The following is a 57671-nucleotide window of genomic DNA, read 5'->3' as shown; positions in this document are numbered from 1 at the left end:
GTCAAGGCGGGCACCGTCGACAACGGGCGCGAATGGGAACGCGACACCGATATCAGCTACGTCATCCAGAGCGGTGTGTTGAAGAACGTCAGCCTGCGCTGGCGCAACGTGACCTTCCGCTCCGGCAATGGCTTGACGACCGCCCTCGATGAGAACCGATTGATCGTCGGTTACACCCTGGCGCTTTGGTAATTCCGAAAGGGCGCGGTCGCGACCGCGCCCAGACTTTTCACAATCAGGAGCAATCGTGATGTCCTCCTCACCTACACTGCATGCCCCTACCCTGCAGAGTTTCATCGCCGGTCGCTGGATCGGCCAACACGGCGCACAAGTCCTGCGCAGCGCCCTCGACGGCCATGAAATCTTCCGTACCCACGAAGAGCGTCCGGACTTCGCCGAAGCCATCGAACACGGTCGCCGCCAAGGCGTCAGCGGCCTGATGGCCCTGGACTTCCAGCAGCGCGCCCAGCGTCTGAAGGCCCTGGCCCTGTACCTGGCCGAGCGCAAGGAACAGCTCTACGCGATTTCCCACCACAGCGGCGCGACCCGTGCCGACAGCTGGATCGACATCGAAGGCGGTAACAGCACGCTGTTCACCTACGCCAGCCTCGGCTCCCGCGAGCTGCCATCGGGCAACGTCGTCCACGAAGGCCCGGCGCTGCAACTGAGCAAAATGGGCACCTTCGCCGGCACTCATATTCTGGTACCCCGTGGCGGCGTGGCGGTGCACATCAACGCCTTCAACTTCCCGATCTGGGGCATGCTGGAAAAATTCGCCCCGAGCTTCCTCGCCGGCATGCCATGCATCGTCAAGCCAGCCAGCGCCACCAGCTACCTGACTGAGGCCGTGGTGCGCCTGATGGACGAATCCGGCCTGTTGCCAGCGGGCAGCCTGCAGCTGATCATCGGCGGCACCGGTGACCTGCTCGATCGCCTGCAAGGCCAGGACGTCGTGACCTTTACCGGTTCCGCCGACACCGCGGCCAAGCTGCGGGTCAACCCGAACCTGATCCGCAACTCGGTACCGTTCACCGCCGAAGCCGACTCGCTGAACTGCGCGATCCTCGCCCCGGATGTCACTCCGGATGACGAAGAGTTCGAGCTGTTCATCAAGGAAGTCGCCCGGGAAATGACCACCAAGGCCGGGCAGAAATGCACCGCCATTCGCCGCGCCATAGTCCCGGCCAAGCACATCGACGCAGTCGCCACGCGCCTGCGTGATCGCCTGACCAAAGTGGTGGTCGGCGATCCGTCGGTGGAAGGCGTGCGCATGGGTGCGCTGGCGTCCCACGATCAACAGAAGGACGTGGCCGAGCGTCTGGAAATGCTGTTGCAGAGCAGCGACCTGCTGTTCGGTGCCCGCGACGGTTTCGAACCGCGCGGCGAAAACGTCGACAAGGGCGCGTTCTTCGCCCCGACCCTGCTGCAGGCCCGCGACCCGCACGCCGAAGGTGGCGCCCACGACATCGAAGCGTTCGGCCCGGTCAGCACCTTGATGGCCTACGACGATCTGGACGAAGCACTGGCCCTTTCCGCACGCGGCAAAGGCAGCCTGGTGGCCAGCCTGGTGACCAAGGACCCACAGATCGCCGCCAAGGCGATCCCGGTGGCCGCCGCCTTGCACGGCCGTCTGCTGGTGCTGGACCGCAACTGCGCCGGTGAATCCACCGGTCACGGCTCGCCACTGCCGCAACTCAAGCACGGCGGCCCGGGGCGTGCCGGCGGCGGTGAAGAGCTCGGCGGCCTGCGTGCGGTGAAGCACTACCTGCAACGCGCAGCGGTACAAGGTTCGCCGACCATGCTGGCAGCGGTCACCGGCGAATTCGTGCGCGGGGCCAAGGTCATCGAAACCGAGGTGCACCCGTTCCGTCGCTACTTCCAGGACCTGCAGATCGGCGAGTCGCTGCTGACCCACCGCCGCACCGTCACCGAAGCCGACCTGGTGAACTTCGGCTGCCTGTCGGGCGACCACTTCTACATGCACTTCGATGACATCGCGGCCAAGGAATCGCAATTCGGCAAGCGCATCGCCCACGGTTACTTCGTATTGTCGGCCGCCGCCGGCCTGTTCGTTTCCCCTGGTGTCGGCCCGGTACTGGCCAACTACGGTCTCGACACCCTGCGCTTCATCAACCCGGTGGGCATCGGCGACACCATCCAGGCGCGCCTGACGTGCAAACGCAAGATCGACCAGGGCAAAAAGAGCCCGCAGGGCATCCCGCAAGGGGTGGTGGCGTGGGATGTGGAAGTCACCAACCAGCTGGGTGAACTGGTGGCCAGCTATGACATTTTGACCTTGGTGGTCAAACGCGAGGATTGATCTTGAACAGGGTTACTGGTTGACCAAACATCTGTAGTCAACCAGTAACCCTGTGGGAGCGGGCTTGCCCGCGATTGCGGTGTATCAGCCAACAAAAATGTCGCTGACACACCGCAATCGCGAGCAAGCTCGCTCCCACAGGATTTTCAGTTGGCCACAGGACTGTGGTCGACCTCTCTCAATGCCCGCGCAACCACTCGATAAACAGCGCAAACAACTCCGATTGCGACCCCACCTCCAGCTTCAAATACAGATTCTTGCGGTGCATGCGCACGGTTTCCGGTGAGATGTTCATCTGGCTGGCCGTGGACTTCACCGAGTGCCCGCGCAGCACCATGTGCGCCACTTCGCGCTCGCGCTCGGTGAGCAAGTCGCTACCGAAATGCTCGAACGCCGATTGCACCCGATGCTTGAGATCATCGCGCAGGCCTTGATCGTTGTTGCCCTGGATCTCGCTACTGCGCTGCATGCCACGGCGGCTGAATTCGCTGATGAATTCGCGCACCAACGGTTCGACGGCGCGCAGCAGATTCAACTGCTCGACCCCCAGGCATTCACCGCCGAAACCCTGAAAGAGGCTGACGGAAATTTTCGTGTCGTTGCCCGTATCGACAATGTAATAGCTGTCTTCCGAACAGTTGGCCTTCAGGTAATAGGTCTTGTAATAGTCACTGTCGAAGAAGTTGTCCGGCGCAATGTCCGCAAGGTGATAGAAGCCCTGCGCCAGCCCCTGCTCCACCGCCAGGCAGAACGGATCGAGCAGATAGCCCCCGGCGAAATAGCGCTCGAGAATCGAGACCTGGTATTCCTGGGCAATGCCGCGCTGGTGCAGCAACTGTGGTGCACGGTCCTTGCGCTCCAGGCTGATCATCACCGATTCGATGGACACCAGTTGCCCCAACGCCGACACCAGGTATTGCAGTGCGTCGGGCTCGTCGACATGGGCGAAGGCCTCGCGCATGCCCCCATGCCAGTTATGCAATGCCCCGAAGGGCACCGCGATCAGCGTATCGTCGTTTGGTCTGCTCATGCCCCGCAGTCTAGCGGCTGAACAACCCATTGGTAACAGCCGGACTGACGAAATCATTGGCCGGCGTACTGTCCGCTCGCCTCAAGCTCGGCCGCCACCTCGAGGATACATTCGCGCAGGATCTCGACGATTTCATCGACCTGGGCATAAGTGAGGATCAGCGGTGGCGACATCACGTTCAGATGCATGATCGGCCGCACCAGCAAGCCCCTGGCCTGTGCCCGCACATGGATCTTCTCACCGATGTTGATCGCGTCGGCGAACAACGCCTTGGTGCGTTTGTCGGCGACGAACTCCACGCACGCCATAAGCTTCAGGCAACGCACATCACCCACCAGAGGCAGATCGCGCAACGTGGCCAGGCGCTGTTCGAGGTAGCCGCCGACATCGTCGACGTGGGCCAGCAGGTTTTCCCGTTCGATGATTTCGATGTTCTTCAGCGCCGCCGTGCAGCACACCGGATGGCCGCTGTAGGTAAAGCCATGGGTGAAGCATCGGCCCTGACCCGGCTCGGCGATGACCTTCCAGATGCGCTCGGAAAAAATGCACGCGCCCAGCGGCAGGTACGCCGACGTCAGGCCCTTGGCGGTGGTGATGATGTCGGGCTGTACGTCGAACACATCCTTCGACGCGAAGAACTTGCCCAGGCGCCCGAACGAAGTGACCACCTCGTCGGCGACGAACAGGATGTCGTAGCGCTGGCAGACTTCCCACATGCGCTTGAGGTAGCCCTTGGGCGCAATGATCACCCCGCCCGAGCCCATCACCGGTTCGGCGAAGAACCCGGCGACCTTGTCCGCGCCAATCGACAGGATCTTGTCTTCGAACTCCTTGACCAGGAACTCGAGGAACTGCGCTTCGTCCATGTCTTGCGGCGCGCGGTAGGGATTGGGGTTGGACACGTGGTGAATCAGCGGGTTGGCGTAATCGAACTCCGGCACCCGGTCGGCAGCCTTGTTGCCGATCGACATGGTCAGGGTGGTGGAGCCGTGGTACGCGTTGAAACGGGCGATGACGTGCTTCTTTTCAGGCAGGCCGCGGCAGTTCTGGTAGTACTGGATCAGCCGGTACGCGGTGTCTACGGCCGTTGAACCACCGGTGGTGAGGAACACGTGGTCGAGGTCGCCGGGAGCGAGGCTGGCGAGCTTTTCGCACAGCTCGATGGCCACGTTGTTGGACATGTCGGAAAACGGATTGGAATAGGCCAGTTGCCGCACCTGGTCGGCGATGGCCTGGGCCATTTCCTCACGGCCCAGGCCGATATTGGTGCACCACATGCCGCCCACCGCATCGAGAAAGCGGTTGCCCCGGGTGTCGTAGATGTAGGCGCCGTCGCCTGCGACGATGTTCAGGGAGCCTTGTTCGGCGTGCTCGTCGAACACGTGATAGCCGTGCATATGGTGGGCCTTGTCGGCCTTGACCAGCCGGGACTCGTCCGCCGGGGAAAAAACGCTGCGTGTTGGCGTCGCCATAACAATACACCTCTAACCGGATTGACTAACGATCGAACGAATCAGATGCCGCTTTTGACGGTGCTCCAGACCCGGGTCATGGCCCGCATGTCCTTGGCGTCCTGGGTCTTCTGCGGGAACAGGCGTTCGCGGGTGGCTTCATCGGGGTAAATCGCCGGGTTGTTGCGCACATCGGCGTTCAACAGTGGCGTGGCCGCCGCGTTGCTGTTGGCGTAATGGATGTAGTCAGTGACGTCCGCCATCACCTGCGGCTGCATCAGGTATTCAAGGAACTTGTGGGCATTGGCGACATGGGGCGCGTCGGCCGGGATGTACATGTTGTCGAACCAGATCAGCGAGCCTTCCTTGGGAATGAAATAGGACAGGTTGATGTTCAACTTGGCTTCTTCGGCGCGGGCCATCGCCGTCGCGTAATCGCCGGACCAGGTCATGGCCATGCATACATCGCCGTTGGGCAGGCTGGTCAGGTAATTGACCGAGTCGAACTTGCGGATGTACGGCCGCACCGACAGGAGCAGTTCCTGCGCCGCCTTCAGGTCCTCCGGCTTGGCGCTACGCGGATCGCGGCCCAGGTACTTGAGCGCCAGGGGGATCACTTCGGTGGGCGCATCGACCAGGGTCACGCCACAGTCGGCGAAGCGCGAGACGATCTTCGGATCGAAAATCATCGCCAGCGAGCCGATTGGCGCATCCGGCATGCGCTCCTTGATCTTGTCGACGTTGTAGGTGATGCCGTTGCTGCCCCAGGTATAAGGCGCCGAGTAGGTCGCGCCCGGATCGAACCCTTGCAGGTCGTGCAAGACTTTCGGGTCCAGGTTGCTCCAGCCCGGCAGCAGTTTCTTGTCCAGTGGCTGGAACACCTTGGCCTGGATCAGCGGCGGCGCGAGGGAGGCATTGAGCACGATCAGGTCGTAACCGGAGTGGCCGGTGAGCAACTTGGCCTGCACCGTTTCATAGGCGTCGAAGGTGTCGTAGATCACCTTGATCCCGGTGGCCTTTTCGAAATCGGCCAGGGTTTTCTCACCGATGTAGTCCGCCCAGTTGTACAGCCGCAGCGTATTGCTGTCGTTCACACCACCGGCGTGGGCACTGAGGGTCAGCGGTACAACAAACAGACTGGAAATCACCTTAAGCAGTGTCTTGCCCATAGCAAATGCACCTTATCAAGCGAGTTCGGCTCTGGATGAGCGGATGACCCTACTATTGGTGGATTCGCCGCACAGCACCATAACCCGAATGGGTGTGTGGGCGGTTTTGACGGCGCGATATGGCAAAAAGCATCAGGTCGGTTGACCCGTTTTGTCATAGCTGCGGGGATTGCCTGACGCTTAAAGTGTCCGTTGAACCGACTCTGCCAGAGCCATCCATGACCGACCTGATCAAACAAGAACTGCGCGATGGCGTGCTGACACTGACCATCGATCGTCCCGACAAGCTCAATGCACTGACCAACGCCATGTACACGCGCTTGGCCGACCTACTGTTTGCGGCTGACGAGAATGACGAAATCGGCGTGGTCATCGTAACCGGTGGCCCGAGCTGTTTTACCAGTGGCAACGACCTGGTGGATTTCCTGCAAGAGCCGCCAACGCACCTGGACAGCCCGGCCTTTCGCCTGATGCGCGCCGTGACCCACCTGCAAAAGCCGTTGATCGCGGCGGTGTGCGGGGCCGCCATCGGCATCGGCACCACCCTGCTGCTGCATTGCGACCAGGTGCTGGTCACCCGTAATGCCAAGCTGCGCACGCCGTTCGTCAATCTGGGCCTGTGCCCCGAGTTCGGCGCCAGCCTGCTGATGCCACGCCGCCTGGGCCAGGCCCGCGCCGCGAGTTTGCTATTGTTGGGCGACAGCCTCGATGGTAGCGAGGCCGTGGCCTGGGGCCTGGCCAACGCTGCCTTCGATGACGGCGAGCAATGCCTGGCCGCGGCAGAAAAGATCGCCCAGCGCTTTTTGACGATGCCCCCGCAAGCCTTGCGCCAGTCCCGACAATTGATGACGCAGGCCGGCATGGCCGAACTGCAAGCCACCCTGCGTGAAGAAAACCTGCTGTTCATCCAGCGCCTCAATACCGTCGAGGCGAAAACGGCCTTGAACGCCCTGCTCAATCGCAGTACAGATAAGAATCCACCGAAAGGAACACAGCCATGAATACCCCGGAAATCTACGTCGTCAGCGCCGCCCGTACCGCCATTGGCACCTTCGGCGGATCCCTCAAGGACGTTCCACCGGCCGAGCTCGCGACCACCGCCGTGAAAGCCGCCCTGGAACGCGCCGCCGTGGACCCGGCGCTCGTCGGCCATCTGGTGATGGGCCACGTGATCCCGACCGAAACCCGCGACGCCTACATCTCCCGGGTCGCCGCGATGAACGCCGGCATCCCGAAAGAAACCCCGGCCTACAACGTCAACCGCCTCTGCGGCTCCGGCCTGCAGGCAATCATCAGCGCGGCGCAGACCCTGCTGCTGGGCGATGCCGACATCGCCGTCGGCGCCGGTGCCGAGTCCATGAGCCGCGGGCCGTACCTGCTGCCATCGGCCCGTTGGGGCGCGCGCATGGGCAACGTCCAGGCCGTCGACTACATGCTGGGCATCCTGCACGACCCGTTCCACAACATCCACATGGGCATCACCGCAGAAAACGTCGCCGAACACAACGGCATCACCCGCGAAATGCAGGATGCCCTGGCCTTCGAAGACCAGAAACGCGCCGCCCATGCGATTGCCAACGGCTACTTCAACGAGCAGATCGCGACCGTAGAGATTCCGGATCGCAAGGGCACTAAACTGTTCAGCGTCGACGAGCACCCACGCGCCACCTCCCTGGAACAGCTGGCGGCGATGAAGCCGGCGTTCAAGAAGGACGGCTCGGTCACCGCCGGCAACGCCTCCGGCCTGAATGACGGTGCGGCCGCCCTGGTCATGGCCACCGGCGCGGCGGTACAGGTCAACAACCTGCGCCCGCTCGCCCGCCTGGTCAGCTACGCCCACGCCGGCGTCGAACCGACACTGATGGGCCTGGGCCCGATCCCGGCCACCCGCCTGGCACTCAAGCGCGCCGGCCTGACCGTCGCCGACATGGACGTGGTCGAAGCCAACATCGCGTTCGCCGCGCAAGCCTGTGCGGTCAGCCAGGAACTGGATCTGGACCCGGCCAAGGTCAACCCGAACGGCTCGGGCATCGCCCTGGGTCACCCGGTGGGCGCGACCGGCGCCATCATCGCCACCAAGGCCATCCACGAACTGCACCGCACCGGCGGCCGTTACGCCCTGGTGACCATGTGCATCGGTGGCGGCCAGGGCATCGCGGCGATCTTCGAACGCGCCTGATCCCCCCTGCCCCGTAGGACCTGTAGGACCTGAGCTGCCGCAAGCTGCGATCTTTTGATCTTGAAACGTCAAAAGATCGCAGCCTTCGGCAGCTCCAGGACCGTATCAAACGTCAACATCACTGCCCCGCCGCTACGACCGCCATCCAAGGCGCCCCTCCTCGAAATGAACACCTGACAGCCGGCAGAAAAAATCATTTGCGACTAAATATTACATGCGTCATATTACGTGCATAATTAAATGATTTCCCCGACAGGTAACCCTCCATGACCAGCATGCCCACCGTAGAGCCCGACCTTGCTGTCCCGGCGAACACTCGCAAGCCGCTGCTCAAACGCCTGCTCCTGCCGACCCTGGGCATCGCCGCGCTGGTCCTGGCCGGTGTGTATGCTGCGCACTGGTGGACCAGCGGTCGGTTCATCGAGGAGACCGACGACGCCTACATCGGTGGCGACGTAACGGTGATCGGGCCGAAAGTGGCGGGGTACATCGAAGAAGTGCTGGTGACCGACAACCAGCCAGTCAAGGCCGGCGATGTGCTGGTGCGTCTCGATTCGCGCGACTACCGCGCCCACTTGGCCAAGGCCGAAGGCGCGGTGGCGGCTGAAGAAGCCCTGCTTGCCAACCTCGACGCCACCGAACAACTGCAACAGGCCGTGATCGGCCAGGCCCGCGCCGGCATCGATGCCGCCGGTGCCGAAACCGCCCGCTCGCGCGATGACGATGCGCGCTACAAAAAGCTCGTCAGCACCAATGCGGTCTCGGTAGAAAGCGCACAACGGGCCAACGCCACGTTCAAGACGGCCCAGGCTCAAAGCAGTCGCGCCCAGGCCGAGCTGCTGGCCGCGCAACGGCAACTGAATGTGATCGCCACCCAGAAACAGCAGGCCCGCGCCGCCTTGATCCAGGCCAAAGCCGAGCGCGACCTGGCGCAGCTGAACGTTGGTTATACCGAATTGAAAGCCCCGGTGGATGGCGTGATCGGCAACCGCCGCGCCCGCACCGGCGCTTATGCCCAGGCCGGTTCGCAACTGTTGTCGGTGGTGCCGTCCAGCGGCTTGTGGGTCGATGCCAACTTCAAGGAAGACCAACTGGCGCACATGGTCCCCGGGCAACGGGTGACCATCCGCGCCGACGTGCTCTCGGGCCAGGTATTCCATGGTCATCTGGACAGCCTGGCACCGGCCAGCGGTTCGCAATTCAGCGTGCTGCCACCGGAAAACGCCACCGGCAACTTCACCAAGATCGTCCAACGGGTGCCTGTGCGCATCCATCTCGACCCGGCCGACAGCGTGCTCGGCCACCTGCGCCCCGGCCTGTCGGTCACCGCCGAAGTGGACACGCGCAAGGAGCCTGAAACCCCAGCCGTGGCCAGCGCACCATGAGTCGCGCCCTCGCCGCCCCGGCACAACCGTTCAATGCCGCGAGCATGGCGACGGCGACCAAGGTTTTCGCCTTCGCCAGCATGTGCATCGGCATGTTCATTGCGCTGCTGGATATCCAGATCGTCTCAGCATCGCTGCGTGACATCGGCGGCGGGCTCTCGGCCGGTACCGACGAAACCGCCTGGGTGCAAACCAGTTACCTGATCGCCGAAATCATCGTGATCCCCCTCTCCGGCTGGCTGTCCCGGGTGTTTTCCACGCGCTGGTTGTTCTGCGCGTCAGCGGTGGGTTTTACCCTGACCAGTCTGTTGTGCGGCGTGGCCTGGAACATCCAGAGCATGATTGCGTTTCGAGCGCTGCAAGGGTTTCTCGGCGGTTCGATGATCCCGATGGCGTTCACCACGGCCTTCGTTTTCTTCAGCGGCAAGCAACGCGTGATCGCCGCCGCAACCATCGGCGCGGTGGCATCCCTGGCCCCTACCCTGGGGCCGGTGATCGGTGGCTGGATCACTGACATTTCCTCTTGGCACTGGCTGTTCTACATCAACCTGGTGCCGGGGATTTTTGTGGCCGTGGCCGTACCGATGCTGGTGAAGATCGACCAGCCTGAACTGTCGCTGCTCAAAGGCGCCGACTATCTGAGCATGGCGCTCCTGGCGCTGTTCCTCGGCTGCCTGGAATACACCCTCGAAGAAGGCCCGCGCTGGAACTGGTTCAGCGACCGCACCATCCTCACCACAGCGTGGATCAGCGGCCTGGCCGGCCTGGCCTTTATCGGCCGCACCCTGCACGTGGCCAACCCGATCGTCGACCTGCGGGCCCTGAAAGACCGCAACTTTGCCCTCGGCTGTTTCTTCTCCTTCGTCACCGGCATTGGCCTTTTCGCGACCATTTACCTGACACCGCTGTTCCTCGGCCGGGTCCGTGGCTATGGCGCGCTGGACATTGGCCTGGCGGTTTTCTCCACCGGCGTGTTCCAGATCATGGCGATCCCGCTGTACGCCTTTCTGGCCAACCGCGTCGACCTGCGCTGGATCATGATGACCGGCCTTGGCTTGTTCGCCTTGTCGATGTGGGATTTCAGCCCGATCACCCATGACTGGGGGGCCAAGGAGTTGATGCTGCCGCAAGCGCTGCGCGGGATTGCCCAGCAACTGGCGGTACCGCCTGCGGTGACATTGACCCTCGGCAGCCTGGCGCCGGCGCGACTTAAACATGCTTCGGGATTGTTCAACCTGATGCGCAACCTGGGCGGTGCCATCGGCATCGCCGCCTGCGCGACCATCCTTAACGACCGCACCAACCTGCATTTCACAAGGTTGGCGGAGAACCTCAACAGCAGCAACGAAGCGCTCAACCAGTGGCTGTCCCAGGTCGGCAACAACTTCGCCGCCCTCGGCCAGAACGGCGACCTGGGTGTCACCGCCAGCCTGCGTCAGCTCTGGCTGCTGACCTACCGCGAAGCGCAGACGCAAACCTACGGCGACGCATTCCTGATGATCATGGTCTGCTTCATCGTCGCCACGGCGATGGTGCCCTTGATGCGCAAGGTGCAACCACCGGCGGCGCCGAGTGCGGATGCGCATTGAAGCTCGGCACTCATACTCAAGATCAGGCCTGGGGCGTCTTGCGAAAGCCCACCGCCAGGCGGTTCCAGCTGTTGATGGTGCTGATGGCCACGGTCAGGTCGACCATTTCCTTGGGCGTGAACTGGGCGCTGACCACTTCGTAGTCTTCGTCCGGGGCGTGGGTCAGGCTCAGCTGGGTCAGGGTTTCGGTCCAGAGCAGCGCGGCGCGTTCACGCTCGGTGAAAAATGGCGCCTCGCGCCAGGCTGTCACGGCGAACAGGCGGCGCGGGGTTTCGCCGCCCTTGATCGCGTCGGCGGTGTGCATGTCGATGCAGAAGGCACAGCCGTTGATTTGCGAAGCACGCAGCTTGACCAGTTCGATCAGGGTCTTTTCCAGCGGCAGTTTGGAAACAGCGCTTTCCAGGGCAATCATGGCTTTGAGGGCGTCAGGGGAAGCTGTGTAGAAATCGATACGCGGTTGCATGGCATGCTCCTGGGCAAGTGGGTGTGGCACTAAGTTAGCCCCACGGCTGGCGCACACAAATAGCCAATCCGGCAGAAGTCGAGGAGGCCAATGGCCCGCGTAGCGCGCCAGGCTCCCGTCACACCCGACTGCGCAACCACTGCAAGAACCCTTTCTTCGGCACCACGAGGGGTACATCCGCGATCAGCGACTTTGCCTTGTTCAGGCGGAAATCCAGCAAGGTCTTCATCGCATCGTTGATGTCCTGGCGGGCATCCAGGCAGGGCTTGAGGTACTGCTTTTCGATACGATAAAGCGTGCACGGGGTTTTCGCGGTGAACTGGGCGGGTAGCGCGCTGTCGGTCAGGATGCCGGCCTCGCCGATCACCTCCCCCGGGCCCATGCGTCCGGATTCGATGGGCGTACCGTGCCGGTTCAGCGTAACGGAAACCACCCCGGACTCGATGATGAACAAGTGTTCGCTGACCTCCCCCGCCTCCAATATCGTCTCGTCGGTGCGGAACGATTGCAGGGACATGTTCTGGCTGAAGGTTTCCTTCTCTTCGTGGCGCAGGGTGGAGAACAGCGGCGAGCTATCGAGCAGCGCCCGTGGCCGTGTGAGGTCGCTCGACGGGTTGGGTTCGACGCTCGACAGCAAGTGGATGCCGGATGCGCGCAAATGCCGGTAGGCCAGATCGAACAGTTGATTGCGTACCGAGCGTTTTTCGCTCATCGAGGCGACGAAGCCGCTGATTTCGTATTCATTGCCAGCAGCGCTGGAGCTTTTCAGCGCTACTTTGCCGCCGGGTGAAGTCAACAGGGTCCGGCAACCCTGCATTGCCCGCTCAAGGGCATCGATCACGATTTGTGGACGGACATGGGGGCTGACCTGCAAGCTGATCGAAAGCCCGAACATGTCGCTGGGTCGGCTGAAGTTGGTGATCTTGGCCTTGGCCGCCAGCGAGTTGGGGATCACGATCATGCTGCCCTGGGAGGTCTGCAAGCGCGTGGCCCGCCAATCGATATCGATGACCCGGCCTTCGGTGCCGTCGATGGCGATCCAGTCATCCAGTTGATAGGGTTTGGTGGTGTTCAGCACGATCCCGGAAAACACGTCGCTGAGGGTGCTTTGCAGGGCCAGGCCGACGATGATCGCCAAGGCGCCGGAGGTGGCCAGTACGCCTTTGACCGGCAGATTGAGCACATAAGCCAGGGCTGCAATGACCGCGACCAGGAAAATCACGGCACCGAGCAGGTCCTGCAGCAGGCGCCCGGTGTGCCCTACCCGCTGCATCATGCCCGCACCGATCAGCACGGTCAGGGTGCGGGCAGCGAACAGCCACCAGCCGATCTGCAACCCCGTGGCCGCCAAATGCAACGGCACGTTGTCGACCCAGGGCGCGGGTTCCAGCGGGTTCATGCCTTCGTTGAACAGCACCAGGCTGAACAGCGAGAAAATCACCACCCGCACCAGCAGTTTCACATTGTGGCCACGGGTACCGATCAGGCGCCACAACACCAGATCGGTCAGGATCAGGACCAAGGCGCAAACCAGCGGGTGTTCGGTCAGTAACGACAGCATCAAGCAGCTCCGGCACGGGACAATGTGCGAAAGATCGCACACTTTGGCCAGAGTGTAGTAGGAGCGAGCATGCTCGCGATAAACTCAAGAACGCCGCGGGGTACCTGCCATCGCGCGTTATCGTTGACGACCATCGCGAGCATTTTCGCTCCTACAGGAGCGATGCGTGCCTGTTACTTGGTCAGGGTGCTGTAGCTGGTCATCAGGTTGCGGTAGTCCGGGATGTGGTTGGAGAACAGCGTGCCCAGGCCTTCGACGTCGTTGCGCCAGTCGCGGTGCAGCTCACAGGCCAGGCCGAACCAGGTCATCAGCTGCGCGCCTGCGGTGGACATGCGATTCCACGCCGATTCACGGGTCAGTTCGTTGAACGTACCGGAAGCATCGGTGACGACAAAGACCTCGAAACCTTCGGCCAGCGCCGAGAGTGCCGGAAACGCTACGCAGACTTCAGTGACCACACCGGCGATGATCAATTGCTTCTTGCCGGTGGCCTTGATCGCCTTGACGAAGTCTTCGTTGTCCCAGGCATTGATCTGGCCGGGGCGTGCAATGTACGGGGCATCCGGAAACTGTGCCTTGAGCTCCGGCACCAGCGGGCCGTTGGGGCCGGTTTCGAAACTGGTGGTGAGGATGGTCGGCAGCTTGAAGTACGTGGCCAGGTCGGCCAAGGCCAGCACGTTGTTCTTGAACCGGTCCGGGTCGATGTCGCGCACCAGCGACAGCAGGCCTGTCTGATGATCCACCAACAGAACGGCGGCATTGTCCTTGTCGAGACGCTTGTAGGAAGTTGTCATGGCAGTAGTCCTCGCGTGTTATCGATGCCGAAAAAGTCGGCGTGGGTGTCCCGTTAGCGCTGCGAATCCAGCACTTCATGTTCGTTCGCCACTTGTTGAGCCTTGAGGTAGCTTTCGATCAACAATTGATAATGCGGCATGGCCTGGGCATAGACTGCGGCCCACTGCTCGGCGTCCGGACGGTTCCACGAGCCTTGCAGCTCTGAGAGCGTAGCCATGATGTCGATTGGCACCACCCCGGCCTGGGCCAGACGGGCAACTGTCAGATCAGTGGCCAACCGGGAGTGGTTGCCCGAAGCATCGACCACGGCGAACACTTTGTAGCCTTCATGCACCGCCGCAATGGACGGAAACGCCAGGCACACGCTGGTCAGGGTGCCGGCGATCACCAGGGTTTTCTTGCCGGTGGCTTTCACCGCCGCGTGAAACTCGGGGTTTTCCCAGGCATTGATTTCGCCCTTGCGCGCCACGTATTGGGCATGGGGTGCCGCCTCGTGGATTTCCGGAATCAACGGCCCGTTCGGCCCTTGCGGCACGGAAGCGGTGGTGATCACCGGCATCTGCAACAAAGTTGCCGCCTTGGCCAGGGCGATGGCGTTGGCGCGCAGTTGTGGTACATCCATGTCCTTGACGATCTGAAACAGTCCACTTTGGTGATCGATCAACAGCATGGCGCTGTCATTGGCGTCGATCGTCGGTTTCTGGCCATTGAAGTTGGCCGCATTGACGGTGTTCATCAGTGTTTCCTCTTTTGACAGGCAACAGCCATCCCTGGCCTGGGCACCGGCCTACTCATCCTGGGTAGAGCGGGTTGTTGGAGCGGAGCGGATTAACCGTGCATCCGGCCGAACCGGCCGGACTGGAAGTCGGCGAACGCCTGGTGAATTTCCTGCTCGGTGTTCATCACGAAAGGACCGTGACCGACGATCGGCTCGTCGATCGGTTCACCGCTGAGCAGCAGCACCACCGCGTCCTCGCTGGCTTGGAGGGTCATCTGATCGCCCTTGCGGTCGAACAAGGCCAACTGCCCTTGACGGACCGACTCCAGGCCGTTGACCTCGATCGTGCCGCGCAAAACTACCAGTGCGGTGTTGCGTCCTTCGTGCAGATCCAGCGTGAGCAACTTGCCGGCATTCAGGCGCAGGTCCCAGACGTCGATTGGGGTAAAGGTGCGCGAAGGCCCTTTGTGGCCATCAAATTCACCGGCGATCAAGCGCAAGCTGCCGGCGTTGTTCTTCAGGGCAATGCTCGGGATGTCGCCATCGAGAATCGTCTGGTAACCGGCGTGGGCCATTTTGTCCTTGGCCGGCAGGTTGACCCACAACTGCACCATTTCCAGGGTGCCGCCGCTCTTGGCGAATCCTTCGGAGTGAAACTCTTCATGGACAATCCCCGAGGCGGCGGTCATCCATTGCACGTCGCCGGGGCCGATCTTGCCGCCACTGCCGGTGGAGTCGCGGTGTTCCAGTTCGCCCTTGTAGACGATAGTCACGGTTTCGAAACCGCGGTGCGGATGCTGACCAACGCCACGTCGCCCGGTGGTCGGGGTGAATTCAGCGGGGCCGGCGTGATCCAGCAGCAGGAACGGGCTGATGTGCTTGCCCAGGTTGTCATAGGAAAACAGCGTGCGAACCGGAAAACCGTCGCCGACCCAATGGGCCCGCGGGCTGGTGTAGATACCGATGATGTTTTTCATGGTGTCTCCTGATGAGGTGGGTGAAGCCATGGAGAGAGCTTAAAACCGTGACCTTTACTGCGCTAGACTGCAAAAATCAGCTTTAGCGTTCTATCTGGAGAACGATGGTGGAAGACCTCAACACCCTCTACTACTTCACCCAAGTGGTGGAACATCAGGGTTTCGCAGCGGCCGGACGGGCCCTGGACATGCCCAAGTCCAAGCTCAGCCGGCGCATTGCCGAACTCGAAGAACGCCTCGGCGTACGGTTGCTGCATCGCAGCAGTCGACATTGTTCGCTGACTGAAATCGGCCAGGCTTATTACCAGCGTTGCCTGGCGATGCGTGTAGAGGCGGAAAGCGCCGCCGAACTGATCGAACGTAACCGCTCCGAACCCCAAGGCGTGGTGCGCATCAGTTGTCCGACGGCGCTGCTCAACTCCTGGGTCGGGCCGATGCTGACCCGCTACCTGCTCAAATATCCGTTGGTGGAGTTGTTCATCGAGAGCACCAACCGGCGGGTCGACCTGATCCACGAGGGTTTGGACATCGCTCTGCGGGTGCGTTTTCCGCCGCTGGAAAACACCGACATGGTGATGAAGGTGCTGGGTAACAGCACCCAGAGCGTGGTGGGCAGCCCGGCCTTTTTGCCGCGCCTGTCGACACCCGCCTCCCCGGCTGACCTCAGCGGTTTGCCGAGCCTGCACTGGGGGACGGTGCAACGCGAGTACCAGTGGGAATTGTTCGGCTCCGATGGCAGCAGCGCGATGATCAGGCACGCGCCGCGGATGGTCACCGATGACCTGTTGGCCTTGCGTCACGCGGCGGTAGCCGGCATAGGGATTGTCCACCTGCCCAGCGTGGTGGTGCGCGATGAGATCGCCGCCGGCCAGTTGGTCGAACTGGTGCCGGGGTGGGCGCCAAAAAGTGGCGTCATCCATGCAATTTTCCCGTCACGCCGTGGCTTGCTGCCGTCGGTGCGGACCTTGATCGACTTTCTTGGAGAGGAGTTCAGCCGCAGCGATATTGCCTGAGGGCAGCTGCAAGCTTTTAGCTACGGCAAGCTGGTGAAGGCCGCCTGGATTCGCGGATTTTGGCCCACCGATTTTTGATCTGCGGTAAACATTGCTTTGCCCATCCAGCGGTTTTTCTCACGGATGCAGGCGCGGATACTCGCGGCCATTCCCACTGCAACCTCTGGAGTCATTCATGTCTATCCCCGCTTTCGGCCTGGGTACGTTTCGCTTGCAAGGCCAGGTGGTCATCGATTCGGTGAGCACCGCCCTGGAACTGGGTTACCGGGTCATCGACACTGCGCAGATCTACGAAAACGAAGCCGAAGTCGGCCAGGCCATTGCCGCCAGCGGCGTTGCCCGTGAAGACCTGTTCATCACCAGCAAGATCTGGGTCGCCAACTTCGCCAAGGATCGCCTGATCGACAGCCTCAAGGAGAGCCTGCACAAACTGCAGACCGACTACCTGGACCTGACCCTGATCCACTGGCCATCGCCGCAAGACCAGGTGCCGGTAGAGGAATTCATGGGGGCCTTGCTCGAAGCCAGACACCTGGGCCTGACCCGGCAGATCGGTGTCTCCAACTTTACCGTCGACCTGATGAAACAGGCGATAACCGCTGTCGGCGCCGAGAACATCGCAACCAACCAGATTGAATTGCACCCCTACCTGCAAAACCGCCAGGTCGCCGAGTTCGCGCAAAGCCAGGGCATCCAGATCACCTCGTACATGACCCTGGCCTACGGTGAAGTGCTCAAGGACCCGGTGATTGCGCAGATCGCCGATCGCCTTCAAGCGACCCCGGCACAAGTCACCCTGGCCTGGGCGCTGCAACTGGGCTATGGCGTGATTCCTTCGTCGACCAAGCGCGCCAACCTCGCCAGCAACCTCAAGGCCAGCGCCATCACGTTGAGCGATGCCGACATGGCATTGATCGCCAGCCTGGATCGCGGCCATCGCCTGACCAGCCCCAAGGGCCTTGCGCCGGCCTGGGATTGAACCGCGGGGTTCAAGCCTCAGCCTTGTTCAAGGTTTTTTTCCAGGCGCGTCATGGCCTGGTGCAACTGATCGACGGCTGCGTCGATCAGTGAGGCATCGTCCTCGGTACAGGCACGCTCCAGTTGCTCGCAACACGCCACCAGCGCCTGCGCCCGGACCATTTGCGCACCACCCCTGATGCGGTGCGCCAGGTCTTTCAAGCCGTGGCGATTACCGCTGGCATGTTCTTGCAACAGACGGTCGCGATCTTCGCGGTTGGTCACGGCCAGATCCTGCAGCAGTTGCACGATCAGTTCACTGTCGGCCCCCGTGTAGCGTTGCAACCCGCTCAGATCGATTTCGGTGGTGGGCGGCGCTTCGGGCACGCCTGCCGATTCGCTGGCAAACCTGCTGGCCAACCATGCGCTAAGGTCGACCAATCGAATGGGTTTGAACAGACAATCGTCCATGCCTGCTTCAATACAACGAAGTTTCTCCTCGGGTTGCGCGCTGGCAGTGAAGCCCAGGATCAACGTCGGCGGCCCCGCCTGGAAACGCTCCTCATCTCGGATCGCACTCGCCAGCTCATAACCGCTGACCACCGGCATGTTGCAGTCGGTGACGACCAGATCGCAGGCGTGTTCGCGCCATTGCTCGAAACCTTGCTGGCCATCCTGGGCGAGCAGCACCTGGTGCCCGAGGTAACTCAATTGCCGCGAAATCAGCAACCGATTGGCCGAGTAATCGTCCACCACCAAAATTGTCAGCGACCGAGTCCTTGCCGGCGCTTCACTCGGTGCCATTTCAGAGGCGGGCAACGTCGGCAATGCCAGCAGTTCAAGGCTGATGTCCAAGCGGGTGCCGCGTCCCAAAACGCTGGTGAGTTGCAAGCGCCCCCCCATCATTTCGCACAGCGTGCGGCTGATCACCAGCCCCAGGCCGGAGCCTTGCCGGCCTGAGGCCTGACGGTTACCGGCCTGCACGAACGGGCTGAACAGGCGTTGCTGGTCAAAGGTGCTGATACCGCTGCCGCTGTCCTCGATACACACACTGACCGCGAGACGGTCTGGCGACGCGGGCACCACCTGCAACCTCAGGCTGACCTCGCCTTTGTGGGTGAACTTGATGGCATTGCTCAGCAGATTGGACAACACCTGCTTGAAACGCGTGGGGTCGATCAACACATCGCGGTCGCTGTGTTCGTCCAGGTCAATGCGCCACTGCAGGTTCTTCTGCCGGGCCAGGCCTTCGAAGACCCTGCACACCGACACCACCAGCACCTGCAGATTGGCCCGCTCCGGCGTCAGTGACAAATGCCCGGACTCGATACGGGCAATGTCCAGGATGTCGCCGATCAAGGCCAGCAACTGTTGCCCGGCATTTGACGCCACCTCGATGGCCGCGCGGTCGGTAAAGCCCTTGTCGGCAGATTTCAGCGCCAGCTCAAGCATTCCGATCAGGGCATTCATCGGCGTGCGGATCTCATGGCTCATCGTCGCCAGGAATGTGGTTTTGGCCCGATTGGCATCCTCGGCGGCGTCCTTGGCCTCCTGCAATCGGGCAAGCCATTGCTGGCGCTGGCGTATTTGCCGGCGCTGCCAGGCGATCCACGCCAGGGCCAGCAGAAGCAAGGCGCCAGCGGCGGCGAACGCCTGGAAAATCGTCTGTCGATGACGCAGCCAATAGCTCTGCTCCACCATCATGTCATTGCGCCAAGGCAGTATCAGGTCGTCAATTTCTTCGGGAGGGATACTGAGCAAGGCCTTGTCCAGGATCGAATGCAACTCGGTGTCGTCGCGACCGGTCGCCAGGGTACTGCGCGCGGGATCGATGCCCACCGTGCTGGTGACCTGGAGGCGATCACGGTACTGCCGGGATATCAGGTAGCGGGCGCTGATCAATGAGTTGATGCCACCTTGTGCCTTGCCTTGGGCGACCATTTCCATGGCATCGGCCGACAGTGGCGCATCGACAAAACCGATCGACGGGAAGTGTTGGCGAATGAACTCGCCAGCGATATTGCCCTCGGTCAGCGCCAGGGTTTTTCCGGCCAGATCATCCAGGGTCCTGGGGCTGTCCGGCGCCAGGCGCGTCACCAGCACCGAGGGGCTGGTCAGAAACGGCCGAGTGAACAGCAAGTCTTCCTCGCGCCGGGAACTCAGGCCGATGCCGGCCAGCACATCGACCTGGTCGCTCTTGATCGCCTGCAGCATCTCGGCCACTGACCGCATGCCCCGGATGTCGAATTGCAAGCCGGTGCGCAGGCTGATTTTCGCCAACACATCGACACCGATGCCGCGAAACTTGCCTTCACTGTCCATGAAGGTTATCGGTGGGATGTTCTCGTTGATCGCCACACTCACCCGCGGGTGCCGGTCGAGCCAACGCTGCTCGGCCACGCTCAATTGCAGTGCCTGCGTGCCCGGCATGGACACCCCGCTCGCTCCCCAGCGGCGCAGGATGTTCATCTGTTCATTGGGCGTTATCGCCGCCAGGGCCTTGTTGACGATGCGCAGCAACGCCGGGTTGTCGCGGGCCATGGCAAAGGCGAAGCGCCCCGATTCCATGGGCGAGAAATCCGCCAGCTGGACATTGTTCAGGTAGTTTTTGCTGATCAGGTAATGGGCGCTGATCGCATCGCCCAGGTAGACATCCGCATGGCCGAAGGCGACTGCGCCGACCGCCGCCAGTGTCGAGGGGAAAAGCTGAACCTGGGCTTCGGGGTAAAATTGCTGCACGTTTTGTTCAGGCAAGTAGTGGTAGAGCGTTGCCAGGCGCTTGCCGGCCAGTGTCGGGTCCAGTACCGGTGGCGAATCGATGCGGGTCACCAATACCGGCTGATCCACCGCATAGGCGTGGGACATTTGTAATTGCGGGTTCCGGGACTCGTAGCTGTTGGACGTTCCCAGCAGGTCTGCCGCCCCTTGCTTGACGGCTCGAACGGCGTCTTCGCGGGATGGATAGCGCCGGACTTCGATCTCCACTCGCAGCAGTTGCCGCAGCAGATCGGCGTAGTCGGCCGTCACCCCCTCAAGCGCGTGATCGGTGGTGATGTCGAAAGGCGGATAATCCGGCGCTGAAACGGCAAGCACCAAACGGGCTTTTTGCCGCAACCAGCGCGCATCGGCTGCCGACAACGGCAGCACCTGGCCTTCCACGCTGGAACGACCCAGCAACGTCAATGCTTGCGGTTGCGCAAAGACACTCGATGCCCCCAGGCAAAGCGCCAACAGCAAGTATCGAAGAGTGTTCATTCAGATCAAATGGTGACGCTGGGCAAGATCGCGCAGATGCACCGACGACTTCACGTTGAGTTTTTCAGTCAGGCGGGTTTTGTAGGTACTGACGGTCTTGTGGCTCACGTGCGAGATTTCGGCGATTTCCTTGTTGCTCGTGCCCCGGGCCAGGTGCAGGAAAATGGACAGTTCGCGGTCCGAAAGACTCTCGATCATCTGTTTTTCACTGCGTTGCACCTGGCTCATCGACACCGAGCTCGAAGGCAACCGGGTGAAATAGGTGTAGCCGGCCTTAACGGCGTGCACCGCTTTGTGCAAATGCTGCAGATCGTTGGTCTTGGCGACATAGGCCATGGCACCGGCACGCATGCAACGGTCCTGGAAAAACGCCGGTTCCTGGGCCGTGAACACCACCACCCGGCAGTGCGCCTCTTCCATCTGGATCCGTGCCAATACACTCAAGCCGTCGAGCTTCGGGATGTTGAGGTCCAGCACCACCAGTTCAGGTTTATGCTCGCGGAGCATCGACAGGACTTCATTACCGCAAGCCGCTTCAAAGATACGTTTGTATCCCTCCAGCTTGAGTACAATTTTGACTGCACCGCGAATCACCGGATGATCGTCCACAACCAGCGCGCACTTCATGGCAACTCCCTATGCATAAACACGACATTCGGACACTGACGGCCCATGGGCAAGAACCCGCACATAGCTGCGCATAGACTCTGGCACGTAAAACCCGATTGAACTACCTGACAGAAATGACAGTGCCGACGAACGGTTGGGGTCGATCGATGATCGCCATCAACCGCTGGATCGTCGCCAGGTCGGGTAGCAAGGCGTGGCTCACCTGCACCTTGTGCCGGTAAGAGGCTGCGATGACGGGGAGTTGCGCACGCTGGCCGTCGAAGATCAGCGCGTGCGCCAGCTGTCCGTTGTCGAGACAAAAATCCAGAAGGTTCAGCTTGCCCTGGGCCAGGCCAGCATTGACAACCAGCAGATCGAATGGATCGCAGCCATACTCGACCAGGCTCAGAAGCTCCTCGAGGCTTTGCACCGGCGCTACCCGAAAATAATCGAGTTGGTTGAACAACCGCTCGATTTTCATCCGGTTGAAGTGTTGTTGGTCGGCGATCAGGATGCGTAAGGATTTGCTGGGCAACGTGGCCCCCCCCGGGTCAGATTGATGAGGGGGCAAGGCTACGGAAGACCTACAGCGCATTCTGTAGGAAAAATCCGAAATACCGCCCGCCAAGTCTGACGCGGGTCATGGAGATGCGACGAAGGCGGCCTCACAGCCGCCGAAGTTCTCAGCTTGCAGTCGCCAGGAGCAAATCCGCCATCGAGCGATGCCCGCGCTTCTTGCCATGGTCATACAGCGACCCGGCAATCTCGTCCGCACGAATCGGCAGGATCGACAGCAGCGTGTCGCTCAAGCCATGGCTGGCCTGGCAAAAGCCCTGCATATAGATGCCGGCCTTGCAGCGCTCATCGGTGATCAACTTGTAATTGCGGTCCACCTCGAAATCACCCAGGTACTGTTCCAGCGGTGCCAGCAGCTTGCGGTGCATCTGCCGCTCGTAACCGGTGGCCAGCACCACGGCGTCGTAGTGACGAACCGTGACTTCGCCGGTGGCGTTGTTGCGCACCGCCAGTTCGATGCCACGCTCGGTGCCACTGGCTTTTTCGATAGTGGTCAGGGTACGGAACGCGTGGCGAGCAATGCCCGAGACTTTCTGCCGGTAGAAAATGCCGTAGATGCGCTCGATCAGGTCGATGTCCACCACCGAATAGTTGGTGTTGTGGTATTCGTTGACCAGGCGCTCACGCTCGCTGCTTTCCTGCTGGAACACCAGGTCGGTGAACTCCGGCGAAAACACTTCATTGACGAACGGGCTGTCGTCCGCCGGTTTCAGGGCAGAACCGCGCAGGATCATGTCGACCTGCACCGACGGGAAGCTGTCGTTGAGGTCGATGAAGGCTTCCGCCGCACTCTGCCCGCCCCCGATGATCGCGATGCTCATCGGCTGGTTGTTCACGCACGGCTGCTTGGCCATCTGCGCCAGGTACTGCGAATGGTGGAACACGCGATTGTCGCCCTTGAGCGCCTTGAACGCCTCGGGGATTCGCGGCGTGCCGCCCGCGCTGACCACCACCGAACGGGTGGTGCGCACATGTTGATGCCCAGCGCTATCGCGAGAAATCACCCGCAGCGCTTCGACGTGCTGGTTGTGCAGCACCGGCTCGATGGTCAGCACTTCTTCGCCATAACGGCTTTGTTTCTCGAATTGCGCGGCCACCCAGCGCAGGTAGTCGTTGTACTCCATGCGGCACGGATAAAACGTGCCAAGGTTGATGAAGTCCACCAGGCGACCGTGAGCCTTGAGGTAATTGACGAACGAGTAAGGGCTGGTCGGGTTGCGCAGGGTCACCAGGTCCTTGAGGAAGGAAATCTGCAGCTCACTCTGGGTCGACAGGGTGTTGCCATGCCAGCTGTAGTTGGCTTGCTTGTCGAGAAACAGTACATCCAGCTCGCCCTGGGTCGGCCCGCGTTCTTGCAGGGCGATGGCCAGTGCCAGGTTCGAAGGGCCGAAACCGACGCCGATCAGGTCGTGAACGATGGGCGATGCAATTGCCTGTGTCATTTCCAGTGTCCTCTGGATGAACCCCCGAGCGGCGGGGAGATAAGCCTAAGTGACCTGGCCAGCCTTGAGCAGGTCGGCAGGTCGTCTGTTGATTAGGAACGAGGACAGTGAAATAAAATTTAACAAGAACAGATTAACGCGAGGATCAATGCGCATCCCATTGGCGCATCCGCACCCGGCAATGCTTCATGGCGTTGACGATGTGCTTTTCCACCAATGCCTTGGAGATACCCAGGTGTTCGGCGATCTGCGGATGTGACAGGCCTTCGATCTTGCGCAGCAGGAAACTCTCGCGGCACAGTCGGGGCAATTCGGAAAGCGCGCGCTGGAGCATGTCCAGGCGCTGGCCGTGATCGAGGCTGCTGAGGGGCGATGGGCTGAAATAGCGCTCTTCATTGTCGAGTACCTCCAGCGACTCGACCTGGCGCAATGCATTGCGTCGGTGATCGTCGATCACCAGGTTCAAGGCCGTGCGATAAAGGAATGCCCGGGGCTGCTCGATCGGCGTGTCGCTGGAGCGTTCCAGGACTCGCAGATAAGCGTCATGCACCACATCTTCGGCCACCTGGCGGTTGCCGAGCTTGGCGTTGAGGAAACACACCAGCTCTCGATAGTAGTTTTCCAACATGACTCCCGTCCGCAGGGGTGCGGTTTCTGTCCTTGAGCCCGCTCTTCGACCACAAAAACAGACAGTGGCACGATAGTGGCAATTTGAAGTGCGTAATTTATAGTAATTCTCATATAGATTTAAAGCATTGCTTTGTCTTGCCCAACAAATAGCCATGGGCTACCGGTTGTACGCCACTGTTGATCTATCCCACGCTCTGCGTGGGAACGATCAGTGAGGTAAGCCACAGGTGTTACGCCATATGTCCGAGGCTAAATTCCCCGGTTCTTTCATCGTTTACAGGACAGCTCCCCGTCTTTGCCCGCCCTCCCCGCGCTGAACGACGGGCCGAAATCCTTTGGCCGGAACCCTGCATGAATCGTCCCCGTCACACCCGACGCGCCCTGCTTGTAGCACTCAGCCTGATCCCCGTTATCGCCGTTGCGGCCTGGCAATTCATCCCGCCCGGGCGTGATCAGTTCGCCACCGTGCAGGTCACCCGCGCCGACATCGAAAGCAGTGTCACGGCCCTGGGTACCCTGCAACCCAGGCGGTATGTCGACGTCGGCGCCCAGGCATCCGGGCAGATTCAAAAGATCCACGTGGAAGTCGGTGACGTGGTCAAGGAAGGCCAGCTGCTGGTGGAAATCGATCCCTCCACGCAACAGGCCAAACTCGATGCCGGGCGATTCTCCATCGAAAACCTAAAGGCGCAGCTGCAGGAGCAACGCGCGCAACACGACCTCGCCCAGCAGAAATACCAGCGTCAGCAAAACCTCAAGGCCGGCAACGCCACCCGCGAAGAAGACGTACAGACCGCCCGAGCCGAACTGCGTGCCACTCAGGCGCGCATCGACATGTTCCAGGCGCAGATTCGCCAGGCCCAGGCCAGCCTGCGCAGCGATCAGGCCGAACTCGGCTACACCCGGATCTATGCGCCCATGTCCGGCACCGTGGTCGCACTGGATGCCCGGGAAGGCCAGACCCTCAACGCCCAGCAACAGACCCCGCTGATTCTGCGTATCGCCAAGCTGTCGCCGATGACCGTGTGGGCCGAGGTTTCCGAAGCCGACATCGGCCACGTCAAACCCGGCATGAACGCCTGGTTCACCACCCTCAGCGGCGGCACCCGGCGCTGGAAAAGCACCGTGCGGCAGATTCTGCCGGTGCCGCCCAAACCCCTGGACCAGACAAGCCAGGGCGGTGGCAGCCCAGCCAGTTCGAGCAAAAGCGGCAGCGCGCGGGTGGTGCTGTACACCGTGCTACTGGACGTCGACAACGCCGACAACGCGCTGATGGCGGAAATGACCACCCAGGTATTCTTCGTCGCAGATCAGGCGCAGAACGTCCTGACCGCGCCGATCGCCGCCCTGCAGGCAGGCGAGCAAGCCGACAGCCAGACCGCGCAAGTGGTGGCCAAAAACGGCAGCATCGAACAGCGCAACGTCCGCACCGGCATCAGCGACCGCCTGCGGGTGCAGATCCTCGACGGCCTGCACGAAGGCGATCACCTGTTGATCGGCCCGGCCGACGGGAGTGGCGGTTGAATGCAAACGCCCCTGATCGAATTGCAGGACATCCGCAAAGCCTATGGCGGTGGCGACGCCCCTGAAGTCCACGTGTTGCGCGGCATCGACCTGTCGATCCATGCCGGTGAGTTCGTGGCGATCGTCGGCGCCTCCGGTTCCGGCAAGTCGACACTGATGAACATCCTCGGCTGCCTCGACCGGCCGACCTCGGGCGAATACCGCTTCGCCGGAGAAAACGTCGCCGCCCTGGACAGTGATGCACTGGCCTGGCTGCGCCGCGAAGCCTTTGGTTTCGTGTTCCAGGGCTACCACCTGATCCCGTCTGGCTCGGCCCAGGAAAACGTCGAGATGCCGGCAATTTATGCAGGCACTCCCGCCGCCGAACGCCATGCCCGCGCCACCGCCCTGCTCGAGCGCCTCGGCCTGGCCACGCGCACTGGCAATCGTCCGCACCAGCTTTCCGGTGGCCAGCAGCAACGGGTGTCCATTGCCCGCGCATTGATGAACGGCGGCCATATCATCCTCGCCGACGAACCCACCGGCGCCCTCGACAGCCACAGCGGCAAGGAAGTCATGGCGCTGCTCGACGAGCTGGCGAGCCTGGGCCACGTGGTGATCCTCATCACCCACGACCGCGAGGTGGCGGCGCGGGCCAAGCGCATCATCGAGATCCGCGACGGCCTGATCATCAGCGACAGCGCCCGGGACAATCGCGCCGCGCAAACCTCTGCCCATCCCGGTGCGTTGCAAGCGGTGGACCTGCGCAAGCGCCTGACTGAAGGCGCGCAAGCGAGCGGCGCCTGGAAAGGCGAACTGGTCGACGCGGTGCAAGCTGCCTGGCGGGTGATGTGGATCAACAAATTCCGCACTGCGCTGACCCTGCTGGGGATCATCATAGGCGTCGCTTCGGTGGTGGTGATGCTGGCCGTCGGCGAAGGCAGCAAGCGCCAGGTCATGGCCCAGATGGGCGCGTTCGGCTCCAACATCATTTACCTCAGCGGCTCGTCGCCTAACCCGCGAACACCGTTGGGCATTGTCACCCTGGACGAAGTCAAGGCAGTGGCGAGCCTGCCGCAGGTCATGCGCATCATGCCGGTCAACGGCCAGGAAGCCGGGGTCCGCTTTGGCAACCTCGACCACCTGAGCTACGTCGGCGGCAACGACACCAACTTCCCGGCGATCTTCAACTGGCCGGTGGTGCAAGGGAGCTACTTCACCGAGGCCGACGAACGAAACGCGGCGGCGGTCGCGGTGATCGGCCATAAGGTGCGGACCAAGCTGCTCAAGGACGTGGCCAATCCCATCGGCCAGTACATCCTGATCGAAAACGTGCCATTCCAGGTGGTCGGCGTGCTGGCGGAAAAAGGCGCCAGCTCCGGCGACTCCGACAGCGACGATCGAATCGCCATCCCCTACTCCGCGGCCAGTGTGCGGCTGTTCGGCACCCACAACCCGGAATACATCGCGATTGCCGCCGCCGATGCGCGCAAGGTCAAGGAGACGGAACACGCCATCGAGCAATTGATGCTGCGACTGCACAACGGTAAGAAGGATTTCGAACTGACCAACAACGCGGCGATGATCCAGGCCGAAGCGCGCACGCAAAACACCCTGTCGCTGATGCTCGGTTCGATTGCCGCGATCTCGCTGCTGGTGGGCGGCATCGGGGTGATGAACATCATGCTCATGACCGTGCGTGAACGGACCCGCGAGATCGGCATCCGCATGGCGACCGGTGCTCGGCAGCGAGACATCCTGCGCCAGTTCCTCACCGAAGCGGTGATGCTCTCGGTGGTCGGCGGTTTGGCCGGGATCGCCCTGGCGCTGATCGTCGGCGGCGTGTTGATCCTCAGTGAAGTCGCCGTCGCGTTCTCCTTGATAGCGGTGCTGGGCGCGTTCGGCTGTGCCCTGGTCACCGGTGTCGTCTTCGGCTTCATGCCGGCCCGCAAAGCTGCCCGACTCGACCCGGTCACGGCCCTTACCAGTGAATGATCTTTTGATGAAGCCGCAATTGAGTCTGCTGACCCTCTGCCTGCTACTAGGCGCGTGCGGCAGCCCTACCCAGCGCCCGGAGAGCGGCATCGTACCGCCCTCTTCCTGGCAATCGCCCCATGGCCAAAGTGCCGCCCGCAGCAATGTGCAATGGTGGAACCGCTTCGGCAGCCCGCAACTGGAACGCCTGGTCGAACAGGCCCGTGTCGGCAGCTACGATTTGGCCGCCGCTATGGCCCAAGTACGCCAGGCACAGGCCGAAACGGTAGTCGCCGGCGGCTCGCAGTTACCCGAAATCAAGGCCGGGTTGAACGCCAACCGGCAGAAATTATTGCGCGGCAATGGCTACAGCCAACTCGACGCCGACAGCGATAACAATGCGGTCGACTACTTCACCGCCAACCTGACCGCGAGCTACGAAATCGATTTCTGGGGCGGCCAGCGCGCTTCCCGCGACAGTGCGCAATTCGCCTTGCGGGCCAGTGAGTTCGATCAGGCGACGGTCGAGTTGACGCTGCTCAGCGGGGTCGCCAACACCTATGCGCAAACCTTGTCATTGCAGGAGCAGAGCCGTATTGCCGAGCTCAACTTGGCCAATGCCCGGAATGTTTTGAAACTGGTGCAGACCCGCTACGACTCAGGTTCGGCGACTGCCTTGGAACTGGCCCAGCAGAAAAGCCTGGTGGCGGCGCAACAACGGCAATTGCCGCTGGTGCAGCAGCAGGCCATCGACGCGCAGATCAGCCTCGCCACTCTGCTCGGCCGCCCGGTGCAGGAACTGGCGCTGGGCCAGGAACACTTCGATCAATTGTCCTGGCCCGTGATCGACGCGGGCGTCCCCAGTGAATTGCTCAGCCGCCGCCCGGACATCGCCCGGGCCGAAGCGCAACTGGCCGCCGCCCAGGCCGACGTCACCGTCGCCCGCGCCGCGATGTTGCCGAGCGTGACCCTGAGCGCGGAGATCGGCTCCGGCGCCGACCGTGCCGGCGACATCCTGCGCAGCCCCTTCTACAACCTCACCGCTGGACTGATCGCCCCAGTGTTCAACAACGGGCGCCTGGGCGCCGAGCGCGACAAGGCTTTGGGCCGCCAGGAAGAGCTGCTGGAAACCTATCGTGGCGCGATCATCAATGGCTTCGCCGACGTGGAAAAAGCCTTGAACAGCATTCGTGGGCTGGACGAACAGCGCCAGTGGCAAAGCGAAGAACTAAGCCAGGCGCAGACCGCGTTCAACATCGCCCAAAGTCGCTATGAGGCGGGGGCCGAGGATTTGCTGACGGTGCTGGAGACGCAACGCACGCTGTATGCGGCGCAGGATTTGAATGTGCAGCTGAGGCTGGCGCGGATGCAGGCGAGCATTGCGTTGTACAAGGCGCTTGGGGGTGGGTGGCAGGCTTTGTAGTTGTGGCGTCTATTCGGCCGCCTTCGCGACCAAGCTCGCTCCCACAGGGTTTTGTGTTTGCCGCACGATTTTGGCACGACACATAACCTGGGGGAGCGAGCTTGCTCGCGATTGAACGATAACGCGGTCGTCAAACCTGACTTTGCTTGGCCTTCAGATTCCGCGCATACCACGGCCGTTGCGGTACTTTACGGAACAGATCCGCGAGCTTTTTCTCATCCTCACCAAAGGTAATCCGCAACGCCAGCTTCATGGTCTCCGGGTCCATCTCCACCGACTTGCCCGCCTGCAACCCCGGCGTGGTGTTGCAGCCATGGGTGCCCGGACCCATCCAGGGGTCGTCGATCTCGACCCAGCGCCCCGGTGCGAACCACTGCACGCCATTGACCTCAAGCCGATTCACTTCCCCCGGATGAAAGCGCTCATGGGCGCGGAACCAGTCTTCCAGGCGATCGTCGATCCAGCCATGGAAGTGCCAGAACACCGGGTTCACATGGGACGAGAAAGGATCACCCAGAAAGTCGTTTTCCGGCGCATACCAGCGCGCGGAGAAATCCGCCGGATCGCGGGCGAACGGCACCGGCTGGCCGTTGGAGGGATCGCGCGGCACCGAGGCCCAACGCATGTGCAGCCAGTCATGCAGGCCCAACTCCACCTCCGAGCCAAACTGCCCCAGGGTCAACTTCGACAGGTAACGCGGGTCGCGGTATTGCGACTCCCAGACCTGGAAATTGCTGTGGTAGGTCTCGGCGGTCTTGATGTCGCTGACCCATTGCGAATACTCGTCGTCGTCCTCGGCCAGCCAGGTGGGCGGCAGCGCCGTGCCGTCGTGGTTGTCGAAATAATTGGCGAAGCCGATGCGGTCCCGGAGCAACTCCGGTTGCGGCAAGGGGAACTGCGTCCACGACGGCAAGTCCTGCATCGAACGTGCGGTGCCGAGCATGTGCCGGTGCATGAAGAAAAAGTCCACGCCCGAGCCGTTGCGATCCTTGCGCGTGCCACGGGCATCACGCTCCTTGTCCCGCGGCCCGGGCTGCCAGCCGATACCGCGCAGGGCGTTGCGCTTGTCTTCGGGCAAGGTGTGCCATTTATCCCTGGACGCATGCCAGAGCTGATGGAACAACCGATGCTCCTGGGACGTCAGCCAGGCCAGCAGCGGTGGATTCAGACCGGTGCGTTCGCGGGCTTCAGGGAACACTTTCTTGACCGCAACGAAGCGATTGTCCTGGGCCGTCATCATCAAGGGACGATCCAGGTCCAGCACGCGACCACTGAGGCTGGCGCTGCCGGCATTGCCGAAACCGGCCCAGACTTCGTCCAGCGCCATGCTGAACTCGTAGTCACAGCTGCCACCGGCGCTGAGCAAGCGCCAACTCAACTGCGCCGGCTTGACCCCGGCCACATCACCCAGCACCTGATATCGCGGTGCTTCGCTGGAACGCAAACGCTCGGCAGTGTCGAGAAAACCCACCAGGCCACGGCCCTTGTGGCCAATGTCGAGAAACAGCTCCAGTCCGTCCCGAGGCAAGCCTTCGAGACCGGCATCACGACCTTCGAAACGGATCTGCCAGACACCGCGCAGCGTATCCGCCAAGCGTTGCCCGGCGACATCCGCCACATCGAACGACGCTTCGCCGGGGGTGATCGTCGGATCCGGCTTCGTCCACTGGCGATGCCCATAAAAAGCCACGGGCACGGCAGCACCGGTCAGCGCCAGGCCTGCCATGAACCATCGTCGAGAAATCTTCATTGCCCTACCTGTGTCAGCCATGAAGCAGGCTTTATCCAAGCTAGAACGTTTGTTGCCCTGCGAAATTTAACAGCTTCGCTGGCAAGCCAGCTCCTACATGCGACCGCGTTCCGTTGTAGGAGCTGGCTTGCCAGCGAAGGGGCCGGCACAAACACCTAAATTTCCGGATCAGCCACTCGTTCCTCCCAGATAGCAAAGGCTCCCTGACTGAGACGGCAATGACAAAACCACGTTCGAAAAAGGCTCTTTTCATCGGCCTGCCGCTGGCCCTGGCGATCAGCGCGGGTGCAGGCTTTGCGGCATGGGATTACTGGTTCAAGGACAATCCCGGCTACCCGGTCAAGGTGATGAAGCAGGCCGATGAACTGCATGAGCGCCTTCTCTCGTTCGACAGCCACATCACCGTGCCCATGGATTTCGGTACCGCCGGCAATGAAGCCGACAAGGACGGCAGCGGCCAGTTCGACCTGGTCAAGACCGGGCGCGGACGCCTGTCCGGTGCGGCCCTGACGATTTTCGGCTGGCCGGAAATCTGGAACGGCCCCAACGCGCCGCATCGCCCCACCGCCGGCTTCATCGAAGAGGCACGCTTCGAGCAGGAAACCCGCTACAAGATCATCAGCGCTCTGGTGCGTGACTTCCCCAACCAGGCCGCCATCGCCTACACCCCCGACGATTTCCGGCGCCTGCATGGCGAAGGCAAGTTCGCGATCTTCCTCAGCATGCTCAACGCCTACCCCCTGGGCAACGACCTCAATGCCCTGGACAAATGGGCCGCGCGGGGCATGCGCATGTTCGGCTTCAGCTACGTGGGCAACAACGCCTGGGCCGATTCGTCCAGGCCCTTGCCATTCTTCAACGATTCCCGGGACGCCCTCGGCGGCCTCTCGGACATCGGCAAGCAGGCCGTGCACCGTCTCAACGACCTCGGCGTGATCATCGACGTGTCGCAGATGTCGACCAAGGCCCTGGAGCAAGTAGCCCGCTTGAGCCGCACGCCGATGGTGGCGTCGCACTCCGCCCCACGTGCCCTGGTGGACATCCCGCGCAACCTCAGCGACCACGAAATGCAGTTGATCAAGGACAGCGGCGGCGTGGTGCAGATCGTCGGCTTCCCGACCTACATCCGCCCGCTGAGCCAGGCCACCCAGGACAAACTCAACGCCTTGCGTGCGCGTTTCGACCTGCAACCGTTGCAAGGCCTGGAGATGGCGTTGATGCCGGGCGACCCGATCATCACCGTATGGTCGGAACAACGTTTCGGCGAATACGCCAGCCAGCTCTACGCGATTGTCGACGAAGAACCCAAGGCCACCCTCAAGGACTACGGCGACGCGATTGACTACGCGGTGAAGAAAATCGGCATCGATCACGTCGGCATCAGTTCCGACTTCAACGATGGCGGCGGCCTGGACGGCTGGAAGGACGTCAGCGAGGCGCGCAACGTGACCGCCGAGCTGATCAGCCGCGGCTACAGCGAAGCCGATATCGCCAAACTCTGGGGCGGCAATTTCCTGCGGGTCTGGGACCAGGTCGAAAAATCCTCCAGGCCCGTCGCCAACAACTGATGCCCTTTTGCCAAGCGAACCCAAAGCCATGACCAACCGTCGATCATTCCTCAAGCAGGCCGGCATTCTCGCCGCCGGCCTGCCCCTGGCTGCTGGCGTGAACCTGCCAGCGATAGCCGGCAATCCGCCGCCTTTGCCCAGGGGCAAATGGGCGCAGTTGCGCCAGCTGTTCAATCAGGACCCGGACTACCTGCATTTCGCCAACTTCCTCGTCACCTCGCACCCCACTCCGGTGCGCAACGCGATCGAGATGCACCGCGCCAACATCGACCGCAACCCTGGCCGCGCCATGGACTGGGACCTGCAGGAAACCGAAAAACGCGAGCACAATGTGCGGGTCTGGGCCGCACGTTACCTCAACGCCAAACCCGAGCAGATTGCGCTGACCGGCAGCACCACTGAAGGCCTGGCGATGATCTATGGCGGGATTCATGTGCGGCCCGACCAGGAAATCCTGGTCAGCGAACATGAGCACTATTCCACCAACTACACCCTGGAGTTTCGTCAGCAACGCCAGGGCACGAACGTGCGCAAACTCAAGCTGTTCGAGAACAGCCGCGACATTTCCATGGACGAAGTGCTGGGCTCGATCGCCCAAGGCATCCGCCCGCAAACCCGCGTTCTGGGCATGACCTGGGTGCAGTCGGGCAGCGGCGTGAAAATGCCGATCGGCGAAATCGGCAAACTGGTCGACGAGCTGAACCGCAACCGCGACGAGAAAGACCAGATTTTGTATGTGGTCGACGGCGTACACGGCTTTGGCGTCGAGGACCTCGAGTTTCCCGACATGCACTGCGACTTCTTCATCGCCGGCACGCACAAATGGATGTTCGGCCCCCGTGGAACCGGGATCATTTGCGCCCGCTCCGCCAAGCTCATGAACGTCACGCCGATCATTCCGACCTTCAGCGAATCCACCGACTTCGCGACCATCATGACCCCCGGCGGTTATCACAGTTTCGAACACCGCTGGGCCGCGGACGAAGCGTTCAAGCTGCACCTGGATTTGGGCAAGGCCGAGGTCCAGGCGCGCATTCATGAACTCAACACCTATGCCAAGGATCGCCTGCTGGAACAGCCGCGGATCGAACTGGTCACGCCAAGGAGCCCGCAGCTGTCCGCCGGCTTCACCTTCTTCCGGATCAAGGACCAGGACTGCGAAAAGGTTGCCAGCCAACTGATGCAGAACCGCGTGGTCTGCGACTCGGTGGAGCGCGACGTCGGCCCGGTGGTGCGCATCGCTCCGGGCCTGCTCAACAGCGAACATGAAATCGACCGGTTCATGGCCCTACTGAACAAAACCGCCTGACGCCCCGCTTTCTGTAGGAGCCCGGCTTGCCGGCGAAGGCGTCCTTGAAACCGCCTTCGCCGGCAAGCCGGGCTCCTACAAGGTCCACGTGATCCCCCGTTTTTTCTTTGATCGAGATGTCTCATGAACAGTGATCTGCTGTCTCCTTTCAAGGCCCTGGCCCTGTCCGCCCTCATCGCCGGCCTGCTGCCCTCTGCCGCGCAGGCCGCCACCGCCCCGCCAGCAGGCAAGGTATTCAAGGACTGCAAGAACTGCCCGGAAATGGTCGTGCTGCCCGCCGGAACTTTCACCATGGGTACCCCGGATGATGAAGTCGGCCGCGAGCCCGATGAAGGCCCGATGCATGCGGTCACCTTCGCCAAACCCTTCGCCATGAGCCGCTTCCAGATCACCGCCGGTGAGTGGGACAGCTATGTGAAGGAGAGCGGCGTGACCATCGCCAACGGCGATACCCGGCCAGGTCGCGAGTGCGTCGCCAGCAAGCCGCGCTACCCGCAGAGCCCGCGCCAGCCGGCGGTGTGCATGAACTTCGACGACGTGAAGCACTACGTCGCCTGGCTGTCGAAGAAAACCGGGCAGAAATACAGCATGGTCAGCGAAGCCCAGCGTGAATACGCCGCACGCGGCGGCACCCAGGGTTCGTTTCCCTTCCCGTTCGATGAAGGCAAGGGATACAGCATCGCCAAACACGCCAACACCTACGGCCCGGCGGACGGCTACAGCTACAGCTCGCCCGTGGGCAGCTACCCGCCCAACGCCTTCGGTATGTACGACATGCACGGCAATGTGTATGAATGGGTCGAAGACTGCGAACACCCGGACTACGTCGGCGCCCCCACCGATGGCAGCGCCTGGCTGGAACCCAATTGCGAAGCCGTGCGCATCCGCGGCAACGACTGGGGGGAAGCCCCGGTGTTCTCCCGCTCCGGTAACCGCAACAGCCAGTACCCGCAGGAGCGCGGGGACTGGATGGGCTTTCGCGTAGTGCGCGAGCTCTAACCCACCCTCGCCCCCTGTAGGAGCCCGGCTTGCCGGCGAAGGCGTCTTCAACAACGCCTTCGCCGGCAAGCCGGGCTCCTACAAGGCATGTGTGATGTCGGCAACCCCGCCACCAGTCGCCACCCTCTAAATTAACCCCTCGACCAGACGTCCTACTGGGTATCTGCCTTCCGACCCAAGGAACCGTCTTCCATGACCCAGCCTACCCGAGGCGCCATCGGCGAATTGTTCGCCCTGCTCAAACCCTTTCGACTCATCGTCGCCGCGTCCATTTTCCTGGGCATGGTCGGCGGCCTGAGCGTCACGGTGTTGCTGGCGACCATCAACAATGCCCTGCATTCGGACAGCGACCTGACCCAGGGCGTGGTCGCGCTGTTCGCCGGCCTGTGCCTGTTGGCGCTGGCCAGTTCGATCTGCTCCGACATCGGCACCAACTACGTCGGCCAGCACATCATCGCCAAGCTGCGCAAACAGTTGGGCGAGAAGGTGCTATCGGCGCCGATCGAGCAGATCGAGCGTTACCGCAGCCATCGCCTGATCCCGGTGCTGACCCACGACGTCGATACCATCAGCGACTTCGCCTTCGTCTTCGCGCCGCTGGCGATTTCCCTGACCGTGACCCTGGGTTGCATGGGTTACCTGGCGATCCTGTCGTGGCCGATGTTCCTGATCATGGTGGCCGCGATCCTGATCGGCAGCGCGATCCAGGCCTACGCCCAGAGCAAGGGCGTGCAAGGTTTCATGGCCGCCCGCGACGCTGAAGACGAGCTGCAAAAACATTACAACGCGATTGCCGAAGGCGCCAAGGAACTGCGCATCCACCGCCCACGCCGCCAGCGCATGTTCACCTCGGGCATCAAGGGCACCGCCGAATTCATCTGCAACACCCAAGTGCGTTCGATCAACACCTTCGTCATCGCCAAGACCTTCGGCTCAATGCTGTTCTTCGTGGTCATCGGCCTGGCCCTGGCCCTGCAAACGTTCTGGCCGAGCGCCGACAAGACCGTCATGAGCGGCTTCGTGCTGGTGCTGCTGTACATGAAAGGCCCGCTGGAGCATTTGATTGGCATCCTGCCGATCGTCAGCCGCGCGCAGATCGCTTTTCGGCGCATCGCTGAACTGTCGGAACAATTTTCCACCCCGGAACCGCACCTGCTGCTCAGCGACCAGGGCAACGTCAAACAGGCCGTGCACGAACTGCAATTGGCGGACGTGCGCTACGCCTTCCCGTCGGTCGAGGGTGCGGCGCCGTTCCAGCTCGGCCCGGTCAACCTGTCGATCAAACAGGGCGACATCACCTTTATCGTTGGCGAGAACGGCTGCGGCAAGACCACGCTGATCAAGTTGCTGCTGGGCCTGTACACGCCGCAACAGGGGCAGATCCGGGTCAATGGCGAGGCCATCGACGCGCACAACCGCGATGACTACCGACAGTTGTTCACCACCATCTTTGCTGACTATTACCTGTTCGACGACGTGGTCCAGGGCGATACGCAGATCCCCGAAGACGCCAACAAATACCTGCAGCGCCTGGAGATCGCGCACAAGGTCAGCGTCAAGGACGGCAACTTCACCACCACCGACCTTTCAACCGGGCAGCGCAAGCGCCTGGCGCTGGTCAATGCCTGGCTGGAAGAGCGGCCAGTGCTGGTGTTCGACGAGTGGGCGGCCGACCAGGACCCGACCTTCCGGCGGATTTTCTACACCGAGCTGCTGCCGGACCTCAAGCGCCTGGGCAAGACCATCATCGTGATCTCCCACGATGACCGTTACTTCGATGTGGCCGACCAACTGGTGCGCATGGAAAGCGGCCGGGTCGTCACCGAGCTGACGGCTGCCTGACCCCGAATGACATTTTTTTCACATTTCTTTTCCGGTTTCTCAATCGCATCTCGTCTTAATAATCATTCCTATTAACAAAAACTCTGCACGACACTTTTCAGGAGCACAGGCAAGTAATGCGATCTCTTCCACGCCGTACCCCTCTCGCGCTGGCCGTACAGCGCCCGTCACTGCACAAAACGCTGTTGACCAGCGTCCTGCTGACCGCCACGTTGCTGGGGAGCACGATGGCCAACGCGGCACCTGTAAAAGTGAGTATTGCCGTGCAGCCGCTGTCCAGCGCGCTGACCCAACTAGGCCTGCAGACCAACCTGCAAATCCTCTACAGCCCGGATCAGGTGGCCGGCATCAAGTCCCGCGCCGTCTCCGGCTCGCTGGAGCCTTCCGCGGCCCTGGCCGAGATGCTCAAGGGCACCGGCATTTCGTTCCAGATCAACGGCAACAGCGTGACGCTGGTGTCGGGTGGCTCATCGAGCCTGCAACTGGGCGCCACCACCATCTCCGGCCAGGCCCTGGGCCTGACCACCGAAGGCACCGACTCCTACACCACCGGCGCCACCACCACCGCTACCAAGCTGCCGCTGACCATTCGTGAAACGCCGCAATCGGTGACCGTGGTGACCCGTCAGCAGATGGACGACCGCGGCGTGACCAGCGTCGCCGATGCGTTGCGCAACACCCCGGGTATCACCACCCAGAAGTACGACAGTGACCGTACCGAGTTTTCCGCCCGAGGCTTTGCCATCACCAACTTTCAGTACGATGGCGTCAACATTCCCTACGACGGCGTCTACGGTGAAAACCCCAACAACAGCGACGACGCTGCCAGCCTCGACCACATCGAAGTCATCAAGGGCGCGACTGGCCTGATGACTGGCGCCGGCGACCCGGCGGCCACCGTCAACCTGATCCGCAAGAAACCGACCAAGGAATTCAAGGCCTCGGTCAGCGCCACTGCCGGTTACTGGGACAACTACCGCACCGAGGGCGACATCTCCGGCTCGCTCAACGATACCGGCAGCGTGCGCGGCCGTTTCGTCGGTGCCTTGCAGGACAAGGATTCCTACATCGATCACTACAGCCAGAAGAAAGACCTGTACTACGGCATCCTCGAAGCCGACCTGACCGACGATACCCTGCTGACCCTGGGCGTCGACAAATCCAGCGCCACCCCGCGCGGCAGTTCCTGGACCGGTAACACGGTCTACTACGCCGACGGCGGCAAGACCAACTTCTCCCGCGGCTTCAACCCGGGCGCCGATTGGAGCCGTCGTGACTTCGACAGCACCACCTACTTCGCCAACCTGGAACAAGCGCTGGCCAACGACTGGAAACTCAAGGTCAGCCTCGACCAGAAAACCACCGATCACGATACCCAATTGGCCTCGGCCAGCGGTGGCTACCCGGACCGCAACACCGGCGAAGGCATGTTCTTTTACCAGGGGCACTGGGAAGGCCATCGCGTGCAGAACACCGCTGACGTGAACGTCTCCGGCCCTTTCACCCTGGGCGGTCGCGAGCATGAACTGGTAGCGGGTTTCATGACGTCCCACTCCCGTCAGACTGGCTCAACCTATGGTAACCCCACCGACTCCGATGGACTGGTACCAGGCAACATCTTTGACTGGACAGGCCATATCGCGAAACCGGACTTCCCGAAAAACGGCAAGTACGAACGCACCCAGAGCCAGAACGGCGCTTACCTGGCCACCCGCCTGCGCCCGACCGACGACCTGTCGTTCATCCTCGGCGGCCGTGTAAGTACCTACAAGTACAATGAGGATTACACCTACTACCCGGGCGCCGGCCTGTCCGACACCCACGCCAGCTACAAGGAGCACGGCGTCGTCACGCCTTACGCCGGTGTAGTCTATGACCTGGACGATACGTACTCGGTCTACGCCAGCTACACCAGCATCTACCAGCCGCAAATCTACCAGGACGCCAGTGGCAAGACCCTGGATCCGGTTGAAGGCGACAGCTACGAGACCGGCATCAAGGCGGCCTACTTCGAAGGCGCGCTGAACGCCAGCCTGGCCTTGTTCCAGATCGAGCAAGACAACGTCGCCCAGTACGTCACCACCAACACCGACAACGGCCAGGACGTCTACGAGCCCATCGCCGGTGCCAAAACCAAGGGTGTGGAACTGGAACTCGCCGGTGAACTGGCTGAAGGCTGGAACCTGTCTGCCGGCTACACCTACGCCCGTACCCGCGACCAGGACCATCAACGCATCTACGGTTTCCCACTGGCCACCAGCAAACCGGAACACGTCGCGCGCACCTTCACCACCTACCGCCTGCCCGGCGCGCTGGACCAGTTCACCGTCGGTGGCGGCGTCAGCTGGCAGAGCGCGTTTTACGGCCAAAGCTTCAGCCCTACCGATGGCAGCACCTCGCTCAAGCAAGGCGGCTACACCCTCGTCGACCTGATGACCCGCTACCAGTACGACGACCACCTGAGCTTCACCGTCAACGCCTACAACGTCTTCGACAAGCGCTACCTGACGGGCCTGGGCAACTTCGGCACTACCTTCTACGGCGAACCGCGCAACATGCAGGTCACGGCGAAGTACGACTTCTGAGCCTGACCTGAAACAAAAAATGCCCGCGTCTCACGATGCGGGCATTTTTTTTAGAATCAAAAGATCGCAGCCTTCGGCAGCTCCTACACGCATCCCCCTGTAGGAGCTGCCGAAGGCTGCGATCTTTTGATCTTCTGGTCATGTCACCTCAAAGCCGCGATCGCACCCACCCCGCCACTTCCGCGTGAATCCCTTCCACCTCACTCAACAACCCCGCCATGCGCAAGAAGTCATGGGTCATGCCCGGTTGTTCCAGCAACGTCAGTTCATTGCCGGCAGCCCGTAAGCGCTCGGCATAGGCCAACCCTTCGTCATGCAGCGGATCATAGCCGGCGAGGTACACCAGCGCCGGCGCCACGCCCGACAGGTCTTCGGCCAGCAGCGGCGAGCAGCGCCAATCGGCCAGGTCCTGAGCGGATCGTGCGTAATGGGCATAGAACCAGTCCAGCGTCGGGGTTTCCAGCAGGTAACCTTCGGCAAAATCCCGGTGCGAGGCTCGGTGGGTCGTGGCATCGGTCACCGGGTACACCAGCAGTTGCGCCTTGGGTTTCAACGCCAGTTCCTCTGGCTGGCGAACGGCGATAATCGACAGCACCGTGGCCAGGGTCGCGCCGACGCTGTCACCGGCCAGTGCCACCCGCGTGGCATCCAGGCCGCGGGTCGCGCCTTCGCGCACCAGCCAGTTGCCGGCGTCGCAGGCGTCCTGCACTGGGGTTGGGAAACGCCATTCCGGGGCCAGGCGATAATCTACGGTCAACACGGCAAAACCGCCTTGGGCCGCCAGGCGTCGACACAACGCGTCGTGGGAATCGAGGCTGCCGACCACGTAGCCGCCGCCGTGGAAGTACAGCATCACCGGTTGCAGGCCGTCGGCCGTTTGGCCGTCGCGATACAGGCGCGCCGCCAGGCTGTGGCCGTCGCGGGCGGGGATGGTGAAGTTGTCGCAGGCGATGTGGTCCAGCGGTACATCGAGGAAGCCGGAAGACGCTTCGAAGTCGATCCGTGCCTGTTGTGGGGTCTGTTCGTGCATTGGGCGGCTTTTGCCGGTGAGGCGGCCGAATTCGGCGAGTTCGAGGAAAGCTTCAAGTTCTGGCAGTACGGCCATGGGGGGATCCTTTTACACAGAGAGGTCAGTAATCGAGCAATCCAAAATCTTGAAACGAGCGACAATCCTGTGGGAGCGAGCTTGCTCGCGATGAGGCCGGCACATTCAACATGGATGTTGAATGACACACCGCCATCGCGAGCAAGCTCGCTCCCACAGGGGTTATGCGATAGCCGGGCGGCGCTCCAGTAGCTGTTCGAGGTCGTCTAGCAATTCGTCGCCGCGTAGCAACTCGTAGTGCCCGCCGACCAGCAAGCGGTCGACGCCGTGATGGCCGACCTGGGCCTCGAACACCCGGCGTTCATCCTCGCGTCCGGCCACCCACCAGCGATGGGCCGACACCTGTACCTTCGGCAGTTGCCGTTGGGCCAGGGCCAGTTGCTTGAGCGACGAGCCGGTGGCGAAGATCTGCGTCAGTTCACTGGCGCCCAACGCCGCGTGGCCATTGCCGCCGTGCATGGCCGCCTCGATCACCGCGGCGGCGCCTTCGCGTTCGTTCAGGCCTGCGGCTTTCGAGGCAATCAATGCCTGTGCTTCTACAGACGGTTGACCGAGGACAAACTTCAGGAAGTCCGCCAAATCTTCGCGCCAGTTCCCCGCCTCGGCCGTACCCGCCACATAACTGTCGACCAGCCCGGCAAACGCCACCGTCTGCCCTTGCGATTCCAGTTCATGGGCAACCAGTTGCGTCAACGCGCCACCCAGTGACCAACCGAGCAGGTAGTACGGGCCTTCAGGCTGCTGCGTACGAATCCGCTGCGCGTAGGCCTGGGCCATGGCCAGCAGCGACTGGTCCTGCCATTGCGGGTCGAGCAGCATCCGGCATTGCAGGCCGTACACCGTGCGCCGGCCTTCGAGGCGACGGGCCAGTGGCTCGTAGTCAAACACTGTGCCGAAACCGGCGTGCAGGCAGAACAGCGCCGGCACTTTGGTGACCCGGCCATTCAACGCCAGCAGCGGGTCCGGCGCTTGCGCCGGTTCTGCGGCCTGATAGCCGCTGAGTTCGGCAATGCAGGGTTTCTGCATCAAGTCGCGCAGTTTCAGTTCGAAGCCCAGCTGTGGTTGGCTGCGCACCCGCGAGATAACTTTGAGCACCTGCAATGAGTCGCCGCCGAGCTCAAAGAAGTTGTCGTCGATACCCACTTGCGGCACGCCCAATACCTCCTGCCAGATCGTCGCCAGTGCGCTTTCCAGGGCGTTGCGTGGCGCGCGGTAACCGCCCAGCGCCCATTCCGGCACAGGCAGTGCGCGACGGTCGAGCTTGCCGTTTGCCGACAGCGGGAAGCGCTGCAGCACCAGGATCCGCGCCGGTACCATGTAGTCCGGCATCTGTGCCTGTAGATCAGCCTTCAAGCGGCGGTCCAGCCCGGTAGCAGCGGCGGCCACCACATAGCCGACCAACTGTTTGCCGGTCGGCGTGTCGTGCACCACCACGGCGGCATCCTGCACCCCGGCGCAGTCACGCAGACGGGCTTCGATCTCGCCCAGTTCGATGCGGAAGCCGCGGATCTTCACCTGCTGGTCGAGCCGGCCGAGGTAGTCGATCAACCCGCACTCGCGCTGGCGCACCAGGTCGCCGGTGCGGTACATGCGACCACCGGCCTCGAACGGATCGGCAATGAAACGCTCGGCGCTCATGCCCGGCCGTTGGTGATAACCGCGCGCCAGGCACTCGCCGCCCAGGTACAACTCGCCGCTGACACCCACCGGCAACGGATTGAGGTCGGCGTCGAGAATGTACAGGCCACGGCCCGCCACACCACGGCCAATCGGCGCATAGGCCGCCTCGCAGGTTTCGCTGTCTTGCGCACGCCACAGCAACGGCGTGACTACGGTTTCGGTCGGGCCATAGCCGTTGACCAGGCGCTGCGGGCGCAAGGCGCGCTTGACCTGTTCGAAGCTGGCATCCGGCACCGCATCACCGCCAAAGCAGTACACCTCGACCGCCGGCGGATTGCCCAGGCGCTCGGCCACTTCGGCCATCTGTTGCAGGTACGCCGGCGGGAAGCAGGCGACGGTGACGCTGTGGCGATGCAGCACCTCGAGGGTGTGTTCCGGGGTCCACAGGTTGTCTTCGCGGATCACCAGACTGCCGCCGGCCAACAGCACGCTCAGCCAGCGCTCCTGGGCGCCGTCGAAGGCGAATGACATGAAGTGCAGTTCGCGGCTGCGGGGAGCCAGTTCGTAGAGGTCGATGATGCCGCGGCAATGCCGGGCAATCGGTCCACGTTCCACTGCCACGCCCTTGGGCTGGCCGGTGGAGCCGGAGGTGTAGATCAGGTACGCCAGGTGTCCCGGCAGCGGCTCGATAACCGGGCACTCGGCGCTGCCAGCAACGCTCAGTTGGTCGAGCAACAGGCGTGGCGGGCTGTCGGCCAGGGTCAGGCGATCACCCAGGTCGCTGTCGCACAGCAAAAGGCTGGCGGCGGAATCGCTGAGCATGTAGGCCAGGCGCTCGGCCGGGTAGGACAGGTCCAGCGGCAGATACGCCGCACCGGCCTTGAGCACGGCGAGGAACGCGACGATGGTGCGTTCCGAACGGGGCAAGGCCACCGCGACCATGCTTTCCGGGCCAACGCCCAGGCCGATCAATTGCTGCGCCAGCGCATTGGCCTGGGCTTCCAGATCGGCATAACTGAGTTCGCGATCCTCGCAGATCAAGGCGATTTTCTGCGGTTGAATAAGCACATGCTGATTGAAGCTGTGCAGCAGATCGGTGTTGTCGCTGCAGGCTTGCGGCAAACTCAGGCGCGCTGGCGGCAGGCCGATGTTACCGAGCAGGCAGTCGGCATCCTCCGGCAACGCCTGCAGCAAACCTTCCATCTGCGCGCGAATCCGCTGCACCTCCTGTTCACTGAAGCGATCGCGCAGGTACAGGTATTCGACCTCCAGGCCTTGGTCGTTGGCGCTGACCATCAAGTCCATCGGGAAGTTGGTGACGCCGCCGCTGCCGACTTCGGCGAAGCGCAACTCACCTTCCTCGCCCCCTTTCAAGGCACGGTCCACCGGATGGTTTTCAAACACGATGATGCTGTCGAACAAGCCCTGGCCACCCTGCCCGGCCCAGCGCTGCACGTCGGACAATGGCGTGTGTTCGTAGTCGCGTACGGCCAGGTTGTAGTCCTGCAAGTCGCGCAGCCACTCGCCCAGCGTCTGTTGTGGGTCGAGGGTCTGGATCACCGGCAAGGTGTTGATGAACAGGCCGAGCATGTCCTGGGCACCGGCCAGCCCCGTCGGCCGCCCCGCCACCGTGGCCCCGAACGCCACGCTGCGCTGGCCGCTGTGACGTTGCAGCAGCAACAGCCAGGCGCCTTGGACCAGTGTGTTCAACGTCACCCGTTGACGCTTGGCGAAGCTGTGCAACTTGCGGGTCGCCTCGGCGTCGAGGTCGCTGTACATCACGCCGTGGCCTGCGCCTTCTGCGCCCGATGCCGTGGCCAGGATGGTCGGTGCTTCCAGCGACGCCAGGCGCTCACGCCAGAAACTTTCGGCTTGCGCCTCGTCCTGGCGTTGCAGCCAGGCGATGTAGTCGGCGTACCGTCCGGTCTGTGCCGGCAGGCTGTCGTGGTGATACAGGCGCAGCATCTCGCCCAGCAGGCGCGAGGCACTCCAGCCATCGAGCAGCAGGTGATGGTAGATCCAGATCATCTGGTACCGTTCTTCACCCAGGCGCACCAGGACAAAGCGCATCAGCGGCGGGCAGCTCAGGTCGAAACCCTTGGCCTGTTCAGCGGCCGCCAGTTCGCTCAGCGCTTGGTCGGTGTCCGTGCGGTCGCGCCAGTCGAGCTCCTCGATCGGCAACTCGATGCTGGCAAATACCGCTTGCAGCGGGTCGGCCAGGCCATCGCGCCAACGGAACGCGGCGCGCAGCACTTCATGACGCTTGATCAAGGCTTGCCACGCCGCGCGGAATCGCGGCACCTGCAAACCGTCCACCGCCACGCTCAACTGGTTGACGTAGGGGTTGAGCTGCGGTGATTCGAGGCAATGGAACAGCATGCCCTGCTGCATCGGCGACAGCGGATACAGGTCTTGCAGACCCTCGCGAGCGGACAGATCGATGTGTGGCACCAGCGCAAAAGCCTCAACCTTCGGCGCTTCGACCAACGCGGCTTCACGGCTGCTCGCCACGGCCGCGAGGGCGCGAATGGTCTGCTGCTCGAACAACTGCTTGGGACTGAACACCAGCCCGCGCTGCCCGGCACGGCTTACCGCTTGCAGCGAGATGATCGAGTCACCGCCCAGCTCGAAGAAGTTCTCGGTGACGCCCACCGAATCCAGGCCGAGCAAGTCCTGCCAGATATCCACCAGCAGCGCTTCGGCAGGCGACGCGGCGGCCACCTGATCCTGACTCTGCCGAGTCGCTTCAGGCGCTGGCAAACCCTGGCGATCGAGCTTGCCATTCGGTGTCAGCGGCAACGCAGCCAGGCACATCAAATGCGCCGGCAGCATGTGCGCCGGCAAGCGGCTGCGCAGGTGCGACGTCAATGCGTCACGCAGATCCTGCTCGTCAGCGAGCGGATCGCGCGGCACCACGTAGCCCACCAGTTGACGGCTCACCGGACCTTCGCGATCAATCACAAAGGCTTCACGCACGACTTCATGTTCGAGCAGGCAGGCTTCGATTTCGCCGAGTTCGATACGGAAGCCGCGAATCTTCACTTGCTGGTCGATACGGCCGAGGTATTCGACAACGCCATCGGCACGGAACCGGGCGAGGTCGCCACTGCGGTACAGACGCGCCCCCGGCACGAACGGATCGGGCACGAAGCGTTCGGCAGTCAGGTCAGGACGCTGGTGATACCCACGGGCAACGCCCTCGCCGCCCAGGTACAACTCACCCGCCACGCCAACCGGCAACGGCTGCAAGCCGCCGTCGAGGATGTAGGCACTGCGGTTGCCCACCGGCCGACCGATCGGCATGAACGCCGAGTCGAATTCGGTATCCGGATAGGCCAGCCAAATCAGCGGCGTGATCACCGTTTCGGTCGGGCCATAACCGTTGATCATGCGCTTGGGTTGCAGGACTTGCTGCACCTCGTCGAACGCATGCTTGGCCATCCCTTCACCGCACGGGGTGTAGGAGCGGATCGGCAGGTCACGCCCGGCTTCGCCCATGAAATCGGCGATCTGCCCCAGGTAGGTCGGGGTGAAACAGGCAATGGTGATGCCGTGCTTTTCGATCTCGGCGCAGGTGCGCTCCACGCTCCACAACTCGTCATCGCGCGGCATCACCGCCGAACCGAACACCAGGGGCGTCAGCCAGCGCTCATGGGCGCCGTCGAAACTGATCGAGGCAAATTGCAGTTCGCGGTCGTCCGGGGTCATGCCATACAACTCGCCGATCTTCACGCAGTGCATGGCCAGCGGGCCGTGGGCCACGCTGACGCCTTTGGGCCGGCCGGTGGAGCCCGAGGTATAGATGAGGTAAGCGAGGTTTTCACCACAGGTCAGATTGACCGGGTTGCTTTCGGCCATGCCTTCCAGCGCTTCGCGGTCGATTTCCAGCACCGGCAAGCCTTCGGGCAGTGGCAGTTTTTCCCGCAACCAGGATTGGCTGACCAGCAGGGAAATGCCGCTGTCTTGCATCAGGTAGCGCAGGCGTTCCGCGGGGTAGGCCGGGTCCAGCGGCACGTAGGCGCCGCCGGCCTTGAGGATCGCCAGCAGGCCGATGATCATTTCTGGCGAACGTTGCATGGCCAGGCCGACCCCCATTTCCGGGCCGATGCCCAATGCGCGCAGGCGATGGGCCAACTGGTTGGCGCGGCGGTTGAGTTGGTCGAAGCTCAGTTCCAGGTCGTTGAAGATCAGCGCCGTGGCGTCAGGTCGGATCACGGCCTGGGCCTCGATCAGTTGATGCACACACAGCGGGGTTTCTTCCGCGCTGAACGGTGGGTTCCACTCCAGCAGTTGCTGGGTTCGTTCCGTGGCGGTCAGCAGGTCCAGCTCGCTCAAAGCCGCCTGTGGTGCAGCCACCATCGCCGTCAACAACGCGGCCAGGTGCTCGCTCATGCGCACAATCGCCTCGCGGCTGAAGTGGCTGCACTGGTAACTCCAGTTGATGCTGAGTTGGTTTTCCGCGGTGGCCGCCAGGGTCAGCGGGAAGTTGGTGCGCTCGTGGTTTTGTGGAATCGAGAAACTCAAGCCAGCCGGTGCGCCCTGCTGCAAGGCTTCGGCGACCGGGAAGTTTTCGAACACCAGCAAGCTGTCGAACAGCGGCTCGCCGGCACGTCCGGCCCAACGCTGAATGTCGCCCAGCGCGGTGAACTCGTGCTCGCGCAGTTCCAGGTTTTGCGCCTGCAAACGCGTCAGCCATTGCTCGACACTTTCGATGGCGTCCGGACTGCTGATCACCGGCAGGGTGTTGATGAACAGGCCGAGCTGGCTTTCGGCCCCCGGCAAATCCACCGGACGCCCCGCCACCGTGGCGCCGAACGCCACGCTGCGTTGCCCGCTGTAGCGTTGCAGCAACAGTGCCCAGGCACCTTGCACCAAGGTGTTGAGGGTGACTTTGTGCTGACGGGAAAAGTCGCTGAAGCGCTGGCTGGTGGCGACGTCGAAGGTCTGGCGGTGATCGGCAAATGCCGTGTCCGCCAGGTTGTTGTGGGTGAGGCTTTCAGCCAACAGGGTCGGGTTGTCGAGTGCCGCCAGTTGCTCGCGCCAGAACACCTCGTCAACCTCGGCATCCTGGCGTTGCAGCCAGCCGATGTAATCGGCGAATCGCCCGGTGGGTGCGGGTACATCCTGCCCGGCATAACGCTGCAGGACTTCACTGAGCAGCAGCGAATTGCTCCAGCCATCGAGCAGCAAGTGATGGTGGGTGTAGATCAGTTGCTGACGCTCGTCGTCCAGGCGCACCAGGGTCAGGCGCATCAGTGGTGCGCGGGTCGAATCGAGTTGCAGGCGTTCGCTGTCGATCAGGTGCGCCAGCGCATCGGCCTGATTCTCGCGACCACGCCAGTCGAGGCAGGTCATCGGCAGTTGCAGATGACGATGCACCAGTTGCACCGGTGCCTCGAAACCTTCGGGGAAGTGGAAGCTGCTGCGCAGGATCGCGTGGCTGTCGAGCACGGCTTGCCAGGCGCGGCCCAAACGATCGGTATCGAGGCCACGGGCTTCGACGCTGAGTTGGTTCACGTAGGCGCCAGACTCGGATTCATACAGGCTGTGGAACAACAGACCCGCCTGCATCGGCGACAGCGGGTAGACATCCTCGATCTGCGCAGGCGGCACTGGCAGGCCATCGAGTTGTGGCTGGCTCAAGCGCGCCAGCGGGAAATCCGCCGGGGTCACGCCGCCGGCGCCGTCGCTCAGGCAGTGCTCGATCAGCGCCAACAGTTCATTGCGGAAATCGGCGGCGAGGGTTTGGATTTCACCAAGCTCGAAGCATTCGCGGCTGAAGGTCCAGTCGAGTTTCAGTTCACCGCCATAGACCTGACCGTCCACCGACAGCCAGTTCGGCAACGGCGCATCCGCCGACTGCGCGGCGCCGCTTGATTCACGTGCTGGCGTGAACAGCGCGTCCTCGGCAAAGCTCTGGTCGAACTGACCGAGGTAGTTGAAGGTCACCCGCGCTTGCGGCAATGCGGCCAGGGTCGCTTGCGCCGCTGCATCGCCCAGGTAGCGCAACAGGCCGTAGCCCAGGCCTTTGCCAGGGATTTCCCGCAGTTGCTGCTTGATCGCCTTGATCGAGCCGCCGAGGTCGGCCGTCGGCGTCAGGCGCACCGGGAACAGGCTGGAGAACCAGCCAACGGTGCGGGTCAGGTCGATGTCGTCGAACAGCTCTTCGCGACCGTGGCCTTCGAGCTGGATCAGCGCCGATTCGCTGTCGGTCCAGCGGCTGAGGCTGCGGGCCAGTGCGGTGAGCAACAAGTCGTTGACCTGGGTGCGGTAGATCGCCGGGGCCTGTTGCAGCAGCTGGCGGGTTTGTTCGCGGTCCAGTCCGATACTGACACCTTGGCGCAAATGCCCGGCCTGATTGGCTTGTGCATTGGCCGCCGGCAACGAATCGCTGGCACCGTGCAGATGACTCTGCCACCAGCTCAACTCATTCATGGCCGTTTCGGACTTCGCATAAGCATCGAGCTTGTCCGCCCAGGCCTGGAAGGCACTGGTCTTGGGCGGCAGGTCCTGGCCTTGATACGCGGCCTGCAAATCTTCCAGCAGCACGCGCCAGGACACCCCGTCCACCGCCAGGTGGTGAATGACCAAAAGCAAACGTTGCGAACCATCGGCCTGGGCGATCAGCGCCACGCGCAGCAGCGGCCCGTCTTGCAGGCTGAGGCTGCGCTGGGCTTCGTCGCACACCGATTCGAGCGACGCATCGCTGGCGACGCGGGCGGTCCAGAGCATGTCGATGACATCGGCACTGTCGGCGCCGACATAACGCGCCGACCATTGGCCGTCGACCTGGCTGAAACGCAAGCGCAGGGCATCGTGTTGCTTGAGCACACGTTGCAGGGCACCTTGCAGGCGCGGCAGTTCGAGGGTTTCGCGCGGCGTCAGCAATACCGCCTGGTTCCAGTGGCCGCGCTGCGGGATCGCTTGCTCGAAGAACCAGCGCTGGATCGGCGTGAGTATCTGCACGCCGTCCACCGGCCCTTGTTGCGCCAAGGGCGCTGCCTGTTCTTTCACCACCGCGGCCAGCGCTTGCAGGGTCTGCTGCTGGAACAGGTCGCGCGGTTGCAGGCTCAGGCCGGCACGGCGGGCGCGGCTGACCACCTGGATCGAAATGATCGAGTCGCCGCCCAGTTCAAAGAAGTTGTCCTGGCGTCCGACCTGCTCCAGGCCCAGCACGTCCTGCCAGATCTGCGCCAGCACGCGCTCGTGTTCGCTGCGTGGCGCTTCGAACGTGCGCTGGCTGACCTGCGCGGTCGGTGCCGGCAGGCGCTTGCGGTCGAGTTTGCCGTTGGGGCTCAGGGGCATGTGCTCGATCAGCACGGTCTGCGCCGGCACCATGTAGTCCGGCAGGCTGCCGAGCAGATGACTTTTCAGGGTTTCGCGCCAGGCGCCTTGCTGCTGCGCATCGGCGTGGAGCAAAGCGCGATCCTGCGGCACGATGTACGCCACCAATTGTTTGCCGCTCGGGCCGTCGAGGGCCAGCACCACGGCTTCCTGCACGCCGGCATGTTCTTGCAGGCGCGCTTCGATTTCCCCCAGTTCGATACGCAGGCCACGAATCTTCACCTGGTGGTCGATGCGTCCGCAGTAGTCGATGGCGCCATCGGCGCGGTAGCGCGCCAGGTCACCGGTGCGGTACAGACGCTCGCCGCTGCCAAACGGGTCGACCACGAAACGCTCGGCGGTCAGCGCGCCACGACGGTGATACCCACGGGCCAGGCCGATGCCACCCAGGTACAGTTCGCCCACAGCGCCCTGCGGCATGGGTTGCAGTTCGCCGTCGAGGATAAAGGTGCGCAGGTTGGCGATCGGCCGGCCGATCGGCACGCTGTCGCGACCCTCTTCCACACAGGTCCAGTGGGTCACGTCGATGGCCGCTTCGGTCGGGCCATACAAGTTGTACAGATGGGCTTGCGGGAGGCTGCGCAAGGTCTGGCGTTGCAACTCCATCGGCAGCGCCTCGCCACTGCAGATGATGCGGGTCAGCGAGGTGCAGGCCAGCGCCTCCTCGGCAGCGATGAAAGCCGAGAGCATCGACGGCACGAAGTGCAGCGTGGTGACTGCCTGCTCGACGATCAGTGCAGCGAGGCGTTGCGGATCGCGATGCTCGCCCGGGGCGGCGATGACCAGCGTGGCGCCTTTGATCAATGGCCAGAAAAACTCCCACACCGACACGTCGAAACTGAACGGCGTCTTTTGCAGCACGCGGTCGCTCGGCAGAAGGCTGTAGGCCTGCTGCATCCACTCAAGGCGGTTATGCAAGGCTACATGACGGTTGCCCGCGCCTTTCGGTTTTCCGGTGGAGCCGGAGGTGTAGATCATGTAGGCAAGGTTTTCGCCGACAGCCAGGTTGGGCAGATCCTCGCCCGGCAGGTCGCTCAGCCATTCGGCGCGCGCTTGCAGGCACAAGGTGCGCACGCTGTCCGGCGTTGGCAGTTGCGCCAGCAGGTGCTCCTGGGTCAACAGCAGGGAAATACCGCTGTCCTCGATCATGTAGCTCAGGCGATCGAGCGGATATTCCGGGTCCAGCGGCACGTAGGCACCGCCGGACTTGAGGATCGCCAGCAGGCCGACGACCATTTCCAGCGAACGGTCGCAGGCGATCCCCACGATCACTTCCGGGCCGACACCCTGGGCGCGCAAATGGTGGGCCAGGCGGTTGGCGCGCAGGTTCAGTTCGGCGTAGCTCAGGGACTGGCCCTGGAACACCAGCGCCGTCGCCTGTGGATTTTCCATCACCCGCGCTTCGAAATGCCGCTGTATGCAGACTTCACCCGGATAGGCTTGAGCGGTGTCGTTGAGGTCGTCGAGGATGCGCAGGTGCTCGTCGGCATCGAGCAACGGCAATTCGGCCAGCGGGGCTTGCGGGTTCGCCAGCACCCCGGCGAGCAGGTTGCGCCAATGCCGGGCCAGGTGCTCGATGCGTTCGGCGTCGAACAGGTCGGTGGCGTAGGTCAGGCTGGCGAACAGCCCGTCGCCCTCTTCCTGGGTGTCCAGTTGCAGGTCGAACTGGGTGGTGTGCGCCGTGGCGTTCAGCGCCTCGACACGAAGGCCGGCCAGCAAGCCGCTGACCGCTGCGGGTTTGGCCTGCTGGTGGTTGAACATCACCTGGAACAACGGGCTGTGACTCAGGCTGCGTTCGCCTTGCAGCGCCTGCACCAGGCGCTCGAACGGCAGGTCCTGATAGTCCTGGGCATCGAGCGCAAAGGCGCGGGTCTGTTCGAGCAACTGGGTGAACGGCAGCCGGCCATCGAGTTCGGCGCGCATCACCTGGGTGTTGACGAAGAAGCCGATCAGGCCACGGGTCTCGGCGCGGTTGCGGTTGCCGATGGGCACGCCGATGCGCAGGTCGGACTGGCCGCTGTAGCGATAGAGCAGCGCCTGGAAACTCGCCAGCAACAGCATGAACGGGGTGACGCCGCGCTGTTTGGCCAGGCTCATGAGGCCGCGGGCCAATGTTGAGTCGAGGGCGAAATCCAGGCGCGCGCCTTGCTGGCTCGGTTGCGCCGGGCGTGGACGGTCGGTGGGCAATTCCAGCAGCGGTTGTTCGCTGCCGAGCTTTTCACGCCACCAGTCCAGTTGGCGCTCCAGCTCCCCCGCTTCCATCCAGCGACGCTGCCAGGCGGCATAATCCGAATACTGAATCGGCAACGCTTCAAGCTCAGCGCTCTGGCCCTGGCAATAGGCCGCGTAGAGCCTTGAAAACTCCTCGACCAACACCCCCATCGACCAGCCATCGGTGACGATGTGATGCAGGGTCAGCACCAGCACATGATCATCAAGGTCTAGCTGCAACAGGCTGACGCGCAACAGCGGGCCGTGTTGCAGATCGAACGACCGGGCAATCTGCGCTTCGACTTTTTTCATTGCCGATTCAATCCGTAGCGTCTCGGGTTCGGCGCGCAGATCGTGCTGGTCGATGGGCAGCGTGTTGATGCTCGCCAGGGCTTGCATCACCTGGCCGTCATCCTCGACAAAACGGCTACGCAGGCTCTGATGTCGCTCCAGCAGCACGTCGAAACTCTGTTGCAGCGCCGCAAGATTCAGTGGCCCCTGCAGGCGCAGGGCCGCGGGAATGTTGTAGGCGCTGCTTTGCGGGTCGAGCTGCCAGAGGAACCATTGACGCTGCTGCGCATAGGACAATTCGAAAGTCGCTTGCGGCGTGGTGGCGGGCGGGATCGGCAGTTGGCCGAAGCTCACGCCCTGCTCCTGCATTTTTGCCAGAAACTCACGGCGCTTGTCGGCCGGCAGGCCAGCGAAGCGAGAGGCGATACGCGAGGCAGTGCTGTGTTCCATCAGTTGATCTCCATCTCGTCCAGAAGCGACTCAAGCGCATCCAGACGTGCATCGTTGTCAGTCGGGACTTTTTCCCCGGCCATGGCGGCATAAGCCTGCAGGTCGTTGCTTTCGAACAGCGCGCGCAGCGGCAGCTCGATGCCCAGTTCCAGTTCCACGCGGGCACTGGCCTGGGCGGCGAGCAGCGAATGCCCGCCCAATTCAAAGAAATTGTCACGCCGGCCGATCCGGGCCACGCCCAGCACCTGGGCCCAGATAGCGGCCAGTTGCTGTTCCAGCTCGCCTTCGGGGGCTTCGAACGGACGCTGCCAGTCCTGGGCATCCGGCAGCGGCAAGGCCTTGCGGTCGAGCTTGCCGTTGCTGGTCAGCGGCAAGGCATCGAGCAACAACCAGTGGCTGGGCACCATGTAGTCCGGCAGGTCGACCTTCAGCGCGGCGCGCAGGTTATCGCGCCAGGCGATCGGATCGTTCGGGAGGTGTTCGGCGACGACGTAGGCGCACAGCTGCGGGCCGCCGTCGTCGACATGCACGCTGATCACCGCCTGACGCACGCCCGGTTGCGCCAGCACGGCCGCTTCGATCTCGCCCAGTTCGATGCGGAACCCGCGGATCTTCACTTGCTGGTCGATCCGCCCCAGGTAGTCGATGCTGCCGTCGGCCCGCTGGCGCGCCAGGTCGCCGCTGCGATACAGGCGCTGCGAGGCGTCGAACGGACTCGGCACAAAACGCTCGGCGGTCAGGCCGCTACGCCCGTGGTAACCCCGCGCCAGGCCGGCGCCGGCGATGTACAGCTCCCCCGCCACACCCACCGGCACCGGTTGCAACTGGCTGTCGAGCAAGTACCAGCGCAGGTCGCGGATCGGCAGGCCGATCGGGCTTTGCGCCTTGCCGTCGAGGTCGGCCAGGCGGATCGCGCGGTAGGTCACGTGCACCGTGGTTTCGGTGATGCCGTACATGTTCACCAGGGTCGGTTGCCGGTCGCCGAAGCGCTCGAACCACGGGCGCAGGCTGGCCACTTCCAGTGCTTCGCCACCGAAGATCACCTGGCGCAACGCCAGGCTGCGCGGGTTGGCGCAGGCGATCGGCAGCAACTGGCGGAACGCGGTCGGGGTCTGGTTCAACACCGTCACCCCTTCATCGCAGAGCAAGCGGTGGAACTCCTGCGGCTCGCGACTGATGTAATACGGCACGATCACCAGGCGCCCGCCGGTGCACAGCGAACCGAACAGCTCCCACACCGAGAAATCGAAGGCGTAGGAGTGGAACAGGGTCCAGACATCATCCGCGCCGAAACTGAATTCGCCAGCGGTGGCCGTGAGCAAGCGCCCGACGTTGCCATGGCTGAGCAAGGCGCCCTTGGGTCGGCCGGTGGAGCCGGAGGTGTAGATCACGTACGCGAGGTTGTCCGGGGTCGCCAACGGCTCCAGGTTGTCGGCGCTGTAGGGGTCCAGCTGCAAGGCCGCCAGGTCCAGGACCTGCACGCCTTCGCGGGCGGGCAAGCCGTCGATCAGGTGAGCCTGGGTCAACAGCAAGCCAATGCCGCTGTCATCGATCATGTAGCTCAGGCGCTCGGCCGGGTATTGCGGGTCCAGCGGCACGTAGGCGCCACCGGCCTTGAGAATCGCCAGCAAGCCGACCACCAGCGGCATCGCCCGCTCGGTGGCGATACCCACGCGCACTTCGGGGCCCACACCCTGCTCGCGCAGTTTGCGCGCCAGGCGGTTGGCCTGGGCGTTGAGCGCGGCGTAGCTCAGTTGCTCGCCTTCATAGGTCAGTGCGATGGCGTCCGGCCGTTGCGCGGCTTGGGCTTCGAACAACTGGTGCAAGGTTGGCGATTGCGCTTGTGCCTCGAAAGTCGGATTCCAGTGCTGGATCAACCCGTCGTATTGCGGCGCTTGCAGCAACGGCAGTTCAGCCACGCGCTGCTGTGGATCCGCGACCACTGCGCGCAACAGGTTCAGCCACTGTTCGGCAAAGCGCTGCATCGAGGCCTCGTCGTACAGATCGCTGGCGTAGCTCAGGCTGGCGTCCAGTTCATCGCCCTGCTCCTGGGTATCGAGCACCAGATCGAATTGCGCGGTGTGCTGCTGCCAGTGCAGGCGCTCGACCTGCAAATCGGCCACCGCGCGCTCGACACTGGCGCCCAGTTTTTGCTGATGGTTGTAGAGCACCTGGAACAACGGGCTGTGATTGAGGCTGCGGTCCGGTTGCAAGGCATCGACCAGTTGCTCGAACGGCAAGTCCTGATGGGCTTGCGCGGCCAATGCCTTTTGCTTGACCTGTTGCAGCAGCGCGCTGAACGGTTGCTGCCCGTCGATCTCGGCACGCAGCACCTGGGTATTGATGAAGAAGCCGATCAGGCCTTCGGTTTCCAAACGCGAACGGCCGGCACTCGGCACGCCGACGCTGATGCCCGACTGCCCGCTCTGGCGGTGCAGCAGGGTCTGGAAACTCGCCAGCAACAGCATGAACAGCGTCACTTGCTGCTCCTGCGCACGCTCACGCAAACCGGCCAACAGGTGGCGATCGACGTTCAACGTCAGGCTGGCGCCACGCTCGCTACGGCGGGCCGGACGGGTCAGTTCGCTCGGCAACTCCAGTGGCGCCTGGCTGCCCGCCAGTTGCTCGCGCCACCACGCCAGTTGCCGCGCGCCCTCGCCGGCTTCCAGCCAGTCGCGTTGCCAACGGGCGTAGTCGCTGTAAACCACCGGCAGTGCCGACAGGTTGGCACCACGCCCCTCAACGGCAGCCTGATACAGCGCGCTGAACTCATCGACCATCACCTGCATCGACCAGCCATCGGCGGCGATGTGGTGCACGGTGAGTACCAGCACATGGTCGTCGGCGCTGACTTGCAGCAGCAAACAGCGCCACAGCGGGCCGTTGCGCAGATCGAAAGGTTGGGCGATTTCTGCGGCCACCGCACTGTTGATCGCCGACGCATTGATGGGCTGTTCGTTGAACTGCAACGGCAGTTCGACATGCACCACCGGGCGTGCCTGCTGACCATCCTGTTCGAAGGTGGTGCGCAGGGTTTCGTGGCGCAGCTGCAACTGGGCGAAGGTTTTGCGCAGGGCGTCGCGGTTCAGCGGGCCTTTGAGGCGTAGCGCCGCCGGGATGTTGTAGGCCGCGCTGTGCGGGTCCAGTTGCCAGAGAATCCATTGGCGTTGCTGGGCGTAGGACAGCAGGCGTGGCTGATCGTCCGCTGCGCGTTGCAGCGTCGGTTGGCCGCTGAGGCTCGCTTGCGCAGCGCGCTCGGCGAACTCCACCAGATTCGCCGCCGAGAACAGGCTGCTCACCGACAGCTCAAGTTGCAAATGCTGACGTACTCGGGAGATCACTTGCAGCACCAGCAGCGAATGACCGCCTAGCTCGAAGAAGTTGTCGTCGCGACCCACCTGCTCGACCTGCAACACCGCCTGCCAGATCTGCGCCAGTTGCGTTTCCAGACCTTCGGCGGGCGCTACGAAGGCACGTTGTACATCGCCCGCTTCAACCCGTGGCAAAGCCTTGCGGTCGAGCTTGCCATTGTTGTTGAGCGGTAACCTGTCCAGCAGGACCATGTGGTTGGGTACCATGTAGTCCGGCAACGACCGCTGCAGGCCGGCTTTGAGACCTTCCAGGTATTCAGCCTGCGCAACCACCGCGCTGCTGGCCACGACGTAGGCCACCAATTGGGTGCCGTCCTGGGCGATGACGGCGGCTTCGCGCACCTCGTCCCGAGCCTGCAGGCAGGCTTCGATTTCGCCCATCTCGATGCGCAAACCGCGAATCTTCACTTGATGGTCGATACGCCCGACGTATTCCAGATCGCCGTTACCGTTGTAGCGCGCCAGGTCGCCGCTGCGGTACAGCCGCGCGCCCGGTTCACGGGCGAAGGGGTCCGGCAGGAAACGTTCGGCGGTCAGCGCCGGACGGTCGAAATAGCTTTGCGCCAGGCAGGCCGGCGCGCCGATGCACAATTCGCCGACGCCCTCGGCCGGCAGTAGCTGACCGGCCGCATCCAGCACGTACAGCGCACGGCCAGAAATGGCGCGACCGATTGGAACGCCGAAGGCATCGCTGGCATCGGCCAATTGGCAGTCATGCACGCTGGACACCACGGTCGCTTCGGTCGGCCCGTAGGTGTTGAGCAGGCGCACGTGACTCAAGCCGGCCTGATGCCACAGGCGCAGGCCTTCCACTGACATCGCTTCGCCGCCGACGTGTACCTGGCGCAAATCGCCGAGGTTTTGCACTACACCGCTGGCGCATTCACGGGCTAGCAGGAACCAGTAAGCGGCCGGCAAGTCGGCCACCGTCACGCCCTGCTCGACGATTTCGGCGGCTAGTCGGCCGGCGTCCCACAGGTCTTCGCCGCGCATGATCAAGGTTGCGCCGACGCACAACGCCGGGAAGCATTGTTCGACGAAGCCGTCGAAGCTGAAGGTGGCGAATTGCAAGACGCGATCGGCTGGGGACAATGTTGAGTAGTCGGCGGCGGTCTGGCAGAACTCGCGCAGGGCGGCGTGGGTGATGGCGACGCCTTTGGGTTGGCCGGTGGAGCCGGAGGTGTAGATGATGTAGGCCAGATCATCGGCGACAGGTAGACCGCCTTCGCGAGCAAGCTTCGCTCCTACAGGGGTTGTGCTGTCGTCGAGATTCAGGCGTCGTACGCTTGAAACGCCGTCGAGCAGGCCGGTTTCGTGCAGCAGCACGTCGAGGCGGCTGTCTTCGATCATGTAGGCCAGGCGTTCGGTTGGGTATTTCGGGTCGAGGGGTACGTAAGCTGCGCCGCTTTTCAGTACCGCCAGCAGGCTGACGATCAGTTGCGGACCGCGGCGTACGGCCAGGCCGACACGCTTGCCGGGGCCGGCGCCGTTGTCGATCAAGCGCCGTGCCAGGTGGTTGGCTTGTGCATTGAGTTGGCCGTAGCTCAGGCTGTGACCGTCCACCTGCAATGCCAGTGCATCGGGCGTGGCAGCGGCTTGCGCGGCGATCTGTTCGTGGGCCAAAAGTGTTGTGGATAACTCAACCGCAGGCGGCTGGCTGATCGCGAGCAGCGCGTTTTTGTCCTCGACATCGAGCAGTTCCAGCGAGCCCAAAGCCGCCTCCGGCGATGCCACCAGTTGCGTCAGCAGGTGCTGCAAATTGGCTGACAACTGTGCGACCTGAGCCGCGCTGAACCGCGCCGCGTCATAACTGAACTCCAACCCCAGGCCTTCGCCCAATTCAATGCCCAACGTCAACGGATAGTGGGTGCGCTCGTGGTTGTGCAGGTTGTCGAACGACAATCCGGCCGGTGCGCCCTGCTTCAGCGCTTGGGCCACCGGGAAGTTTTCGAACACCAGCAGGCTGTCGAACAGTGCCGAACCCTGCTGCCCCGCCCAACCCTGGATGTCGTACAGCGGCACATGCTCGAATTCGCGCATGGCCAGGTTCAGGCCTTGCAATTGGCCCAGCCACTGGCTGACGGTCTGGTCCGGTTTCATCGCGCACACCAGCGGCAGAGTGTTGATGAACAAGCCCAGCTGTTGTTCGATCCCCGATAACGGCGCCGAACGTCCGGCCACGGTGGTGCCGAACACCACGCCATCCT

At 62.7% G+C, this 57671-nt stretch carries 33 protein-coding genes (2 of these 33 cut by a window edge); 16 read left to right on the top strand and 17 right to left on the bottom strand.

Annotated features, from left to right (window positions below):
* Both ACIO0C_RS04175 and paaZ read left to right on the top strand, forming a co-directional pair.
* Positions 1-192: the 3' portion of an OprD family porin gene (locus tag ACIO0C_RS04175; RefSeq protein WP_401308223.1), read on the top strand. The gene continues 1062 nt to the left of window position 1, outside the view; 192 of the gene's 1254 nt are visible here — the last part of the coding sequence; the start codon falls outside the window, past its left edge; its stop codon occupies positions 190-192.
* Between the two features lie 58 nt (positions 193-250).
* Complete coding sequence (paaZ, locus tag ACIO0C_RS04170) at positions 251-2320, top strand: phenylacetic acid degradation bifunctional protein PaaZ (protein ID WP_401308220.1); 2070 nt, start codon at positions 251-253, stop codon at positions 2318-2320.
* A gap of 178 nt (positions 2321-2498) precedes the next feature.
* Here the strand turns inward: paaZ and ACIO0C_RS04165 are convergent, their stop codons facing one another.
* The 3 genes from ACIO0C_RS04165 to ACIO0C_RS04155 are packed head-to-tail and all read right to left on the bottom strand — an operon-like array spanning position 2499 to position 5970.
* Entirely contained in the window at positions 2499-3407 is a 909-nt protein-coding gene (locus ACIO0C_RS04165; protein ID WP_401308217.1) for a LuxR C-terminal-related transcriptional regulator, read from the bottom strand.
* The gene (locus ACIO0C_RS04160) at positions 3404-4822 is read right to left on the bottom strand and encodes an aminotransferase (protein WP_401308215.1); all 1419 of its coding nucleotides are present in this window, start codon (positions 4820-4822) and stop codon (positions 3404-3406) included. Before ACIO0C_RS04160 ends, ACIO0C_RS04165 begins: the two co-directional genes overlap by 4 nt.
* Positions 4823-4863: 41 nt before the next feature.
* On the bottom strand, positions 4864-5970 hold the full coding sequence (locus ACIO0C_RS04155) for a polyamine ABC transporter substrate-binding protein (RefSeq protein ID WP_401308213.1): 1107 nt from the start codon (positions 5968-5970) through the stop codon (positions 4864-4866).
* 218 nt (positions 5971-6188) lie between these two features.
* Here ACIO0C_RS04155 and ACIO0C_RS04150 point away from each other — a divergent pair, with 218 nt between their 5' ends.
* The 4 genes from ACIO0C_RS04150 (at position 6189) to ACIO0C_RS04135 (ending at position 11123) form a co-directional block, all read left to right on the top strand.
* Complete coding sequence (locus ACIO0C_RS04150; protein WP_401308210.1) at positions 6189-6971, top strand: enoyl-CoA hydratase-related protein; 783 nt, start codon at positions 6189-6191, stop codon at positions 6969-6971.
* A complete protein-coding gene (locus ACIO0C_RS04145; protein WP_401308207.1) occupies positions 6968-8149 on the top strand; it encodes an acetyl-CoA C-acyltransferase family protein in 1182 nt (393 codons plus the stop codon). Before ACIO0C_RS04150 ends, ACIO0C_RS04145 begins: the two co-directional genes overlap by 4 nt.
* A 266-nt stretch (positions 8150-8415) precedes the next feature.
* Positions 8416-9534 (top strand): HlyD family secretion protein, encoded by a 1119-nt coding sequence (locus ACIO0C_RS04140; RefSeq protein WP_401308204.1) that lies wholly within the window; start codon positions 8416-8418, stop codon positions 9532-9534.
* Positions 9531-11123, top strand: coding sequence for a DHA2 family efflux MFS transporter permease subunit (locus ACIO0C_RS04135; protein WP_401308201.1), 1593 nt, complete (start codon positions 9531-9533; stop codon positions 11121-11123). Before ACIO0C_RS04140 ends, ACIO0C_RS04135 begins: the two co-directional genes overlap by 4 nt.
* Before the next feature lie 22 nt (positions 11124-11145).
* Here ACIO0C_RS04135 and ACIO0C_RS04130 read toward each other — a convergent pair whose 3' ends face one another.
* The 5 genes from ACIO0C_RS04130 to ACIO0C_RS04110 all read right to left on the bottom strand — a co-directional run bounded on the left by ACIO0C_RS04130 (position 11146) and on the right by ACIO0C_RS04110 (position 15637).
* On the bottom strand, positions 11146-11586 hold the full coding sequence (locus ACIO0C_RS04130) for a carboxymuconolactone decarboxylase family protein (protein ID WP_401308198.1): 441 nt from the start codon (positions 11584-11586) through the stop codon (positions 11146-11148).
* A gap of 118 nt (positions 11587-11704) precedes the next feature.
* Positions 11705-13147 (bottom strand): mechanosensitive ion channel domain-containing protein, encoded by a 1443-nt coding sequence (locus ACIO0C_RS04125; protein WP_401308195.1) that lies wholly within the window; start codon positions 13145-13147, stop codon positions 11705-11707.
* Positions 13148-13320: 173 nt separating this feature from the next.
* Positions 13321-13941: an isochorismate family cysteine hydrolase YcaC gene (gene ycaC / locus ACIO0C_RS04120; protein ID WP_401308192.1), complete on the bottom strand. Its 621-nt coding sequence runs from the start codon at positions 13939-13941 to the stop codon at positions 13321-13323.
* A gap of 53 nt (positions 13942-13994) precedes the next feature.
* On the bottom strand, positions 13995-14678 hold the full coding sequence (locus ACIO0C_RS04115) for an isochorismatase family protein (protein WP_401308189.1): 684 nt from the start codon (positions 14676-14678) through the stop codon (positions 13995-13997).
* 92 nt (positions 14679-14770) lie between these two features.
* Positions 14771-15637: a pirin family protein gene (locus ACIO0C_RS04110; protein ID WP_401308187.1), complete on the bottom strand. Its 867-nt coding sequence runs from the start codon at positions 15635-15637 to the stop codon at positions 14771-14773.
* Between the two features lie 104 nt (positions 15638-15741).
* On the opposite strand from ACIO0C_RS04110, the gene ACIO0C_RS04105 reads away from it, so the two are divergent.
* Together ACIO0C_RS04105 and dkgB are read left to right on the top strand one after the other, a co-directional pair.
* The gene (locus ACIO0C_RS04105) at positions 15742-16650 is read left to right on the top strand and encodes a LysR substrate-binding domain-containing protein (protein ID WP_401308184.1); all 909 of its coding nucleotides are present in this window, start codon (positions 15742-15744) and stop codon (positions 16648-16650) included.
* 175 nt (positions 16651-16825) lie between these two features.
* Positions 16826-17629 (top strand): 2,5-didehydrogluconate reductase DkgB, encoded by an 804-nt coding sequence (dkgB, locus tag ACIO0C_RS04100; protein ID WP_401308181.1) that lies wholly within the window; start codon positions 16826-16828, stop codon positions 17627-17629.
* 17 nt (positions 17630-17646) lie between these two features.
* On the opposite strand, the gene ACIO0C_RS04095 is transcribed toward dkgB, so the two are convergent.
* From ACIO0C_RS04095 to ACIO0C_RS04075, 5 genes are all read right to left on the bottom strand, one after another.
* Positions 17647-20862, bottom strand: coding sequence for a transporter substrate-binding domain-containing protein (locus ACIO0C_RS04095; protein WP_401308178.1), 3216 nt, complete (start codon positions 20860-20862; stop codon positions 17647-17649).
* On the bottom strand, positions 20863-21489 hold the full coding sequence (locus tag ACIO0C_RS04090) for a response regulator (protein WP_401308176.1): 627 nt from the start codon (positions 21487-21489) through the stop codon (positions 20863-20865).
* 103 nt (positions 21490-21592) lie between these two features.
* Positions 21593-22006, bottom strand: a complete 414-nt coding sequence (locus ACIO0C_RS04085; protein WP_401308174.1) for a response regulator — start codon at positions 22004-22006, stop codon at positions 21593-21595.
* A gap of 148 nt (positions 22007-22154) precedes the next feature.
* Positions 22155-23489, bottom strand: a complete 1335-nt coding sequence (locus tag ACIO0C_RS04080) for a lysine N(6)-hydroxylase/L-ornithine N(5)-oxygenase family protein (RefSeq protein ID WP_401308172.1) — start codon at positions 23487-23489, stop codon at positions 22155-22157.
* Between the two features lie 145 nt (positions 23490-23634).
* The gene (locus tag ACIO0C_RS04075) at positions 23635-24117 is read right to left on the bottom strand and encodes a sigma-70 family RNA polymerase sigma factor (protein ID WP_401308170.1); all 483 of its coding nucleotides are present in this window, start codon (positions 24115-24117) and stop codon (positions 23635-23637) included.
* Positions 24118-24470: 353 nt separating this feature from the next.
* Between ACIO0C_RS04075 and ACIO0C_RS04070 the strand changes: the two genes are divergently transcribed.
* From ACIO0C_RS04070 to ACIO0C_RS04060, 3 genes are read left to right on the top strand one after another with little or no spacing between them, the layout of a single operon-like run.
* Positions 24471-25643 (top strand): efflux RND transporter periplasmic adaptor subunit, encoded by a 1173-nt coding sequence (locus ACIO0C_RS04070; RefSeq protein WP_401308167.1) that lies wholly within the window; start codon positions 24471-24473, stop codon positions 25641-25643.
* Positions 25644-27617: a MacB family efflux pump subunit gene (locus tag ACIO0C_RS04065; protein ID WP_401308164.1), complete on the top strand. Its 1974-nt coding sequence runs from the start codon at positions 25644-25646 to the stop codon at positions 27615-27617.
* Positions 27618-27624: 7 nt separating this feature from the next.
* The gene (locus ACIO0C_RS04060) at positions 27625-29019 is read left to right on the top strand and encodes an efflux transporter outer membrane subunit (protein WP_401308161.1); all 1395 of its coding nucleotides are present in this window, start codon (positions 27625-27627) and stop codon (positions 29017-29019) included.
* A 130-nt stretch (positions 29020-29149) separates the two neighbouring features.
* Here the strand turns inward: ACIO0C_RS04060 and ACIO0C_RS04055 are convergent, their stop codons facing one another.
* Positions 29150-30769 carry a PvdJ/PvdD/PvdP-like protein gene (locus ACIO0C_RS04055; protein WP_401308158.1) on the bottom strand — a complete coding sequence of 540 codons (1620 nt, stop codon included), beginning with the start codon at positions 30767-30769 and terminating at the stop codon, positions 29150-29152.
* Between the two features lie 218 nt (positions 30770-30987).
* Here ACIO0C_RS04055 and pvdM point away from each other — a divergent pair, with 218 nt between their 5' ends.
* From pvdM to ACIO0C_RS04030, 5 genes are all read left to right on the top strand, one after another.
* On the top strand, positions 30988-32337 hold the full coding sequence (pvdM, locus tag ACIO0C_RS04050) for a pyoverdine-tailoring dipeptidase-like protein PvdM (protein ID WP_401308155.1): 1350 nt from the start codon (positions 30988-30990) through the stop codon (positions 32335-32337).
* Between the two features lie 28 nt (positions 32338-32365).
* Positions 32366-33646: an aminotransferase class V-fold PLP-dependent enzyme gene (locus tag ACIO0C_RS04045; RefSeq protein ID WP_401308152.1), complete on the top strand. Its 1281-nt coding sequence runs from the start codon at positions 32366-32368 to the stop codon at positions 33644-33646.
* Between the two features lie 123 nt (positions 33647-33769).
* On the top strand, positions 33770-34645 hold the full coding sequence (locus ACIO0C_RS04040) for a formylglycine-generating enzyme family protein (RefSeq protein ID WP_401308149.1): 876 nt from the start codon (positions 33770-33772) through the stop codon (positions 34643-34645).
* A 192-nt stretch (positions 34646-34837) separates the two neighbouring features.
* Positions 34838-36487: a cyclic peptide export ABC transporter gene (locus ACIO0C_RS04035; protein ID WP_401308146.1), complete on the top strand. Its 1650-nt coding sequence runs from the start codon at positions 34838-34840 to the stop codon at positions 36485-36487.
* A gap of 116 nt (positions 36488-36603) precedes the next feature.
* Complete coding sequence (locus ACIO0C_RS04030; protein ID WP_401308143.1) at positions 36604-39072, top strand: TonB-dependent siderophore receptor; 2469 nt, start codon at positions 36604-36606, stop codon at positions 39070-39072.
* A 148-nt stretch (positions 39073-39220) separates the two neighbouring features.
* Here ACIO0C_RS04030 and ACIO0C_RS04025 read toward each other — a convergent pair whose 3' ends face one another.
* The 3 genes from ACIO0C_RS04025 to ACIO0C_RS04015 all read right to left on the bottom strand — a co-directional run.
* Positions 39221-40177 (bottom strand): alpha/beta hydrolase, encoded by a 957-nt coding sequence (locus ACIO0C_RS04025; RefSeq protein ID WP_401308140.1) that lies wholly within the window; start codon positions 40175-40177, stop codon positions 39221-39223.
* Between the two features lie 162 nt (positions 40178-40339).
* Positions 40340-52093 (bottom strand): non-ribosomal peptide synthase/polyketide synthase, encoded by an 11754-nt coding sequence (locus tag ACIO0C_RS04020; RefSeq protein ID WP_401308137.1) that lies wholly within the window; start codon positions 52091-52093, stop codon positions 40340-40342.
* On the bottom strand, positions 52093-57671 hold the 3' portion of the coding sequence (locus ACIO0C_RS04015; protein ID WP_401308134.1) for an amino acid adenylation domain-containing protein. 5398 nt of this gene lie beyond the right edge of the window; only the last 5579 of its 10977 coding nucleotides appear in the window; its start codon lies off the right edge, out of view; it ends in the stop codon at positions 52093-52095. The genes ACIO0C_RS04020 and ACIO0C_RS04015 overlap by 1 nt, the downstream gene beginning before the upstream one ends.

The sequence above is a fragment of the Pseudomonas sp. NPDC087336 genome (genome assembly GCF_044744285.1).
Taxonomy (GTDB): domain Bacteria; phylum Pseudomonadota; class Gammaproteobacteria; order Pseudomonadales; family Pseudomonadaceae; genus Aquipseudomonas.
The sequence above is the reverse complement of the archived record's forward strand: the minus strand, read 5'-3'. Positions and strand labels throughout refer to the sequence as shown.

What these genes read in the sequence shown, in the direction of transcription:
- paaZ (WP_401308220.1), top strand. Translation starts at nt 251, where the DNA reads ATGTCCTCCTCACCTACACTGCATGCCCCTACCCTGCAGAGTTTCATC.
- ACIO0C_RS04165 (WP_401308217.1), bottom strand. Translation starts at nt 3,407, where the DNA reads ATGATTTCGTCAGTCCGGCTGTTACCAATGGGTTGTTCAGCCGCTAGA.
- ACIO0C_RS04160 (WP_401308215.1), bottom strand. Translation starts at nt 4,822, where the DNA reads ATGGCGACGCCAACACGCAGCGTTTTTTCCCCGGCGGACGAGTCCCGG.
- ACIO0C_RS04155 (WP_401308213.1), bottom strand. Translation starts at nt 5,970, where the DNA reads ATGGGCAAGACACTGCTTAAGGTGATTTCCAGTCTGTTTGTTGTACCG.
- ACIO0C_RS04150 (WP_401308210.1), top strand. Translation starts at nt 6,189, where the DNA reads ATGACCGACCTGATCAAACAAGAACTGCGCGATGGCGTGCTGACACTG.
- ACIO0C_RS04145 (WP_401308207.1), top strand. Translation starts at nt 6,968, where the DNA reads ATGAATACCCCGGAAATCTACGTCGTCAGCGCCGCCCGTACCGCCATT.
- ACIO0C_RS04140 (WP_401308204.1), top strand. Translation starts at nt 8,416, where the DNA reads ATGACCAGCATGCCCACCGTAGAGCCCGACCTTGCTGTCCCGGCGAAC.
- ACIO0C_RS04135 (WP_401308201.1), top strand. Translation starts at nt 9,531, where the DNA reads ATGAGTCGCGCCCTCGCCGCCCCGGCACAACCGTTCAATGCCGCGAGC.
- ACIO0C_RS04130 (WP_401308198.1), bottom strand. Translation starts at nt 11,586, where the DNA reads ATGCAACCGCGTATCGATTTCTACACAGCTTCCCCTGACGCCCTCAAA.
- ACIO0C_RS04125 (WP_401308195.1), bottom strand. Translation starts at nt 13,147, where the DNA reads ATGCTGTCGTTACTGACCGAACACCCGCTGGTTTGCGCCTTGGTCCTG.
- ycaC (WP_401308192.1), bottom strand. Translation starts at nt 13,941, where the DNA reads ATGACAACTTCCTACAAGCGTCTCGACAAGGACAATGCCGCCGTTCTG.
- ACIO0C_RS04115 (WP_401308189.1), bottom strand. Translation starts at nt 14,678, where the DNA reads ATGAACACCGTCAATGCGGCCAACTTCAATGGCCAGAAACCGACGATC.
- ACIO0C_RS04110 (WP_401308187.1), bottom strand. Translation starts at nt 15,637, where the DNA reads ATGAAAAACATCATCGGTATCTACACCAGCCCGCGGGCCCATTGGGTC.
- ACIO0C_RS04105 (WP_401308184.1), top strand. Translation starts at nt 15,742, where the DNA reads ATGGTGGAAGACCTCAACACCCTCTACTACTTCACCCAAGTGGTGGAA.
- dkgB (WP_401308181.1), top strand. Translation starts at nt 16,826, where the DNA reads ATGTCTATCCCCGCTTTCGGCCTGGGTACGTTTCGCTTGCAAGGCCAG.
- ACIO0C_RS04095 (WP_401308178.1), bottom strand. Translation starts at nt 20,862, where the DNA reads ATGAACACTCTTCGATACTTGCTGTTGGCGCTTTGCCTGGGGGCATCG.
- ACIO0C_RS04090 (WP_401308176.1), bottom strand. Translation starts at nt 21,489, where the DNA reads ATGAAGTGCGCGCTGGTTGTGGACGATCATCCGGTGATTCGCGGTGCA.
- ACIO0C_RS04080 (WP_401308172.1), bottom strand. Translation starts at nt 23,489, where the DNA reads ATGACACAGGCAATTGCATCGCCCATCGTTCACGACCTGATCGGCGTC.
- ACIO0C_RS04075 (WP_401308170.1), bottom strand. Translation starts at nt 24,117, where the DNA reads ATGTTGGAAAACTACTATCGAGAGCTGGTGTGTTTCCTCAACGCCAAG.
- ACIO0C_RS04070 (WP_401308167.1), top strand. Translation starts at nt 24,471, where the DNA reads ATGAATCGTCCCCGTCACACCCGACGCGCCCTGCTTGTAGCACTCAGC.
- ACIO0C_RS04065 (WP_401308164.1), top strand. Translation starts at nt 25,644, where the DNA reads ATGCAAACGCCCCTGATCGAATTGCAGGACATCCGCAAAGCCTATGGC.
- ACIO0C_RS04060 (WP_401308161.1), top strand. Translation starts at nt 27,625, where the DNA reads ATGAAGCCGCAATTGAGTCTGCTGACCCTCTGCCTGCTACTAGGCGCG.
- ACIO0C_RS04055 (WP_401308158.1), bottom strand. Translation starts at nt 30,769, where the DNA reads ATGAAGATTTCTCGACGATGGTTCATGGCAGGCCTGGCGCTGACCGGT.
- pvdM (WP_401308155.1), top strand. Translation starts at nt 30,988, where the DNA reads ATGACAAAACCACGTTCGAAAAAGGCTCTTTTCATCGGCCTGCCGCTG.
- ACIO0C_RS04045 (WP_401308152.1), top strand. Translation starts at nt 32,366, where the DNA reads ATGACCAACCGTCGATCATTCCTCAAGCAGGCCGGCATTCTCGCCGCC.
- ACIO0C_RS04040 (WP_401308149.1), top strand. Translation starts at nt 33,770, where the DNA reads ATGAACAGTGATCTGCTGTCTCCTTTCAAGGCCCTGGCCCTGTCCGCC.
- ACIO0C_RS04035 (WP_401308146.1), top strand. Translation starts at nt 34,838, where the DNA reads ATGACCCAGCCTACCCGAGGCGCCATCGGCGAATTGTTCGCCCTGCTC.
- ACIO0C_RS04030 (WP_401308143.1), top strand. Translation starts at nt 36,604, where the DNA reads ATGCGATCTCTTCCACGCCGTACCCCTCTCGCGCTGGCCGTACAGCGC.
- ACIO0C_RS04025 (WP_401308140.1), bottom strand. Translation starts at nt 40,177, where the DNA reads ATGGCCGTACTGCCAGAACTTGAAGCTTTCCTCGAACTCGCCGAATTC.
- ACIO0C_RS04020 (WP_401308137.1), bottom strand. Translation starts at nt 52,093, where the DNA reads ATGGAACACAGCACTGCCTCGCGTATCGCCTCTCGCTTCGCTGGCCTG.